Consider the following 55,809-nt stretch of genomic DNA (forward strand, 5'->3'; position numbering starts at 1 on the left):
GTCGCCTTCAGCAGCTCCACACTGCCCTCGGAGGTCCTCTCTTGCCTCAACGACCTGCGGTTACCGGCGTGTCACCAACGTCCATGGTCAGTACAACTAGGAGGCCCGGGCGAACCTGCCCCGTTCGACCCGGGGGACGGTCGCTGAGGACCATGATGACCCGGTGCTCGACGACCGCCGGGACCGCGACGTCACCTCGCCGCAGCTGCCGCCCAAGCGCCTGCCCGCCTCCTGGAGCGTCGGGGAGGTGCTCGACGGCACGTTCTTCGTCCTCGCCACCGCGGTGGTCTTCTGGCTGGGGTGGGTCCTGCTCCGCGACCACCGCACCCTCGCCTGGGGCGAGCTGGCCCGGCTGGTCGTCTTCTGGGCCCTGGTGGCCTACGTCGGACTGCCGCGGCTGCAGCAGGTCCTGACCCGGATCTACGTGCCGGACTACTTCATCGGCCGCACCACCACGTCGTCCGGCATCCTCGGCGACCCCGTCAACCTGGCCGTCCAGGGCCGCGCCGAGCAGGTCCACGCGGCGATGAGCGCCGCCGGCTGGACCCGGGCGGACGACCTGACCCTGCGCAGCGGCTGGGGCATCGTCGTGTCCGCCGTGCTGCGCCGCTCCTACCGGTCCGCCCCGGTGTCGGGGTTGTTCCTGTTCGGGCGCCTGCAGGCCTTCGCCTACGAGATGGAGGTCGGCGGGGACGCGGCCCGGCGCCACCACGTCCGCTTCTGGCCCACCCCGGCGGACTGGGTCCTGCCCGGCGGGCAGCGCGTCGACTGGCTGGCGGCGGGCACCTACGACCGCGCCGTGGGCCTGTCCCTGTTCACGTTGCAGGTGACCCACAAGATCGACGCCGACATCGACGTCGAGCGCGACCACGTCGTGGCCACCGTCCGGGCGGGGTCACCGCACGCGCGCACCGGCGTGCTGTCCCACTTCGTGCCGGCCTTCCGCTCCCGCAACGGCGGCGGGGACGTCGTCCGGACCGACGGCAGCCTCGTCGTCCTGGACCTGACGGACGGACCGGCCGACGACCGCGCCCAGCCCGCGGAGGCCAGCGGGCGCCCCGCCCTGGCCGACCGCCGCACGCCACCGGTGGAACTGGGCCTGGCCGCGGCGGTCTGCCTCGTGAAGACCGTCGCCGCGCTGGTGGGGGCGGCCGTCCTGCCGGTCCCCGCGGTCCTCGCCCTGCTGCTCTGCGCGCTCGTCTGGGCCCGCCAGGCGTGGGCGCGACTGCTGCTCATGGCCTTGAGCACCGTCGAGGCGGTCGTCCTGGTCCACGCCGCGAGCGCGGACCCCGGCCCGGGCAGCCTCACGCGGCTGCTGCACGCCGGGGCCGCGGCGCTCGTGCTGGTGACGGTCAGCTCCGACGGCGCGCGCCGCTGGGTCACGGCCCGCCGGCCCGCGGCCCGGGCGGGGTGAGGGCGGGGTCTCGCAGGTCGAGGCAGACGATGGTGGCGTCCTCGTCGGGCCCGTCGCGCCCGGCGAGGTCGAGGGTCGTGCAGACCCTGCTCGACGAGCTCACGGGCCGGGTTCTCCAGCTGGGCCGGCAGGTCGGACGGGACGTCCACCCGGGCACCGGCCCGACGCTGGGCCACGACCCGCCCGCGCGGACGGACCGGGTCTGCCCAGTCCACTGGTGCTGGCGCCGGACCTGGTCCTGCTGCTGGTCCTGCCCCGCTGCTGCCCGCCGACACGAAGACCACCACGGTGCGCGAACTGCGAGCCGCGGCGAGGCCGGCACCGCGGCGCACGCCCCGGCCCTGGCTCTGGTCGACCTGGGGATCGCGATGGGCGTGCCGGGCACCGACGTCGCGGTCGAAACCGCGGACGTGGCCCTCGTCGGGGACGACCGGCGCCGGCTGTCGCAGTTGCGCGACCTCGGCGACCGGACACCGAGCCTGATCAGGCAGGGCTACGGCGCCTCGATCGCGGTCAACGGGGTGGGTCTGGCGCCGGGGGCGGCTGGGGCGCTCTCGCCGGTGCTGGTGGCCATCGCGCACAACGCCTCGTCGGTGTTCGTGGTCGTCGACTCCGCGCGGCTGATCCGCTACCGACTGCCGCCGCGACGAGGTGGGGCGCAGCCGAGCAACGCACCTCCCGCTGGTGGTGTGCGCCCAGCCTCCGGTTTCGCTCAGCGTCAGCGCAGCAGCGGCGCCTGAGGAACCCGCTGTTGCCGTGGCGCGGACAACCTCGACCGCCGAGCCCGGACCGCACGTGGCGATCGCCGGTGCGCGCGGTCACGGTGCCGATCCACCCGGCGTCTCCACCCCTGCGTGCGGGGGCGGATCGCCCGGGAGGACGGCGCGGCTGATGAGCACTGCCGTCAGACCCGTCGTCCCAGGAACGGTCGAACGCGCGGATTCCCCCTGCTGCAACGCACTCGAGCAGGACTCGGAGGTAGTGGTCAGCGGAACCACCACGACTCGAGGAGCCCTCCGACGAAGGAGTTCTCCACGACGTGCACCCCCTTCACGTGGTGTCACTCCGGAACCACTTCTCGACAGTCGAGCACGAGACCATCGACGGAGAGGCCGGCGGTGCGTCGCACATCCCCTCGCAGGGGCGGGGTCGTCCGCTGCGACGCCACCCAGGGGTCGCCTCTCCTGGCTCCCCCTGGCGACGCGCTCCTGCCGGCTGCTCCTCCTGCCGTCACGGAGGAGAACCCGCGGACCACGAGAACTCGACGAGGCCACCCTCCGGTTCTCGCGAACCGCACCGTGCACACAGCGCCGGCGGGGCCGTCGAAACGGCCTGCGTCACCGCGAAGTCCATCCTGCCGGCGACCACCACCCCTGCGGCGCTACCCCTGCGGCGCTGTTCCGTCGAGGCGGGCGCGGGCCGGGTCGGAAACCTCCTGGCCCCCTCGCCCCACGCCCGACCGGGCGCTCCCGTGACCGGCGCCGACGGAGCGCAGCAGTTCGGTCACGTCGACGCCGGTGGTGCGCTTGAGCACCTCGAACGTCTCCTGCAGGTTGCTGCCCACCGACCGGCTGAGCGCACCGGCGCCGTCGTTGGAGATGACCGTGAGATCCTTGATGCCGGCGATGGGACTGGCCAGTGCTTGCGCCACCTGCGGCAGGACCTCCAGAGCACGCTGGGTGAGCGCGGCCTGCCCGAACTCCTTCAAGGCCTGCGCCTCCTTGCTCAGCGCCTCCGCCTTGGCCGCTCCGGTGAGAGTGAGCGCTTCTGCCTGCGCCTGTCCCTCCAGACGCACCGCGTTGGCGTCAGCGGTGCGACGCTGCAGTTCAGCCTCCGCGGCCAACTGGACCCGGGTCGCGTCGGCCTGCGCCGACAACCGCACCCGTTCGGCGTCGGCCTGCGCAGTGGCGACGGCGGCCTGCTGCTCGGCCTCAGCAGACAGGACCCGGGCGGTCTTGTGCGCCATCGCCTCCTGCTCGGCCTGGTAACGCCGGGCGTCAGCGGGCTTGCGGACCTCGGTGTCCAACGTCCGTTCGGTCAGCTCGGCTTGACGCTGGGCCACCCGTTCCTGCTCCTGCAGCACCTGCTGCTGCGCTGCCGCTTCCGCCAGCCGCCCCGCGGCGTCGGCCTCGGCGGCCGCCTTGTCCTGGTCGGCGCGGAACTGGGCCTGCTGCAACGCCAGGTCGCGTTGAGCTTGAGCGATCTTGGCGTCGGACAAGGACTTGGCCTGCTGCGCCTCCTGAGCGTTGTTGGCTTCGGCGATCTCCGCGGCACGACGGGCGTTCGCCGCTTCAGGCCGACCCAGGTCCTTGAGGTAGTTGCCGTCGTCGCTGACGTCCTGGATCTGCAAGGTGTCCAGCACCAGACCCTGGTTGTTCAGGCTGGTCACCGCCTCCTCCTCCACCTGACGGGCGAAGGCGACCCGGTCGCGGATGATCTCCTCCACCGTCAACGTCCCGATGACCCCGCGCAGGCTGCCGGCCAGGACTTCCTGGGTGAACGGCTCGATCTCCTTCTGCTGCTGCAAGAACCGCTGGGCGGCGGCGCGGACGAAGTCCTCGGTCCCACCGACCTTGACGATGGCGACCCCGTCGACGTTCAGGCGGATCCCCTGCCGCGAGACCGCGCCGCGGATGGAGATGGGGATGCGCACCGAGGACAACGACAACCGGTGCGCCTGCTGCACCAGGGGCTTGACGAAGACGCCGGCACCCATGACCACCTTCTGCCCCGACAGGTCGGTGGTCACCTCCCCGGTCTGGGGGTTGGTGACCGGGCGTCCCTTGCGCCCCACGATGATGAGGGCCTCGGAGGGGCTGGCGATCTTGTAGCGGATCTTCACCGCCACAGCGACGACGAGCGCGACGAGGACGATCGCGGCGATGACGACAGCACTGACGACGACGGTGTCCATCTCACTCAACTCCTTGTGGGGACAGCACCACGACGCCGGAGGCACCGTGGACGGACAGGGGTGACACGCGGGGGGGCACGCAGCGCAGAGTGCTGCCGCACGAGCGACTAGCCGAACCCTCACGAGGCGTCTGGACGAGTTCCGCGGCCAGGGTCTCGTCGAACGTTCCGCGGGGCGCTCGTCGTCCGCTCCGGCGTCTGGCGCGGGAGGAGGCGGGGGTCGCCGAGGGGCCGCAGAACGCGCACCGGCGCAGCGTGGCAGTGAGGTCGGTGTCCATGTCAGCACCTGTTCCCGAGATCGACGACGTCATCGCCGACCAGGCTTCCCGGCACACCAGAGATCATGATAACCACATCCCCGGTCACCGGGGACTCGTCGGCCGGCGTCCCGCTCCACCGCGTCGAGCGGGTCCATCGCGATCGACGAGCGTCGGTGTCCTCGCGGGTGGTTCGGCGGTGCGGCAGCGGGGCGTGCAGCCTCACAGGTCGAGGCACACGATCGTCGCGTCCCGGTCCGGGCCGTCGGCACCCGCGAGGTCGAGCAGGTCGGTGATGACCTGACGCACCACCTCCTCGGCGGCCAGCGCCCGTGAGCGGTTGACGACGGTCTCGACACGGCGGCGGCCCCGGGCGGGGAAGGGACCGAAACCGTCACCCACCAGCACGAGGCGGTCGCCGCGCTGGACGTCCAGCGGCTCCGTCGCGTAGTCGGCCTCACCCGTGAGCCCCAAGGCGTCGTTGACCGCCAGCTCCAGCTGTTGCAGCGACGCACCGCGCTGGCGGTGCACGCTGATGTCGGAGCTGGCCAAGGCGTGCACGCGCCAGGGTTCGAACTCCACCCGCAGCAGGAGCATGTCGACGAGCACCTCCCCGTGGTGCTCTCCGAACACCGCCTCGTCGACCAGCCGCGCCTGCTCCGCGGGATGCAGGCCGAGGCTGCGTGCGTGCCGGAGCGCGCCCAGCGCCAGCCCCGTCACGCCGGCGGCGTGGCGCCCCTGCGAGCGGCAGTCCAGGACGGCGACGTCCAGGTGGACCGCTGGCCGGCCGTCGGAGGCCGAACCCCGGCGCGGGGGGACGGACACCACCTCCAGGTCGTGGGCTTCGGCTCCTCCACTGGCCGAGGGCTCGGTGTGCGCTGACGCCCTGACCCCCTGCGCGGCCAGGAACAGCGGACCCGACTGACGTGCCTGCACCTCCCCGGCCACGGTCCACTCGCGCGTGCGGGCGGCCAGGTGCATCCGGCGGCTGCCGGTGCTGACCGACGGGAGCAGTGGACCGGCGGTGGAGGCCAGGGCCGAGAGCAGGTCGGACCAGGTCTCGGGGGGAACGTCCGCTCCGGCGTCGGCGTCGTCCTGCCAGCGCACGCTGAGCACCGCGACGCACCGCCCGGCGCACCTCACAGGTGCGTGGACCACCCCCGCGGCACCGTCGACCTCCACGACCACGTCGTCCTCGCGCAGGGCCTGCCCGGCGGGACTGCGCTCCACCGGTTCGTCCTGCGGGGCCCGTTCGTCCTGCGCCCCGGTCCAGGACACCGGCCTCAGCACCCGGCCGTCCGGGGACAGGAGCCGCAGGGTCACCGCGTCCGAGGCGAGCGTCCGGCCCACGACCGCCACCAGGACGTCGGGGACGGTGTGCGGGTCGGCAGCCACCAGCGCGGTGGACAGAGCGTGGCACGCCTGCGCGGTACCGCCCGGGTGGGCCCACCCCGTGCCGCTCCTCGTCGCGTCGGGCTGCGCTCCCGCTCTCTCAGCCCCCTCGTCGCCGTCGGGTCGCGCAGCGCGCAGGCCCTGCTCCACGGACGCGCGGGCGGGACCCTCCAGCTGGGAGAGCAGGTCGGCCAGGACGGCCACCCGGGCGTCGGCCCAACGCTGGGCCACGACCCGCCCCCGCCGGGTCAGCGCCAGCTCCACCTCCCGGCGGCTGTCGGAACCGTCCTGGCGCACGAGCAGCCCCGCGCCGCTGAGCCGGTCGGCCAGCCGGCTGGCCGTCGAGACCGCGACGCCCAGGCTCGTGGCCACGGCGCTCACCGACAGCGGGCCGGTGTCGGCCAGCAGGGCCAGCACGCGCAGCTGCGTGGGAGTCACCGTCGGCTCGATGGCCTCCGCCGCGCGCATGGTGCCCTGCAGCACGTCCGAGGACAGCTTCAGCAGTCCGCGCCGGAGGTCGTCGTCCACCGCCCCATCCTGCCCCGGCGCCCCTCCGGCACATCCCCAGGACATCCCCAGGCGTGCGGGAGCGTTCTGCCGCGCCCGGACCGCGATCCGGTCCTACGGTCATGGTGTTGCGCCTCGCAAACGTTGCGTCGCGCTCATACCCGAGGAGATCACGTGCTTCCCACAGCCCTGGCGGGAGCGGAGTTCACCGCCACCTCGACCTACAGCTCCACCCAGTACTCGCTGGTCCTGTACTCCTTCGTCGTCGCCGCCTTCGCCCTGTTCGCCACCGGCGTGTACGGCGCCAAGACCACCGCTGAGATCGGCAAGGCGTACCGCCCCGCGGCCATCGCCAGCACCCTCATCTGCTGGGTGGCGACCCTCGCCTACGTCGCGCTCATCCTCGAGTGGGTCCTCGGCTTCAACGCCTCCGCCGACGGCTCCACCTTCACCCCCGCCCCGGGGACGGTGGTCACCGAGCTGCGGTACACGGACTGGTCGGTCACCGTGCCGCTGCTGACGGTCGAACTGCTCGCCGTCGCCGCCCTGACCCGCAGCCAGGCGTTCCGGCTGCGCACGATCGCCGTCCCGGCCGCCTTCCTCATGATCGCCACCGGTTACCTCGGCGTCGTCCAGGGCGAGGACTCCCACCAGGGCACCACCGCGGCCCTGTGGGTCTGGGGGGCGGTCAGCACCGCCTTCTTCATCGTCCTGTACGTGATCGCCTGGCGCGCCTACCGGGCCACGAAGGACCGGGTCTCGGCCGAGACCCGGATCAGCTACCGCAACGCGCTCGTCCTGCTGCTCAGCGTCTTCGGCGCCTACCCGCTGGCCTACCTGGTCCCGGCGTGGGCCGGCGCCTCGAACGCCGGCTGGGCCACGACCGAGCAGCTCGTCTTCAGCTTCGCCGACATCGCGGCCAAGGCCGGCTTCGGGCTGCTCATCCACAAGGTCGCCAAGCTGCGCACCGCCGAGGACGCCCTCGCCGCCGGCGGCGGCACCGAGACCCACCGGGCGGTGACGGTGCCGGACACGCTGCCGAGCGAGGTCTGGGTGTCCGGGACCCTGCTGTCCGTGCCGCCGGTCGCGGCGTCCGCGGTCGCGCTGGACGGGACGACCGCGGCCTCCGGACCGGCCGCCGCCCACCGGTCCTGATCGACGTGGCCGCCACCCCGGGCGAGGTGCCGCGCGTGCTCTTCATACCCACCCGTGCGTGGCGCCGGGTCCTGGACCTCCCCGTCCTGGTCGCGGTGGTGACGACGGTCGTGGCCCTCGTCACCACCGCCGGCCGGTCCGGGACGGCGGCGCTGCCCGCCGTCCTCACCGGGGCGGGCGCCTCCGCCGGCCCGGCAGGTGCCGTCCTGCTCACGGTCAGCCTCCTGGTGGGCCTGCCCCACGGCGCGGTCGACCTGCTGCGGCCGGAGGTCCTCGCCCCCGGGGCCACGGCCCGCCACCGGCGCGCGGTCACGGCGGCCTACCTGGGCGGTGCGCTGGTCGTCGCCTGCTGCTGGCTGGTGAGCCCGTCGCCGACCCTGCTCGGCCTGCTGCTGCTGGCCGGGGTCCACTTCGCCGCCGCCGACGACGGCACCAGCCGCTGGAAGGCCGGGACCGGGCGTCCCTCCCCCTTCCGCGAGCGACTGCCCGGGCTCGTCGCCGCCGGGGGACTGCCGGTCGCCGTCCCCCTCGGTCTGCACGGCGAGGCCGTCCACGACGTGCTGGCGGGCCTGTCCGGCGGCCACGCCTCCGTGGTCGTCACGTGCGCCAGGGTCTGCGCCGTCCCCGTGCTCGCCGCCGCGGTCGCCGCGGTCGTCCTGACCCTGCGGCTCCGGCGGTGGTCGGCGGCGGTGGAGACGGCCGCCCTGGCCGGGCTGTTCGTGCTCGTCACCCCGCTGCTGGCCTTCGCCGTCTACTTCGGGCTCTGGCACTCCTGGCGCCAGGTGGCCCGCATGGTGGCCGTCGACGCCGCCCGCGACCGCGTCGCCCCGTCGGCGGCCCTGCGGGCGTTCTGCCGCACCGCCGCGCTGCCCACCGCGCTCACCGTCGCCGCCGGGACGGTGGCCGTGCTCGCCGGCGGGAACTCCGTGCTCGTCGTCGGCCTGGCGCTCGTGCTCTGCCTCACCGTGCCCCACAGCGTCGTCGTGGCCCGCGCGGACGGGTCGCTGCGCCGGCCGCGACGGGCCGGGCACCGGCCGGACGGTGCGACGGGCCGGCGTCCGGCCCGGGTCACGGCCGGCCCCCCAGCAGGTCCGGCACCCGCACGCAGGCCTCCAGCGCCAGCGCGTGCACGAAACCCTGCGGCAGGTTCCCGCGCAGCTGGTGCTGCCCGGGGTCGAACTCCTCGCTGAACAGCTGCGGCGGTCCGGCGGCGGCCAGCGCCTTCTCCAGCCGGGAGACGGCGCGCACGGTCTGCCCGAGCTGCGCCTCGGTCAGGGCGGTCCAGTAGGAGCACAGCAGGAACGCCCCCTCGGCCTCCGGCAGCGGGCGGGCGTCGTGGCGGAACCGGAACACGTAGCCGTCCAGGCTCAGCTCGGACTGCACGGCGGCCAGCGTGTCCAGCGTCCGCGGGTCGTCCACCGGCACGGCCCCGCGCAGCCCGGCCAGCAGCAGCGCCGCGTCGACGCGCTCGTCGTCGGCGGCCCGCTGCCAACGACCGCTGGGGTGCAGCCCGGTGCGGGTCGCCTCGGCCAGCACCTGGTCGGCCAGCAGCAGCGTGGACGTGTCCCGGTGCCGCGCAGGCGCAGCGGACCGGGACGCCGCGGACCAGGCGCGCAACCCGGCGACGACGGCCAGTTTGCTGTGGGTCCACTGCCGGTCCTCCAGTTCCCAGATCCCGGCGTCCGGTTCCCGCCAGCGCTGCGCGATCGCGTCCACGGCGATCCGGGCGGCGCGTTCGCCGTCCTCGTCGAGCCGGTCCCGGCGGGCGGCGGCCGCGAAGACCTGCAGGGCCTCGCCGAACGCGTCGAGCTGGAACTGCGTGCGCACCTGGTTGCCCGTACCGGCGTCGGAGCCGGGGTACCCCGGCAGGTCCACGCGCCCCGGGCCGGGGACGGGGTCGCCGTCGGCGGTGTAGGCCGGGGCCAGGTGCGCGCCGTCGGCCAGCAACCGGGCGGTGAGGAACCGGGTCGCGCTGTCCCCCAGCCGGTCGTCGCCCGCGGTGTAGGCGGCCACCCCCGCGTAGCACTGGTCCCGCACCCAGGCGTAGCGGTAGTCGTAGTCCTCGTGGGCGTCGGCCCGTTCGGGCAGGGACGTCGTGGCGGCGGCGACCATCGCCCCGGCCGCGCTCGTCAGGCCGTGCAGGACGGCGAGGCTGTGCCGGGCCTGCGGCGGGGACCAGGCCCCGTCGAGCGCGGGGACCCGGCCGGCCCACTCGGCCTCGGTCTCCTGCCAGCGCACGGGGGCGGGGACCGGCCGCGGCCAGTTCCGCGGGTCCCCCGGCCCGACCTCCAGCACGAGGTCGTGCTCCTGCCCCGCGTCGAGGTCCAGCACGGTCGTGAGCCCGGGGTACCGCCTGCTGCGGACCGCGTCGGGGGCACCGGTCCAGCGCAGTCCGAGGTCACCGGTGCGCAGGGTCCACGTCCCGTCGTCCCCGCGGTGCTCGTCGCGCACGCCGTCCCGGTCGAAACCCGCCCGGGGGTCGAGGTCGACGACGACCCGGGCCCGGCCGCGCAGCACGCGGACCCGGCGCAGCAGCACGACCCGGTCGGGGTCGGCGGGCAGCGCGAGCGCGTCGCGGCACTCCACGACGGCCCCGTCGTCGCTCACCCACCGGTTGCGCCACACCAGGGACCCGGGTTCGTAGGACCCGCCCCAGGTGCACCGCGCGGCGGGCGCGACCCGGTACCGGCTGCGGCCACCGAGCAGCGCCGAGAACACCGCCGGGTCCTCGAACCGCGGTGCGCACAGCCACGCGACGTCGCCGTGCGGGCCGACGAGCGCACCCCGCTCCCCGTCGGCCAGCAGCGCGAACTCGCGCAGGGTGTGCGCGACGGGGCCCGGGCGCGCCTCGTCGTCCTGCGCCGCTCCCGCCCCGCTCACCGGTCGCTCCGGGCCGCGCACCACGTCGCGGTCCCCCAGCCGGTGGCGACCAGGGCGTCGAGCAGGGCGACGCGGCGGCGGGCGGGGTCCAGCCGCGCCAGCGCCAGCATCGACGCGCCGTGGGCGGCGTCACCGGCGGCCCCGGCGAGCAGGACCGTGCGGCGCGGGAACGCGCCCGTGACCAGCGCCTGCGCGAGGTGGCGCGCACCCAGGACGCGGGCGACCGCCACGGCGCGGTCGTCGTCGGCGCCGGGTCCCCCGGCCCGGTGCAGCAACCGGTGCGGGACGGTCAGCAGCGCCGTCCCCCAGGCGGCGCGGGCCAGGGCGAGGGTGTTCACCGACGCGCCCCCCGGGCCACGACCCCGGCCGCGAGCGCGACCGCGCCGACGGCGGCGCCCGCCAGCGCCCGGCGGTGACGCAGGGCCCAGACCTGCGGGCTCGACCGCCAGGAGCGGTCGTCGAACTCGCCGTGAGCGCCGTGGTCACCGGGGACGGGTTCCCACAGGTTGTCGCCGACCATCGTCGAGGCGTCCTGGTCGGTCTGCTGACCGGAGATCCCGCTGCGCGCCAGGTAGCGGTCCAGCAGGGGCGCCACGGTCCGGTTCCCCAGGATGGTCCCGACCGTGGGTTCACCCACCCAGGTGGTGCGGCGCGGGTTGTCCACGACGTCGGCGACGACGGCGGCGCAGGCCTCCGGCTGGTAGATGGGGGCCACGGGTTGCGGGTACTTGGGCAGCGTCGTGCGGACCCAGCCGAACTGCGTCGTGTTCATGCCCGGCATGTGGACCATCGAGACGTGGACGGCGCTGCCGGTGTGCAGGAGCTCGGTGATGACGCTCTCCGTGAAACCCACCATCGCGTGCTTGGACCCGCAGTACGCCGCCTGCAAGGGGATCCCGCGGAAGGCCAGCGCGGAACCCACCTGCACGACCCGTCCCCGGTCGCGGGGCACCATGCGGCGCAAGGCGGCGCGAGTGCCGTTGACGAAACCCAGGTAGGTCACCCGTGTGGCCCGTTCGAAGTCCTCCGGGGCGGTGTCCAGGAACGGGGCGAAGACGCTCGTCATCGCGTCGTTGACCCACACCTCGACCGGGCCGAGCAGTTCCTCCACCCGGTCGGCGGCCGCTTCGACCTGCTCGTGCTCGGAGACGTCACAGGGAACTCCCACCGCGCGCCGTCCGGCGGAGGCCACGTCCTGCACGGCACCCGCGAGCCCGTCGTGACCGCGGGCCAGCACGGCGACGTCCCAGCCCCGGTGGGCCAGGGTGCGCACGATCGCCCGGCCCAGCCCCGCCGAACCACCCGTCACGACCGCCACCCCTCTCCGGGACGGTGCCGCCTCGAGGGCGAGGAGTTCGTGACCGGTCGTGGGCGCCGCGGGTTTCGACATGCCCGCAGCGTGACCCACCGCGCGGTCCACCGCAGGTCGGGACCGGCGTCTCACGGCAGTTTCCCAGGCGGGCGCGGTGCGGGCCGTGCCCCTACGGTCGAGGGGTGACCCTGCGATCCGGTTCCGACCCCCGACGCCGCGGCGGCTGGCTGCCCGACCCCGAGAGCGTCGCCGCGTGGGTGGAGGACCTGCTCCGCAACGTCGCCGTCGCCGGGGACGACGTCCCGCGGCACCCGGCGATCCGCGCGTTCGAGGACCTGGTCCAGCGCGACGCCCTGGTGCGGATGCGGCTGGAACGCATGATCGCCGAGGTCCCGCAGGGGCCCGGCCACCCCGCGCGCCACCTGAACGACGTGCCCGAGATGCTGCGCCTGCTCAACGCGGTGCTCACCACGGCCCCGGAGTTCAGCCCGGACTCGATGGTGATGACCCCGGTCCAGGCCGTCCTGGACCAGACGACCGCCACCCCGTCGGGTTTCGCGGCCTACCGCGACCCGACCGTGAACGCCGCGCTCGGCGAGGTGCTGCGGGCGTGGTGCGAGCACCTGGACAGCCCCGCGTCGTTGTCGGTGCTCGACGACTCCGAGGCGGGGTGGATGTCGCAGGCCGCCGCCGAGGCCATCGGCATCGAGCAGTACCAGCACGACCCCGACGACGAGCACTGGGGTTTCACCTCCTGGAACGACTTCTTCACCCGCCGCTTCCGCGAGGGCGAACGCCCCGTCGAGGCCCCCGACGACGACAAGGTCGTCGTCAGCGCCTGCGAGTCGACCCCGTACGCCCTGGTGCACGGGGTCCAGCGCCAGGACCGGTTCTGGCTCAAGACCCAGCCGTACTCCCTGCAGGACGTGTTCGCCGGCGACCCGGCCGTGGAGGAGTTCGTCGGCGGCACCGTGTACCAGGCCTTCCTCAGCGCCACCGACTACCACCGCTGGCACGCCCCGGTCTCGGGGACCGTCGAACGGGCCTTCGTCGTCGGCGGCACCTACTTCTCCGACGCCGACACCGAGGGGGCCGACGCGGCCGTCCCGCAGGACTCCCAGGGGTACATGGCCCACGTCGCCGCCCGCGCCGTCATCCTGATCCGCGCCCACGACCCCGTCCTCGGGCTCGTGGGGTTCGTGCCGGTGGGGATGGCCGACGTGTCCTCCTGCCTCATCGACGAGGCCGTCGTCCCCGGGGCGCGCGTCGAGAAGGGGGACGAACTGGGCCGCTTCTAGTTCGGCGGTTCCACCCACTGCCTGCTGTTCCGCCCCGGTGCGCTGGCCGACGTCGCCGTCCAGGCCCTGCCGGGCGGCCCGGCCACCGGGCTCGTCCACGTCCGCTCCCGGATCGCGACCGCCGCCGACCGACTGCCCGGGTAGGCGGGTCCTACCCCTTCGGCAGCTCCTTGAGCCACTGCTCGACCTCGGCGAGGGTGAGCACGGGCCCGGCGGCGCCGAAGGCGATGCGCGCGTCCTTCTCCCCGGGTTTCCCGCTGGTCAGCAGGTACCCGGGGTGGCGCTTGGTGGGGGCCTCCAGCGTCCAGCCCTTGCGCTTGGCCTCGCCGCGCAGCCTCGAGAACTCCTCCTCGTCGCTCACGACGCCTCCGCCGCGCACACGGTGCGGTCCTGCTGGTAGGCCCGGCTGATGCGGATGACGTCGTCGAGCTTGTCGCGGGTCGCGGTGAGCTCGTCGAGCTGGGCCTGCACGCGGTCGCGCTCGGCGAGCAGGTCGGCGAGCATCGCGTCGGTCAGGACGCCGTGCTCCATGCAGGGCAGGATCCGCAGGACGGCCTTGCTGCCGAGCCCGGCGGCGTAGAGGTTCTGGATGAACTTGACGCGGTCGACGGCGGAGTCCGGGTAGTGCCGCTGGCCGCTGGGGCTGCGCTCGGCCGTGAGCAGGCCCTGTTCCTCGTAGTAGCGCAGGGCGCGGACGCTGACGCCCGAACCCTTCGCGACCTCACCGATGCGCACTTCGTCCTCCCGAAGACTTGCCTCTGACGTCAACGTGAGGTTTTAGCGTACTCCGCATGACCACTGCACTCGTCACCGGAGCCAACCGCGGCATCGGCCGCCACCTCGCCCTCGAACTGCTCGCCCGCGGCGCGACCGTCTACGCCGCCGCCCGCCGGCCCGACACCCTCGACCTGCCCGGCGCGAAGGCGATCGCCCTGGACATCACCGACCCCGCCGCGGTCGCCGCGGCCGCCGACCTCGCCGGCGACGTCGACCTGCTCGTCAACAACGCCGGGATCTCCACCGGGGCCACCCTCCTGGGCGACCTCGACGGCGTGCGCGCCGAGATGGACGTGAACTTCTGGGGGACGCTGTCCATGGTCCGTGCCTTCGCCCCCGTCCTGGCCGCGAACGGCGGCGGCGCCGTCGTCAACGTGTCCTCGGCGCTGTCGTGGTTCGCCTACCCCGGCTCCGGCGCGTACGCCGTGTCGAAGGCCGCGAACTGGAACATGAGCAACGCCCTGCGCCTGGAACTGGCCGGGCAGCGGACGCAGGTGACCTCGGTGCACCTCGGCCTGGCCGACACCGACATGACCGCCGGGTTCGACGGGGACAAGCTGTCCCCGGCGGTCGTGGCGACGAGGGTCCTCGACGGTGTCGAGGCCGGTGACCTCGAGGTCGTCGTCGACGACTGGAGCGCCATGGTGAAGGCGTCGCTGGCGAAGGACCCGCGCGAGTTCTACGCGCAGTTCCTCACCGCCTGACCACGGCGATCGAGGAACTCCGCACCGCGATCGAGGAACGCGCCGCGGCGATCGGGGAAGGGTTCGTCCTCGATCGCGGTGCGGAGTTCCTCGATCGCGGTGGGGTGGGTCAGCGCAGGTGGGGCGCGAGGTGAGGGGTGAAGCGTTCCGCCACCAGGCGGTGCCCGGCGGGGTCGAGGTGCAGCGCGTCCGGCAACGGGTGCGCGGCCTCGTCGGCGGCCCCGAACAGCTCCAGACCGTCGACGAGGAACAGGTTCGGGTCGTCCTCCTGCCGCTGCCGCACGACGCGGGCCAGTTCCTCGCGCAGCGCCGACAGGGTGAGTCGGCCGGGTTCGGCCGACCCCGTCGCGCGGAACCGGACCTCCCCGCGCGCCAGGGCGTCGAGGTCGAACGCCCCCGGTCCGGGGGTCTGCTCGTGCAGCGCGCAGTACAACGGCGTGACCACGAGCAGCGGGGTGTCCGGGTGCCCCTCGCGCACGGTGTCGAGGAAACCGTGGACGGCGGGGGTGAACGCCCGCAGGCGCATCGCGTCGGAGTTCACGACGTTGATGCCGAGTTCGAGGCTGACGACGTCGGCCGGTGCGTCCCGCAGCGCCCGGGCCGTCGAGGCGTCGAGCAGGCACCCGCCGCCGAGCCCCAGGTTCAGCAGCCGCGACCCCGGTGAGGACAGCGCGACCCACGTCGTGCTGGGACTGGCCGCGTTCGACCCCTGGGACAGCGAACTGCCGTGGTGCAGCCACACCGGGCGGTCGTCGGCGACGGGTCCGGCGCGGCCGTCCACCCGGCAGGCGACGAGTTCGGTCCGCTCGGCGTGCGGCAGCCAGACCTCGACGAGACCCTCGCGCGGGGGCAGGCCGTGGAACTCCACGCGGCCGTCGTCGGCCGTCGTCAGGGCGAGGAGTTCGCCGTCGACCCGCAGGTCGAACACCCCCGGTGGGCGCGGCGGAACGCCCGGGTGGCTCTGGCGGGTCGAGACGACGTCGAGCTCCACGGAGGTCACGGCCCCCCGGAACGCGATCCGCACACCCGCCGGTTGCGCCTCGGAGGTCAGGAGCTGGGGGTCGGGGAACTGCCGGCGCGCCCAGGCCGGGAGCCGGTGCGGCAGGACGCCGCGCTCCGTCCGCTCCAGTTCCAGGGCACCGTGCACGAACTGCTCGGTGAGGGGGATCTCCACGGGGTCAGCCTCCTGGGGTGGGCCACCCGCGCAGGGCGGCGTCGAGGACGTCGAGGGCCCGTTCCCAGGAGTCCTCGAGGTCGGGGGCGCGGTGCCCGAAGGCGCTGTGCAGGGCGGTGAAACCGTGCACGGTCGCGCCGAGGAACCGGACGGCGTGCACCTGCTCGGACTCCGGCAGCGCGTACCCGCGCAGGACGGCGAACGCCAGGTCGGCGTTGCGGCCCCCCGCGCGGACGGCGTCGGGCGAGGGTTCGGCCAGCGGGGCGCGGGCCGCCTCGTACCGGCCGGGGTGCTCGTGGGCGTAGGTGCGGTGGGCCCGGGCGTAGGCGGCGAGCGCGTCGCGTCCCTGCCGTCCCGCGAGGTCCGCGCCCACGCGGTCGGCGAGCTCGTCGAGGGCGAGCGCGGTGATGCCCGCGCTCAGGTCCGCGAGCCCGCCCACGTGGGCGTACAGGCTCGCGGGCCGGACGCCGAACCGCGCCGCGAGGGCCGACAGCGTGACCCCGGCGAACCCCGCCTCGTCGGCGAGCTCGGCGCCCGCGCGCACGAGCCGTGCCCGGTCCAGCCCGGCTCTCGGCACGACGACCTCCCCCCACGATTCCTACTTCATGGAGGAGATTGCCTAATGGTCGTAGGAAACGTCAAGCCCAGGGCAGGGAGCTCCGCGTCGCCCAGTACGTCTCCGGCTGCTCGCAGTACCCGTCGGGCACCACGGCCGGGGGCCGGGCCGCGAGGTTCTGCTCCAGCTGCTGCGCCGTCACCGCCCCGCTCAGGACCACGTCCACGAACGGTTGGGCCAGGACCGCGCCGAGCGCGAACGCGTCCACCGTCTGCCCGTCGACCCGGGCCAGCGCCGCGATCGCCCGGTCCGACCCGTGGGCGGTCAGCCGGCCGTTGGCGACGCCCTCCTTGACCACGACCAGCCACCCCTCGTCGTGCGCCTGCGCGAGGACGGGACCGACCGAGCGCTCCAGCAGGTTCCACGTCGCCTGCACGGCCGTGAACGGCCCGTCGAGCCCCAGCGCCTCCTCCAGGACGGCGCCCTGCGCCGGACCGCTCGTCGAGATCCCCACCCGCACACCGCTGTCCGCGAGGTCGCGCAGCGCGGCGAGCAGGGCCGCGTCCCGCAGCGCGGGGCTGTCCGGCGTCACCGAGTGGACCAGGTAGACGTCGGGCGGGCCGCCGAGCGCGTCCAGCGTCTCGGGCCACTGCCGCTCGAACACCGCGGGGGAGTGGTCCTTGCGCTCGTGGACCGGCGCGTCCAGCGACCAGCCACCCACGTACTCGTACCCCCACTTCGACCCGATCGTCAGCTGCTCGCGGTGCCCCGGGTGGGCCGCGAGCCAGCTGCCGAGGAAACGCTCCGCGTAGCCGTAGGAGCGGGCCACGTCGACGTAGCGGATCCCCCGCTGCCACGCCAGGTCGAGCAGCTGGTGACAGCGCGCCTCGAGATCCTCGACGGATCGTGACGCCGCGAGGTCCTCCGACCGCCCCAGCGTGATGTACGCCGGCCGGCCGGCCGCGGCCAGCCCGAGCCCCAGCCGGTGCACCCAGGAAGTGGTGTTCGTCACTCGCGTAGCGTAGGCACGGGGTGCTGAACGAGCACCCGCCCCGACCCCCCTGAGTTGGAGACGGACCATGAACAACGCGCTGGGCGCCACCACGAGCGCCGGCCCCACCGTCTTCGTGGTGTACGGCGCCAGCGGTGACCTCGCCAAGCGTCTGGTCATGCCGGGCTTCGCGGCGCTCGCCGCGGCCGGCCTGCTGCCCGAGCAGTGGGTCCTCATCGGCTCCGGCCGCCGCGCCACCCCGGACGACACCTACCGCCAGCACGTGCGCGACGGGCTCGCCGAGTTCGCCCGCGGCAAGAACGGCGTCACCGACGAGGTCATCGACTCGATCCTGCCCGGCCTGCGCTTCGCCGGCGGCGGGTTCACCGCCGACGACCCCGGCGAGCTCCTCGACGCGATCGCCGCCGCGAAGGACGAGCTCGGCCGGGACGCGCAGATCGTCCACTACCTCGCCCTGCCCCCCTCGACGTTCGAGGACTACACGAAGGCCATCGCCGCCCACGGCCTGGCCGAGGGGACCCGCGTCGTCTACGAGAAGCCCTACGGCACCTCCCCGGAGTCCTTCGAGCACCTCGACCAGCTCGTGCTGTCGGTGTTCGACGAGCAGCAGGTGTTCCGCATCGACCACTTCCTGGGCAAGGAGGCCACCCAGCAGCTGCACGTCATCCGGTTCGCGAACCGGATGATCGAGCAGCTGTGGTCCAACGAGCACGTCGCCCAGGTCCAGATCGACGTCCCCGAGGTCCTCGGCGTCGACGACCGCGCCACGTTCTACGACGAGACCGGCGCCACCCTGGACATGCTCGTCACCCACCTGCTGCAGGTGGCCGCCGAGGTCGCCCTCGACCCGCCGGCGGACTGGACCTCCGACGCCCTGGCCCAGGCCCGCGAGGACGTCCTGGCCAAGTTCCGCCCCCTGGACCCCGCCGAGGTCGTCCTCGGGCAGGGCACCGGGTACCGGGAGATCAAGGACGTGCGCGAGGGGTCGACGACCGACACGTTCGTCGCGGCCCGCGTGTGGGTCGACACCGAACGCTGGAGCGGGGTGCCGTTCGTCCTGCGCACGGGCAAGAAGCTCGCCGAGTCCCACCAGCACGTGACCCTGGTGTTCAAGCGGCCGCTGAACTCCCCGCAGAAGGACGACGAGGCCGCGCCCGAGACCTTGACGTTCACGTTGTCGGGCAACGGGTCCCTGTTCGCCGGAGTCACCGCCCGCCGCCCCGGCGTCTCCGACGACCTGGTCCCCGGCAAGCTGTACCTGGACCTGGCCGAACTGCCCAACGCCGAACCGCTGCCGCCGTACGCGGCGCTGCTGCGCGACGTCCTCATCGGCGACCGCGCGCTGTTCACCACCTCCGCCGGGTTGCGCAGCGCGTGGCAGGTCGCGGCCCCGATGCTGGACCACCGCCCCGAGCTGCACCCGTACGAACCGGGCAGCTGGGGCCCGGTCGAGGCCGAGGAGATCGCCGCCCCCTACGGCTGGCTCACCGAACGCCCGCGCGGCTGAACCCCGGGGAACCCGTGCGCCGTCGTCCCCCCGGACGGCGGCGCACGGTCGTCTTCGACCTCGACGGGACGCTGGTGCGCGGGGACTCGCTGGGGCGGTTCCTGGGCTCCTCGTGGCGGCGCGAACCGTGGCGGGCGGTCCTGGCCCTGGCGCTCTGCCCGGCCCTGCTGGTCTCCCGGACGCGCGGCGAACTCCTCGTCGTCGCGACGGCCACGGTGGGCCTCGGCCCGCGCGGCGTCGACCGCCGGTGGCGCCGGCACGCCGTCCGGCACGCGCGGCGGCGGATCGGACCGGCCCTCGAACGTCTCGCCGCGCACGTCGCCGCCGGGGACCGGGTGGTCGTCGCCACGGCCTGCGCCGAACCCCTGGCCCGTCTCGTGCTCGCCGACCTCGACCTCACCGGCGTGGAACTCGTCGCGAGCCCCTACGCGCACCGGCGGTGGCTGCCCCCGCGGGCGACGGCGATCCGCGGCGAGCTGAAGGTCGAGGCGCTGCGCGCTCACGGGGTCGACCTGCCCGTCGACGACGCCTACTCCGACAGCCTGCTCGACCTGCCGCTGCTGCGGGCCGCACGGACCGCGCACCTCGTCGCGGGCCGGGACCTGACCCGCCTGCGGCGGGTCCTGGGTGACGTCGAGGTGCTGGAAACCCGTTGAAGGCCCCCGGGCCGGACGGGATCGTCGTCCCCGTGCTGTTCCACGCCTCGGGGTCGAGCTGCGCGGGCAAGACGACGGTGCTGCCCGCGCTGCGGCGGTTGCCGTCCCTCGCCGTCCACGACGCCGACGAGCTCGGCGTCCCCAGCGACGCGGACACGGCCTGGCGGCAGTCGTCCCTCGAACGCTGGGTGCGGTTCGCGCTGGAACGGCAGGCCGAGGGCGTCGACCTGCTGCTGGCCGGGCAGTCCCCGCTGGGGGAACTGCTCGCCTGCCCGTCGGCGCCGCGGCTCGACGGTCTCGCGGTCTGCCTGCTCGACGTCGAGGACGACGTCCGCCTCGCCCGGCTGCGGGCCCGCGACGGCGACCGGTGGGACGCGGCGGCCCTCGACGCCTTCGTGGGCTGGGGCCGCTGGCACCGCGCGCACGCCGCCGACCCGCGGCACCACCCCGAGGTCGTCACGACGGGCGGGTGGGCGCCGATGCGCTGGGACCGGTGGTCGGACTGGACGGCGGGCGACCCGCGGTGGGCCGTCGAGACCCTCGACACGACCCGCACCGGCCCGGACGCCGTCGCCGGCCGGCTGGCGGGGTGGGTCACCCGGCGGCGGGGACGCTGAGACGGCGCTCGTGTCGCCTGCGCGTGGTGGCGCCGGACGGGCCAGAGTGGGGCCATGTCGGACGACCTGCTCGCCAACCCGGGCAACTTCCCCGAGCTCATGCTGCTGCCGCACCTCGACGACGAGTGGACCGAGGTCCGGCTCGGGCGGCGCAGCGACGGCGCCTGGGAGGTCTACGTGACCATCCGCGTCGACGACGGCTACCGCAGCGAGGCCGCGGCGCAGGCCGTCGCCGACCACTACCGGGAGAACCTCGAGGCGTACGTGGAGCAGCGGCGCCGCAAGCGGCTGCGCTGACCGGGCCTGCGGCGCGGCCCGGACCGTGGCGCGGTCAGGCGACCTCGCGCGCGCCCCGGTCGAGCACGGGGGCGTCGGACCCCCCGGCGGGCAGCGCCTGCGGCGCGGTCTGGGCGGCGGTCTGCGCGGGGGCCGGGGCCGGGGCGGGGTGGAAACCGGCGACGGGACCGTTGGGCTGCTCGAAGACCTGGACCACCCACAGGCGGCCGTCCTGGGACCGGACGGCGCCGAAACCGGCGACGCCGACCTCCGGGCGCAGGATGTTCGCGCGGTGGCCCGGGGAGTTCATGAACGCGCTCTGCAGCTGGTCGGCGTCCGCGCCGACGCCGACGTTCTCGGCGACGAGGGACCAGCCGTTCAGCTGCCGGGACAGGTCGGGGTTGTGCTTGAGCTGCGCGTCGCCGGCCATCCGGAACGCCCAGTCGCTGGCGACGCGGTTGGCGTCGTCGGACAGGCCCAGGGCGGGCAGGCCGTTCTGGACGCGGGCGGCGTTGACGAGTTCGTAGGCGTGCCAGGCCTGCGCGCCGTCACCGACCAGGGACTGCGGGTCGGCCTGCGCCGCACCGGATCCGGTGACCACACCGGCGGCGGCGGCAGCGACGGCGACGGCGCCGAGGACGCGACGCCGGACGGTGGTGCGGGCAGCGGTGCGGGCGGGGGTACGGGCGGGGGTGGCCACGGGGTCCTCCGGGGGGCGAGGGCGTTCGGGGGGCGTTGGTGCTCCCCCACTGCCTCGACCCCCGGGGCCGGTTCCTGTAGCCCGAACGAGCGACGAGTCGTGACGCCCCGTCGATTCCGCTCCCTCGGCGGTCAGCCCGCCGGCGTCGTGAGCACCGGTTCCCGGGCCTCCTCGACGGGGCCCCGAGCCGCCGTCCAGGTCGCTCCGGCGCTGGCCGCGACGACCAGGACGACCCCGACCCCGCCGAGGACCGTCATGCCCTGCCCGAGCAGCACCCACCCCGCGAGGGAGGCGATGACCGGTTCCAGGCTGAGCAGGACCCCGAACGTCCGCTGCGGCAACCGGCGCAGCGCGGCGAGTTCGAGGGAGTACGGCACCACCGAGGCGAGCACGGCCGTCCCCAGCGCCAGCAGCAGCCCGTGGGGGGTCGAGACCGCGTGCAGCGCACCGCTCGCGCCGAAGGGGACGAGCGCGAGCGCCCCCACGGCCGTCGCCACGGCCAGCCCCCCGTGACCCTCCGTGACCCGCCCCACGCGGGCGCTGGCCAGGATGTACGCCGCCCAGCAGGCCCCGGCCAGCAGGGCGAACGTCACGCCGACGGGGTCCAGCGAGCCGCCGTGGTGCTCGCCGGTGAGGCCGAGGACGACGACGCCGACGAGCGCGAGCCCCACCCACACCAGGTCGCGGGCACGGCGGCTGAGGACGGCCGACAGGGTCAGCGGGCCGAGGAACTCGATGGTGACGGCGGTCCCGAGGTCGATGCGCGACAGGGCCGTGTAGAAGCAGCCGTTCATCGCGCCCAGGCTCAGCCCCAGCACCAGGGCGGCGCGCCACTGCACCCGCGTCCACGCCCGCACCCGCGGTCGCACCAGGAGCAGGAGCACGAGCGCGGCCAGACCCAGCCGCAGCAGGGTCGTCCCGGTGCTGCCGCCGAGGGCGAAGAGGTGGACGGCGAGCGCGGCGCCGAACTGCAACGAGGTGCAGGAGCCGATGACGAGGAGGATCGAACCCACCCCACCAGTCTGCGCCCGGGAAACGTCCTGTCCAGCGAACGTCTCCGAGCAGTACCGTTCAGTTCTCCTGACGGATCGAGGGGTCGTGCTGGACGTCCACCGCCTGCGACTGCTGCGCGAGCTGCACCGCCGCGGCACCCTCGCGGCCGTCGCCGCGGCCCTGAGCTACAGCCCCTCCGCCGTCTCGCAGCAGCTGTCCCAGCTGGAGGCCGAAGCCGGCGTCCCCCTCCTGGAGAAGCTCGGCCGCGGGGTCGTGCTGACGCCCGCCGCGCGGCTCCTCGTCGAGCACGCCGACGTCGTCCTCGCCCAGCTCGAACAGGCCGAGGCCGACCTCGCGGCCCTGGCCGGGGAGGCCGTGGGGACGCTGCGGGTCGCGAGCTTCCAGACCGTCCTGTTCGCCCTCGTCCCGGACGCGCTGACGGCGCTCGCCGCCGCGCACCCGGCCCTGCGCGTCGTCATCGACCACCGCGAGGTCGAACCGGCGTTCTCGGCGCTGGCCGCCCGCGACGTCGACCTGGTGCTGGGCGAGGAGTACCCCGACGCCCCGCACCCGCGGTCGGCCTCGGTCCACGAGGAGGACCTCGTCCACGACGAGCTGCGGGTCGCGGTGCCCCTGACGGGACCCTGGGCCGGGGCACGGGCGCTGGAGGACCTCGCGGGGGCGCCGTGGGTCCTCGAACCCGTCGGCACCGACCCGGGGCGCTGGGCGCTGGCGCGCTGCCGGCGGGCGGGTTTCGAACCGGACGTGCGCGTGCAGACGCCGGACGCGCTGCTGCACGTGCACCTCGTCGAGACCGGTCACGCGGTCGCGCTGCTGCCGGACCTCTCGCACGCCGGTCGCGCGCCGCGCGTGCGGGTGATCGACCTGCCCGAGCACCCGGCCCGCCGGTTGTTCACGGGCGTGCGCCGCGGGGCGGCGGACCGGCCCGCGGTGCGGGCGTTCCGCAGCGCGCTGCGGCAGGTGGCGCAGGAGGTCTCCCGACCCCGGGCGTGACGGTCCGGTGAGGGTCAGCCGGGCAGCGTGACGAGCCCGGCGACGGCGACGACGTAGAGGACGAGGACGACGAGGGAGTCCACGCCCATCCCCAGCACGCGCCGGGTGGGTCGGAAGATCAACCCCACCACGTAGACGACGGTCAGCAGGATCCCGACGGCCGTGAGGTAGATGTCGCTGGACTGCGCCTGCGGCAGCACGGCCTGCCCCGAGACGAGGCTCGCGAGGAGGAACAGCACGGGGAGGAACGCGTTGCCGCCGAAGATGTCGCTGACGGCGAGCTGGTGGTCGCCGTTGCGCACCGACGTGAGCCCGGTGGACAGCTCCGGCAGCGACGTCGCCGCAGCCAGGACCGTCGCCCCGAACAGCACCCCGGACAAGCCGACGTGCCCGGCGATCCGGTCACCGCTGCGTTCGAGGACCACTCCGGCGACGAGGGTGACGAGGGCGGCGACGGCGAACACGACCGCGGCGCGCGCGGTGCTCGTGCCCTTCGACGTCGCCGCCCGTTCCTTCGTGGTGCGGCTGTGACCCTTCGGGGGTCCCTGGTTGTCTGGGGCCTCGCCGGACTCCTGCCACGGCAGCCCGCGCCCGGCGCGGCCCAGGAGCACCAGGCCGACCACCCACAGCACGGCGATGAGCAGGCCACCGGGCGCGACGCGGGCCACGACCAGGTCGCGCGGCAGCTGGGTGCCGGCGATGACGACCCCCAGCACGGCGATCACCACGGCCCCCTCCAGCACGAGCCCGAGCGAGGCCGCCCGGTGCGTGAGCGGCCGTCCGCCGCGGGTCCCGAACGCGTCGAGCGCGACGAGGACGACGGTCTGGATGGCGATGCCGCCCAGGACGTTCCCCGTGGCGACGCCCACGTCCCCGCTCGCGGCGGCGCTGACGGTGATGGCGATCTCGGGCAGGTTCGTCGCGACGGCGAGCAGGACGGTCCCGCCGAGGGCGGCCCCGAGGTGCAGCCGCTCGGCGAGGACGTCGGTCTGGTCGGACAGCTGGACACCGGCGACCCAGATCGCGGCGGCGGCGACGGCGAACACGAGCAGCAGCCACGGCAGGGACAGGGAGGCCAGGGACACGGGGTTCTCCTCCACCGGCGGGTTCTCGGACGCACTGCGGCGCAACCGGCCCGCGACCGGGGGTGCGTGCTCGTGCTCTGACGGTTCCATGCTGGACCCTCGTTACCGGTTCCGCCAGATTTGCACGACGTCAACCGTTGGGGGGGTCAGACCTCGGGGTTCGGCGGGAGGTCGCCGGAGGCGACGAGGGTCTCCACCGCGCGGGCGAAGGCCGTCATGCCGAGTTCGATGGACCGGCGTCGGCGTGGCGTCACGTGCGCGAGCACCGTGGCGATCTCGTCCTCCCGGCGCCGCATCACGGCAGCGACCAGTTCCTCGCCCCGCGCGGTCGCGCCCAGCAGCACCTCGCGCCGGTTCTCCGCGTTCTCGGTGCGCACGGCCCAGCCGCCGGCGACGAGCCGGTCGGCGAGCCGGGTGAAGCTCGACGGGTGGACGCCGACCTGGTCGGCCAGCGAACCGCTGCGCGTCGGGCCGTCCGTGACGACGAGGACCAGGACGCGGTACTGGGTCAGGGTGACGTGCTCGAGGGCGTCGGCCAGGGACCGCACCGCGATCCCGACGAGAGCCCGGGCCGCGTCCGCCGTCGCCCGCGGACTGCCGTCGGTGTCGGTCACCGGATCATCGTAGGCGGGGGCCCGTCGGGGACCGGGGCGCCCGCGGGCGGCGGTCAGCGGCGCGGACGCCCCGACAGGCGCACGTCCCCGCCCACGACGGACACGTCGTCGACGTCGAGGGCGATCGCGTCGGCGATCGTCGTGATCCCCGTGCCGCCGAGGGCGTTGGTCCCCGCCCCCAGCAGCGTCGGCGCGACGTAGGCGACGACCCGGTCGACCAGGCCCGCGGCGAGGAAGGCCCCGGCCAGGGTGGGCCCGCCCTCGAGCAGCACGGACACGACGCCCCGGCCGTGCAGCTCGTCCAGCAACGCCCGGGGCGTCTCGGCCCGCGAGACGAGCGTCGGGGCGGCGTCGTCCAGCACCCGGGCGCCCGCGGGGACGCGACCGCGACGGTCGAGCACGACGCGCAGCGGCTGGCGCGCGGACGGGGTGCCGTCGGCGGCGCGGGCCGTCAGGTGCGGGTCGTCGGCGAGGACGGTCCCGGAGCCGGCGACGATCGCGTCGACGCGCCGGCGCAGGTCGTGCACCTGCTCGCGGGAGGCCGCCGAGGAGATCCAGCGGCTCGTCCCGTCGGCGGCGGCGGACCGGCCGTCGAGCGTGGCGGCGAACTTCCACAGCACGTGCGGGCGCCCCGAGCGCTTGGCCGTGAGCCACACCTCGTTGACGCGTTCGGCCTCGTCGGCCAGGACGCCGGCGACGACGTCGACGCCCGCGGCGCGCAGCGTGCCGGCCCCGCCGCCCTCGAGCGCACCGGGGTCGGCGACGGCGTAGACGACGCGGGTGACCCCGGCGGCGATGAGGGCCTGGGCGCAGGGACCGGTGCGGCCGTGGTGGTTGCAGGGTTCCAGCGTCACGTACGCCGTGGCTCCCCGGGCGAGTTCCCCGGCGGCGGCCAGCGCACCCACCTCGGCGTGCGGGCCGCCGGCGCGTTCGTGCCAGCCCTCCCCCACGACCCGGCCGTCGCGCACGAGCACGGACCCCACGACGGGGTTCGGGGACGTCGTCCCCAGGCCGCGGGCGGCCAGCGCCACCGCCCGGGCCATGAACTCCTCGTCGTGGGCCGGCATCAGCCCGCGAGGTCCAGCGTGTGGGCGGTGTGGTCCCGCTTGGCGCGCAGGTACCGCGCGTTCGCGGCGGACAGGTGCACACCGGTGGGGACGCGGCGCTCGACGGAGATGCCGTGCGCCTCGAGCTGCTCGGCCTTGTCGGGGTTGTTGCTCAGCAGGTTGATGCCGCTCACACCGAGGGCGTCCAGCATCTGCGCGGCCACCGTGTAGTCGCGTTCGTCCTCCCCGCGACCCAGTGCGAGGTTCGCCTCGTAGGTGTCCAACCCGCTGTCCTGCAACGCGTACGCGTCGAGCTTGGCGTACAGGCCGATGCCGCGGCCCTCCTGGCGCAGGTAGAGCAGCACACCGCCGGCGGTGGCGATGCGCTCGACGGCCTCGCGGAACTGCGGGCCGCAGTCGCAGCGTTCGGAACCGAAGACGTCACCGGTGAGGCACTCGCTGTGGGGGCGGACGAGGGGGGTGCCCTCCTGCCAGTTCCCCAGCGCGAGGGCCAGGTGCTCCTTGCCGTCGACGAGACCGTCGAAGGTGTGGACGCGGGCCGTGGTGCGGTACCCGTCCGCGAAGCGGAGGGGGACGTCGACGGCGGTGCGGACGGTCGCGACGGGTGTCTGGGTCACGATCTGTTCCTCTCTGGCGACTTCAGGGGCTGCATCTCAGGCGACCTGCAGGGAGCGCTTGGCGAACCCCATCTGGAAGTCGTCGATGACGGTGGTGGGTGGTGCGGCCGCGTCGGTCGCCGCGCCGAGCGTGATGAACAACGGGGTGTAGTGCTCGACGGTCGGGTGGGCGTAGGGCATCCCGGGGGCGCGGTGGTAGTCGGCCAGGGCGTCGACGTCGCCACGGGCCAGCGCCTCGGCGACCCAGGCGTCGAACTCCCGGGACCACGTCGGCACTTCGTTGTACAAGAACATCTCCCGGGTCGCGAACTGGAGTCCGTGCGTCATGAAACCCGAACCGATGACGAGCACACCCTGTTCCCGCAGCGGCCGCAACCGGCGCCCGAGGGCCAGGAGCCGGTCGGGGTCGTGGGTCGGCATGCTGAGCTGCAGCACGGGCACGTCGGCGTCGGGGTACATGACCTTCAGCGGGACCCAGGCGCCGTGGTCCAGACCGCGGCCGGCGACGTGCAGGGGCTCGTCGGCGGGCATCAGCGCGGCCACCTGCCGCGCGAGCGCCGTGGCGTCCGGGGTGGCGTACCGCATCTCGAAGTAGCGCCGGTGGAAGCCGCCGAAGTCGTACACGAGCGGTGTGCCCGCCAGCGGCGAGCTGAGGACGGCCCGCTCGGACTCCCAGTGGGCGCTGACGACGAGGATCGCGCGGGGCGTGGGCAGGCTCAGCGCCCAGTCGGACAGCTGGCGGATCCACAGCGGGTCGTCGAAGACGGGCGGGGCGCCGTGGCTGACGTAGAAGGCCGGGAACGGGCCGTCGTCCGGCGTCCAGGCGCGCTGCGCGGGACGGCCGGCGCGCAGGAAGTCGTCGAACGCGCCGGCGGGCACGGCGGGGTTGACGATCGACACGGCGGACCTCCCGGAGACGGTGACTTGATGCTTCAATCGACAGTAGACACCGAGACTTGAACCGTCAACAACGAGGAGGGTGATGGAACCGGACTGGCTCGACGCCGAGGAGCAGGCCGCGTGGCGGCGGCTGGCGGCGCTGCTCACCGTCCTGCCCGCCGCCCTCGACGCCCAGCTGCAGCGCGATGCCGGCCTGACCCACTTCGAGTACTGGGTGCTGTCGGCCCTGTCCGAGGCCCCCGACCGCACCCTGCGCATGAGCTGCCTGGCCGGGCTCGCCCACGGCTCCCTGTCGCGCCTGTCCCACGTCGCCCGCCGCCTCGAACGCCGGGGCTGGCTGACGCGGCGCCCCGACCCCGGGGACGGCCGCTTCACGCTCGCCACCCTCACCGACGCCGGGTGGGACCGGGTCGCCGCCGCCGCCCCGGGCCACGTGGGGGCCGTGCGGCGCGCGGTGTTTGACGCGCTCACCCCCGAGCAGGTCCGGGCGCTGCGCGAGATCGGCGACAGCGTCCTGCGCTCGGCCGAAGCCGAGCGCACCCGGTAGGAGGGCGGTACGTTCGAGGGGTGGGAGCACCGACAGGTCGCGCACTGAAGACGATCAGCTACAACCTCCACGAGGGACGCGCGACGCTCGAGCTCGCCGACCTCGCGCAGGTGCACGACGTCGACGCGCTGTGCCTGCAGGAGTGCGACACCCTGCGCCTGCCCGAGACCGTCGGCCCCCTCGTCCTGGCCGGTGCCACCCAGCGCAACCGGCTCGGCCTGGCCCTGTACTACCGCCCCGACCGGCTGCACCTGCACGGCCACGAGCTGCGTCCGCTGCGCCGGTCCATGCACGACCGCTTCCTGGCCCCCGCCCACGAACGGCTCCTCGCCGTCCGGTTCGAGGACCTGGAGGACGACGGGGCGCTGCTGACCCTGGCCTCCATCCACACCGCCCCGCTGTCGGCGACGAACGCCATGCGCCGCCACCAGATCACCGAGGCCCTCGGCGCCATCCGCGCCGCCGCCCACGGGTCCGCGGCCCTCGTCGTCGGGGACTTCAACTACCCGTGGTTCGCCAGCTCCCTGGCCCGGCGCCTGGCCGAGCAGGGTTTCGAGGTCTCCCACAGCGACCTGCCCACCTACGTGCGCAAGCGGTTCCGGGGGCACTTCGACTTCGCCATCTCCGAGGGCATGCACATCGAGAAGGTGAAGACGCTGCAGCAGGCCGGGTCCGACCACCTGCCCGTGCTCGTCGAGGCCCGCGTGAAGGCCCCCGTCCCGGCCTGAGCCCGAGGCCGCCCGCTCCCCGACCCGGCGCGTGCGCCAGCCTGACCCCGTGCCCACCCTGCGTGCCCTGGAGCTCCTCGTCGCGGTGCTCGACCACGGTTCCCTCGCCGAAGCCGCGCGGCGGCTGCACACCACCCCGTCGGCGATCTCCCACCAGCTCGCCGCCCTCGAGCGCGAGCTGCGCACCCCGCTCCTGCACCGCCTCCCGCGCGGGGTGCAGGCCACCGCGGCCGGCCGCGCGGTCGAGGCCGACGCCCGGCGCGCCGTCGAGGCCGCCGCCGCGGTGACCCGCCTGGGCCGGGCCGTGGCCGCCGGGAGCGCGGGACGGGTGCGGGTCGCCTGCGGAGAGACCCTCACCGCCCCGCTCGTCGCCCCCGTCCTGACCCGCTGGCGGCGCGAGCACCCCGACGTGGTCGTCGAACTCGCCGAGTTCGTCAGCGCCGACACCCTCGCCGCCCACCTCGAGGCCGGTCGCGCCGACCTCGGGGTGATTCCCCGGCCCGGGAGCTGGACCGGGGAGGTGCACCTCGTCGGCCGCGAGGAGGTCGTCGCGGTCGTCCCCCCGGGCCACCCCCTGGCCGGGGCCACGACGACGACGGTGGCCGACGTCGCGGCCCACCCCGTCGTCGGGCTCACCCCCGGCAACGGCCTGGACCGCTGGCTGACCGGGCTGGCCGCCGACGCCGGGACCGTCTTCGACGTCGTGGTCCGGACCCGCAACGCCTCGACCGCCGCGCACCTGGCCCGCGCCGGGGCCGGGGTCGCCGTCGTGCCGGTCAGTGCGCTCGGCGGCGACCCCACGGGCGTCGTCCGGTTCACCCCGCCGCTGGGGCGCGACGTCGTCGTGCTGCTGCCCGCCGGCGGCGGTGACGCCCTCGCCGGGCGGTTCCTCGCCGACCTGCTCGCCGGGGGCGCGCCGGCACTGGCGTGAGGAATCCTCACCCCGGCGGCCGGGAAACCTCACGGCAGGACGGGACGCGCACCCGCCGCGGCCACGTTGGGACGACCGTGACCACCTTCGCAGGACCCACCGCAGGACCCACCGCCGAACCCACCGCAGAACTCACCGGGCAGACCGTCCTGGTCGTCGGGACGGGCGGGATCGCCGGGGCCACGGCCCGCCTCGCCCGGGCCGCCGGCGCCGACGTCGTGCTCGCCGGCCGCGACCCCGGGCGCACCGCAGCCGCCGCCGACGCCGCCAGGGCCCGCCCCGAGAGCGTCGACCTGTCCGACGAGCGGTCCCTCACGGCGCTCGCCGCACGGCTCGGGCACGTCGACCACGTCGTGAACCTCGCCGCCGCGCCCGCGAACGGGCCGCTGCGCGACCTGGACCGCGCCGCGCTCGTGCGCGCCTTCGACGTCAAGGTGTTCGGCCCCGCGCTGCTGGCCGGGCGCCTGGACATCGGCCGGTCCCTGACGCTGTTCTCGGGGTTCATCGCCTGGCGGCCGGCCGCCGAACGCGTCGCGATGGCCACCGCGAACGGCGCCACGGCGTTCCTCGCCCAGGCGCTGGCCGTGGAACTGGCGCCCGTTCGCGTCAACGCGATCTCCCCCGGGATCGTCGACTCCGGTTCCTGGGACGGGCTCGGCACCGCCAAGGAGGGTTTCCTGGCCGCCACCGCGCAGGCGAACCCGGCGCGGCGCACCGGGACCGTCACCGACCTGGCGCAGGCCACCCTGTTCGCCATGACCAACCCGTTCCTCACCGCCACGACGCTGCACGTCGACGGCGGCGGCCGGTTCGCCTGACCACCCCACCCGAAGAAACCAACCAGAGAAACCACTCGAAGAAAACCCGCAGGAGGAAACCCGTGAACACCGTCCCCGCCGTCGCCGCCCTCGACGGCCTGCCCGTCAGCGACCCGGAATCCCTGGTGGACGTCACCGTCCCCGTCCCCGGACTGCGTCCGCACGACCTGCTCGTCGACGTCCGCGCCGTCTCCGTCAACCCCGTCGACGTCAAGGTCCGCGCCGGGCTGGAGAAGCAGTCCACCCCCAAGGTCCTCGGCTGGGACGCCGCCGGCGTCGTGCAGGCCGTCGGCGAGGCCGTGGAGGGTTTCGCCGTCGGCGACGAGGTCTGGTACGCCGGTGACCTGACCCGGCCCGGGTCGAACGCGCACCTGCACGCCGTCGACGCGCGCATCGCCTCGCGCAAACCCACCACCCTGACCTTCGCCGAGGCCGCGGCGATGCCGCTGACCACCATCACCGCGTGGGAGGCCCTCTTCGACCGGTTGCAGCTGAACACCGACTCCACCGGGACCCTCCTCGTCCTGGCCGGGGCCGGGGGTGTCGGGTCGGTGATGGTCCAGCTGGCCAAGCAGCTCACCGGGCTCACCGTGCTGGGCAGCGCCGGGAAACCCGAGTCCGAGCGGTGGGTCCGCGACCTCGGTGCCGACGGCGTCGTGGACCACCGCGACCTCGTCGCCTCCGTCCACACCGTGGCCCCCGACGGCGTCGAGCACCTGTTCACCCCCAACACCCAGGGCCAGGTCGAGGCGTTCGCCCAGGTCGTGCAGCCCTTCGGGCAGGTCGTCGGGATCGACGACCCCGACGGGCTGGACCTGACGCCCTTGAAGGCCAAGAGCATCGCCTGGCACTGGGAGTTCATGTTCACCCGGTCGATGTTCTCCACCCCCGACCTGGCCGAGCAGGGCGAACTGCTGCGCCGCACCGCCGACCTCGTCGACGCCGGGCGGATCCGCACGACGCTCACCACGACGATCGAGGACTTCTCGGCCGCCGGGCTGCGCGAGGCGCACCGCCTGGTCGAGACCGGCCGCACCGTCGGCAAGGTCGTCGTGACGCGCTGAACCCCGAACCCCCGAAACTCCCCGAAACCCCCAGGAGGACTCCCGTGAGCACCACCGTCGTCGCCGACATCACCCCTCTGCCCGGCCACGAGGACGAAGTCGGGCACGTCCTGCGCGCCGCCGTCGTCCGCGTCCGTCACGAGGACGCCGGCTGCGAGCGCTACGAGCTCAACGTCGACCCCCGCGACGGTTCCTACGTCATGGTCGAGCGGTGGGCCGACCGCGCCGCGCTCGACGCGCACGCCGCCGGGCCGGCCTTCGCAGACCTGTCCGCGGCGCTGGAGGGACTGCTCGCCCGCCCCATCGCGGTGCGCGCGCTCACGCCGGTGGGGTGAACGGACCACGGTGGCGCCCCCGGTGGAGACGACGACGGGGGCGCTTCCGTCGGCCCTCACCGCACGGCTGCCGCCTCAGCCCGCGCACCAGGTGTGCCGGCCCACGGGTCGGCCAGATCATCGCGGTGTTCCACCCGGCCGGGACTGCCCCGCCGCGACGCAACAGCCACCAGCCGGCGTACGGCGCCGGCCCCGTGAGCTACGGGGTCGGTGGAACTGCGCTCAGCGTTCGCCGGGAACCCGCCGTCGTGTTGCGGTGTGGGCGGCAACTGGTTCCTGCGATGCCTCCAGCCCACCCGCGAGACCCCACGCCCAAGATCGACCGGCCGCGAGCGCTGCTCCAACACCCCGACCAGTCCTTCGGGCACGACGGCCACGGCCACCTGCACCTGAACCCGCGCGGAGGATCCGCCGGTTCGGGCACCGTCCGTCGTCGCGGGGTCTGCGCCTGGACACGAACTCCTGGCCGACGGTCGCCGAGAACCCACCGGACCAGGTCCTCTGGACGTCTACCGGTCAGGTCAGCGACGCCAGCATCGCCAGAGCCTCGGCGGACGGCGTACCCGGCTCAGCGTGGTACACCACGACCACGAGTGAGGTGGTGCCCAGGACGGCGAACTTCTCCCGGTGCAGGATCAACTCCCCCACGACGGGGTGGTTCACGACGCCGGTGGGAGACCCGACGGCCTTGACGTCGTGGCGGGCCCACAGCCGGCGGAAGCGCTCGCTCTTGAGCGACAACTCACCCACGAGGGCCTGGAACCGCGGGTCGTCCTGGTCGGCGCCGATGTCTGCGCGCAACTGCGCCACGACGCTGGCGGTGTTCTGCACCCAGTCCGGGTGGTAGCTGCGCGCCTGCGGGTCGGTGAACAGGGACACCATCCGGTTGGCGCCGATCACCAGAGCCGGCTCCAACGCGGTCGCGAGCCGGTTGACCGCCATCACGTCCCGGTAGCGGTCCATGACGAAGGCGGGCACGTTGACCGTCTCCAGCAGCATCCGCACCCCGTCGGGCACCCGCTCCGGACGGTGTGTGGTGGAACCGGCACGTCGGCGCGGGCGGGCGCGGGACAGCTCCAGGACGTGGGCCGTGCCCTCGTCGTCCAGCTGCAACGCCCGCGCCAAGGCGTCGACCACCTGCTCGGAGGGGTGCTGGTCGCGGCCCTGCTCCAGCCGCAGGTAGTACTCGTTGCTGATCCCGGCCAGCAGCGCCACCTCCTCGCGCCGCAGTCCCCGCACCCGGCGCCGGCTACCCGCGGGCAGCCCGACGTCCTCGGGCTGCACCAGCTCGCGGCGAGCGCGCAGGAAGTCGGCCAACGGCGTACGCGGTTCCACCGTCCCGACGCTACTCGCCACCGTGCGAGCCGTGGATGCTCAGCCTGTCCCCGCCACTACCAGTGTCCGCGGGGTCTTCTCCGGCCACGGGCACGACCCGAACATCGTGTGCAGCACCGGTTCCAAGCACTGCGAGTCCGGGCACACCAGCCACCGAGAGGTCGAACGACAATGGCTCAGCGCACCTGGTTCATCACCGGTTCCAGCAGCGGCTTCGGCCGCCTGATGACCGAGCAGCTCCTGCAGCAGGGCGACCGCGTGGCGGCCACCGCCCGCGACACCTCCTCCCTGACCGACCTGAGCGAGATCCACGGCGACCGTCTCTGGACCGCCCAGCTCGACGTCACCGACACCGCCCGGATCCGCGAGGTCGTCGCGGAGGCGTTCGCCGAGCTCGGCACGATCGACGTCGTCGTCAACAACGCCGGCTACGGCCTGTTCGGCGCGGCCGAGGAGCTGACCGACGAACTCATCGAGCACCAGCTGGCGACCAACCTCGTCGGCCCCATCCAGGTCCTGCGGGCCGCGGTGCCCCACCTGCGGGCCCAGGGCGGGGGGCGCGTCATCCAGCTGTCCACCTACGGTGGGCTGGCCACCAACCCCGGCGCCTCGCTGTACCACGCCAGCAAGTGGGGCGTGGAGGGCTTCATGGAGGCCAACGCCAAGGACCTGGCCCCGTTCGGGATCGGCATCACCATCGTCGAACCCGGTAGCGCCGCCACCGGTTTCCGCACGGGTGGCTCGCGCCTGCCGCAGCCGCTGGCCGCCTACGACGGCACGCCGGCGGCGATGAGCCGCGGCATCCAGAACCCGGCGCTGCCCTCGGTCAGCGACCCGGCCAAGGTCGCCGCGGCGATCATCGCGACCGTCGACCAGACCCCGGCCCCGCTGCGTCTGGTGACCGGCAGCGACTCCTTCAGGATCATCCGCGACGCGCTGCGCGAGCGCCTGGCCGACGTCGAAGCCCAGGAAGCCAGCGCCGCCGCCACCGATCTGGCTGCGACCACCACCAGCGGGGTGTGAGGTGGAGGTGTCCACCGCGACGCCGGTCGGCGAGCCGGTCGGTGGCGCGGCCGACGGTTGCCGTGGCAGTGGGTCGAGACGGGGGGCTGCCGTGGTCACCGGCGGCACCCGGGGCATCGGGTCGGCCGTCGCCCGGCACCTGGCCGGGGACGGCTGACCGGTGGCTGTGCTGGGACGCGCTCATGGCGGGCGACCTCGAGGCCGCCTGGTGGTGCACCAGGGTTGTCACGGACGGGATGCTCGGCCTGACCCGCTCCACGGCCCTGGAGCTGGCCGCGGACGCCATCCGCGTCAACGCCGTCTGCCCCGGCTACGTCCGGCCCCCCCGTGGTCGCCCCGTACCGGGCGATGCCCGATCCCGAGGCGGCTTGGCGGCACCTGAAGCAGATCTACCCCTCGGTCGGTTCGGAGAGCCGGAGGAGATCGCTGCTGTCGTGGCCTTCCTCGTCTCCGACGGGGCCGCCCACGTCACCGGAGCCACCCGGGACGTCGATGGAGGGCTCGGTGCCCGTTTCGGCACCTGACCCGTCACCTGGACCGCAGCGTCGGACCTGCTTCCTCGGCGAGCAACCGGTGGGGGGCCGTCGGCGGCGGAGCGCTTCCGCGCCGCGAGAACCCCTCGTTCACGCACCACCTGGCGATCCCGTCGCCAGTCCAGCGCTGGCCCGTCCTGGAGCACTGAGCAGCGCACCCGGCGGCCAGCGGTGAACTGCCCACGCCGAGCCGCCGGCGCTGGGGCGCGGAACAGCCTGCGTGTCCCGTTCTCGACGCGGCGCCCCCCGAGGACGGAGAACCCGGCTGCCGTCGACGATCGTGCGGCGGGACCGGTGCTCTCCGGGCGCTGCGGCACCCGGGCGGCGTCCGGTTCACCACGGCTCTCGGAAGTGCACGGAGCGACCGGCTGGCCGTCGTCGCCGCGTCACCTCCGCAGGAACTGCTTGGCCTCGGAGAGCGCCACGTCGAGAGCCTCGGCGACCCCCTCGAAGTCATCCTGCTCGGCGCAACGGCGGAGCGCCAGTTCCCAGGCCGCCAGCACGATGGAACAGGGCAGTCGTACGGATGGATCGGTGGGTGTCAACCCCTGCCTGGAGGCGAGTGCTCCGGCCAGGTCGTCGATCCACTCGTCCATCTTCTGCAGGTGCCGCCGACGCAGCTCCGGGTTCTCGACGTTCAACTGCATGACGGTCCGCATCTGGGGGACGTCTCGCAACACCGCCTCGACAGCCACGTTCAGCGCGGCACGCAGGGCTTGCAGGGGCGTCTCACGAACGGGTCTGTCCAGCAGTCGGATCGCGGCATCTCGCCCCAGGTTCTCGACCGGCTGCAGGACAGCGTCTTCCTTGGACGCGAAGTACCTGAAGAAGGTCCGTCCCGAGACCCCGACCGAAGCGGCGATCGCCTCCACCGTGGTGCCGGCGTACCCCACCTCCTGGAACATGCGCACGGCAGCGGCCGACAGCTCGCTGCGGATGGCGTCCTTCGTCCTCTCCCGCACACCCTTGGGTGCGGCCGGAGCAGCAGCTGGGTGTTCCACGACTCCAGCGTACCTTTCCGTCACCCGCTACCCGCGCGTCACCCTGTGACAGCTTCTGGCCGGCCAGCCGGCCGGACCGCGGCGCGGCAGACCCCCGGTTCTGACGGATCCACGCACGAGCACCTGACTGTCGCGCGGAGAACTCCTCACGCCGACGCGGAAGGCTTTCCCCACGGCCTACCAGCAGGTACATTCACTCGACGTCATCCTGTCATTGACTGACACAAAGTTAGCGACCGACGAAGCTGGAGCACCCTCATGACCGACAAGATCACCATCGGCGAGTTCACCGTCACCGTCCTGACCGACGGCGCCTCCCACCTCCCGCCGTCGGCGTACCCCGGAGCTGACTTCACGAAGTACCCCGACACCCTCGACGCCACGGGCACCCACGAGATCCGCCTGGGTGCCCACCTGGTGCAGGGTCCGCACGGGACGTTCCTCGTGGACGCCGGCGCCGGGGAGCTGTCCATGCCCTTCCCCCCTGAACTCGCCGCGGCCAACGGCCTGACCAACCCGCCACCCACCATGGCCAGCGCGGGGGCGCTTCCCGCCGCCCTCGCTGCGGAGGGGGTCGCACCCGAGGACATCACCGAAATCTTCACCACCCACCTGCACCTGGACCACATCGGGTGGATCGTGAAGGACGGGCGGCCGTTCTTCCCGAACGCCACCGTGCACTACGGCGCCGAGGACTGGGCGCTGCTCGTCGATGGAGCTCCGGCGGACGACCCTGCCCGCATCGTCATGGAATCCGCCCGGGAGGCGGGCATCCTGCGGACCTACGCCGCCGGGGAGAGTCAGCTCCTTCCCGGCGTCTCGGCCGTCCACGCACCTGGTCACACGCCCGGGCACGTCACCGTGACGCTGAGCTCGCAGGGCCAGAGGTTGTGGTTCGTGGGCGACCTGATCGAGCTGCCCGCCCAGCTGAACGACGAGAACATCCACTTCATGACGGACGTCGACCGGGACACCGCCGGCAGCGCCCGCCGCCGGATCTTCGAGCAGGCCAAGGAGGGCCGCGTCGTGATCGCGGCATCGCACTTGAGCGATCCCTCCTTCGCCCTCATCACCGAGGACGACACCTGGGTCGACGCGACCGCCCGCTGAGGCCCGACGGACCGGCGTCCACCTGACCCACCACCGGTCCACCCGGTCGACGACCTCCACCCCGACCCGGCCGAGCGGGACGGACTCCTGGGCCGCGCCGATCTACGCGCGGTCCCGGCGCAGGGCGAACCACACGACCTTGCCGCCGAGCGCCGCGTCGGGCAGCGGGCGGAACCCCCAGTCGTGCGCCGCGCCGCTGACCAGCTGCAGGCCGCGTCCGGACAGGGCGTCGTCGTCGTGCGCCAGGAGCTCGGGGAGACGGTCGTTCTCGTCCTCGACCTCCACGAGCAACCGGTCGGCGGTGCTGGCCACCCGGACGCGGATCTCGCTGCGGGCGTGGATGACGGCGTTCGCCACGAGTTCGCTCACGAGGAGCTCGGCGACGTCGACGTCGTCCGCCGGCCACCCGCCGGTCCCGGCGACGGAGCGGACGGCCCCCCGCGCGACCGGGGCCGACCGGGGTTCGGGCGAGAGCACCACGACCCGTGTCACCGTGTCGGAGTCCCCGGCCGGTTCCCGCGCCGGGGCCGGCTCGGGGGGGCCGGTGGACGCGGGGACCCGCAGCACCAGCAGCGTCCGGTCGTCGCGCGCGTCCCGCGTCCCGGCCGGCTCGGCCGGGTCCGGGTCCGGGTCGAGGAGGGTGCCGGCGAGCGCCGCGCACACCGTGGAGGCGTCCCCGACGTCGGCGACCCCGCCCAGCGTCTGGGCGAGGGACCCGATGCCGGTCATGACCTCGGTGTCGCGGCTCTCCACGACACCGTCGGTGACGAGCACCAGGACGCTGCCGACGGGGAGGCGGCGACGGTGCTCGGACCGGGCGGCGGGCCAGTCGACGCCCAGCAGCGGTTCCCCGCCGTCCTGCAGGACCTCGACGGTCCCGTCCGGGTGGCGCAGCACCGGCGGGGGGTGCCCGGCGTCGGCCCAGCGCACGTCCAGCGCGCCGTCGTCCGTGCGGGTCGCGGTCACCAGCACGGCCGTGGCGGTGATGCCCGGCTCCAGGGCGGCGACCGCGGCGTCCAGCCGGTCCAGCAGCGCGCCCGGCCCGTCGTCGCTGTCGTAGGCCAGCCCGCGCAGCAGCGTCCGCACCCTCGTCATGGCCGCCGCCGCGAGGGGGTCGTGCCCGGCGACGTCCCCCACGGCCACCACCACGTCACCGCGGGCCCGGACGAAGGTGTCGTAGAAGTCCCCGCCGATCTCGGCGCCGTCCGCGGCGGGCAGGTAGCAGGCCGCGAGGTCGAGACCGTCCACCGCGGGCAGGTCCGGCAGCACCCCGCGCTGCAGGGCCCGCGCCATCCGGCCCAGGAGGGCGGTGGCCCGCTGGTCCTGCCCGGCGACCAGGAGCCGCTGCACCGTGGGCGCGCAGTGCGCGGCGAAGACCTCCAGGACGGCCACCTCGGCCGCGGTGAACTCCGCCGGGTCGGTCCAGGAGACGGCGAGGCTGCCGACGACCTCGCCCTCGGTCCGCAGCGGCAGCAGCGCCCAGCGGGCCCGCTGGGTGACGTCGACGACCTCGGCCATCCGGGGGTGCACGCGGGCGGCCGCGTCGCGGTCCGGCACGAGGAAGGTGCGGCCCTCGCGGGCCGCGCGGCACGCGGGCAGCGGGCTGTCGGCGGGTTCGTAGAGGAACCGGGCGCGCAGTCCCGGCGTGAACGACGTGCTCAGCGCGAGCTGCCACCCGCCGTCGGCGGCGGGCGTGACGATGCCGCACCCGTCCGCGGACAACGCCGGCACCCCGAGGCGGACCAGGGAGCGGACCACGTCCTCCAGGGACAGGGCCAGGCTCAGGTCCAGCGCGAACCGCGCGACCGCCTCCCACGGGGAGTCGTCGACCGGGCGGGGACCGGAGGCCTCGGCGGAACCCTCGACGGACATGTCGGCCCCTGGTCGTCGACGCGGAGTGTGGGTGGCACTGGTGGCGCTGAGCAGCGGTGCGTGGCGCGGGCCCGGGTTCGACCCGTCGACCACTCCAGCACACCTGCTCCACCGGGACACCGGCTCCCGCCCGGCGGGACCCGGGGTCCGCCGGACCCACCGGCCGGGGTGCGGGCCCGACGTCGCCGGGTGAGGCTGGCCGGGTGCCTCTCCTGCTGCCCGCCCGGGTGCGGTCCGGGTTCCGGGCCAGGGTCTCCGGCGACCCCGGCGGTGCGCCGGACTGGGTCCGCGACATCGCCACCGTCGGGGACGGACCCGGCTGGTTCGAACCGGACGGGGTGGTCTGGCGCGTGCACGGCGACCTGTCGACGCTGGTCGGGGGCATCGCGGCGCTGCTGGGGCAGGCGACGCACCCGCTGGCCCTGGCGGGGGTGCAGCGCCACTCCTCCTACCGCACCGACCCCTGGAAGCGGCTGGCCGGCACGGCGCGCTGGCTCGTGGTGTCCACGTTCGGGTCGGCGGAGCTGGCGGAGCGCGAGGCCGCGCGCGTGCGGGGGATGCACGCGCGGGTCACCGGCCGCACCGACGACGGCCGGGCCTACGCCGCCTCGGACCCCGCGCTGCTGCGGTGGGTGCACCTGGCCTTCACCGATGCCTTCCTCGCCGCGAACGACGCGTGCGGGCACGACCTGACCCGCCGGTTCGGCCGCGGCTGGGGCGACGTCTACGTCCGCGACTGGGCCCGCAGCGCCCGCGCCCTGGGCGCGGACGACCTGCCGGCCGACCGGGCCGGGCTCGCCGAGGCGCTGCGGGCCGTGCGCCCGGTGCTGGCGCCGGTGCCCGCCGACCTGCGGGCGTTCATCGGCGGGCCGGCCGGGCTGAACCGGGTCGAGCGCGCCGTCTACGCGCGGCTGGCCACCGCCGGCGGGCTGGTCCTGTCCCCCGAACTGGCCGACCTGGCGGGGGTGCCGGGGCGCGGGGCGAGGGGTCCGCGCGAGGTCCGGGAGCTGCGCCGCGCGCGGTGGTCCCTGCGGGCGCTGCAGCTCTCGCTGGGCCCGTACAGCCCCTCGGAGCAGGCCGCCCGGTACCGCATCGGCTGGGCCCCGCGGCCGGAGTGGCTGGCGGCCCCGCCCGCCGCGTGAGGCCGCCGGACGCGCGGCGCGCACCCCCGCCCGGGCGTACGGTGCGCGGGTGCGCAACCACGGCGGCAGCGGTGACTACGTCGAGGGCGAGCGGGTGTTCGCCCCGCCGGCGGGGAGCCTGGACCCCGACTGGGTCGCGGGGCTGGTCCTGGACCGGATGGGCGTGAGCGCCGCCGTCCCGCGCCACGTCCTGGCCGCCGCCGCCCAGGCCGACGGGGACGCCCGGCGCCGGGGCGTGCCCGAGGGGGCCCGGCGGCAGGCGCTGACCGGGCTGCCGGCCGCCGTGGCCCGCGAGGTCGTGCGGGCGGTGGAGGACTTCGTCGCCGCCTACGGCGTGGACTGACCCCCGGACCCCGCCCTCAGCGGGCGAGCAGCGTCGTGAGGCGGGTGATCCGCCCGCCGGCGATCGTGGCGAGGTCGATCCCGCGGGCGAGAGGCTGCGCCCCGGGCACGCCGAACGTCCAGGTCAGCGCCGCCTGCTCCCCCGTCCCGTAGACCGGGGAGTCGGCCGCGAAGACGGCCTCGGCGGGGGCCCGGTCCAGGATGGCCCCGGCCCGCTCCAGGAGGGCCGGGACGCCGTGCGTCGTCTCCTCCTCGTCACCGAAGACGACGTCCTCGCCGAAGAGGCGTTCGGCCGCCGCCCGCCGGGCGGCGGGGTCGCGCTGGCCGAAGACGTCCAGCAGGTTGGCGCGCATCAGCGCCTCGGTCTCGATCCGGGTCTCGTCCACCCGTGTCCTCCGGTGCTCGCTCAGAACTGACTGGTCCCGCCGTCGACGTAGATCTCGGCTCCCGTCATGTAACTGCTCCCGGGCCCGGCGAGGAAGAGGACCGCGTCGGCGATCTCCTCGGGCCGTCCGAGGCGGCCCATCGGGACGCCCGCCGCCAGGCCGTCGAGCAGCTGCTCCGCACCCGCGGCGTCGGGGGCCAGGCCGGACAGGCCCGGCGTGCCGATCGGGCCGGGGGCCACGCTGTTGACGCGCACCCCGCGGCCGGCGAGCTCGGCGGCCCAGGACCGGGTGAAGGAGCGCAGCGCGGCCTTGGTGGCGGCGTAGACGCTGAACGACGGGCTGGCCTTGACGTCGACGTTGGAGCCGGTCAGTACGACGGAGGCACCGGGGTTCAGCAGCGGCAGCGCCTTCTGGACGGTGAACAGGGTGCCGCCGACGTTCGTCGCGAACGTCGACTCGTAGTGCTCCCAGGTGATGTCGGCCAGCGCGGCGAACTCGCCGCCGCCGGCGTTGGCGACGACGACGTCGAGGCCGTGGCCGCGTTCGGCGACCACGGCGTAGAGGCGGTCGAGGTCGGCCAGGTCGGCCACGTCGGCGCGCACCCCGGTGGCCGAGCCCGGGCGGACGGCGCCGAGGGCGGCGACGGCCGCGTCGAGCGCCTCCTGCCGGCGGCCGGTGACGACGACGTGCGCGCCCTGCTCGACGAAGCGGTGCGCGACGGCCAGGCCGATGCCGGAGGTGCCCCCGGTGACCAGGGCCGTCTTGTCCTGCAGCTGTTCCACGATCTCTCCCCAGGTATGTGTACCGTTCGGTACTGATGTGGAACGTAGACCTCCGCACCGTCGCTGTCAAATCTGTACCGATCGGTTAGGATGTCGGCGTGGCAGCACGAGGACGACCCCGGGGGTTCGACGCCGACGCGGCCCTCGACCGCGCGGTCGAGGTGTTCTGGCGGCACGGGTACGAGGGCGCCTCCCTCAGCGACCTCACGGAGGCGATGGGCGTCAACCGCCCCAGCCTGTACGCCGCCTTCGGCGACAAGGAGCAGCTGTTCCACCGGGCCGTCGCCCGCTACGCCGAGGTCGACATGGCCTACGCCCGCGCCGCCCTGGCCGAACCCACGGCCGCCCGGGTCGTCGCCGCCTTCCTGCGCGCCAACGTCGAGGCCCTCACCCGACCCGACCGGCCCGCGGGCTGCCTGTCGATCCAGGGCGGCCTCGCGTGCGGCCGCGACAACGGGCAGGTCGCCGAGTTCCTCGCCGCCAGCCGCCTCGCCGGCGAGGCCACCTTCGCCGACCGGTTCGCCACCGCCGTCGCCGACGGCGACCTGCCCGCCGGCACCGACCCCGCCACCCTCGCCCGGTTCGTCATGGCCGTCAGCGAGGGCCACGCCGTCCACGCCGCCGCCGGCGTCGGGCGCGCCGACCTGCTGGCCTCCGTGGAGTTCGCGCTGCGCGCGGTCCCCGGCGCGGGCTGAGCGGCCGCCCGGTCAGGCCCCGCTGCCGCCGAGCACCTGCGCGGAGACGCGGTCGATCAGGCTCTCCAGCGACTCCTCGAACTCCTGCAGCGCCCGGTCCTCACCGAGCAGGCGCGCCAGGCGCCGGACGGTGGGCGCCTCGTCCAGCCCCCCGGCGGGCTCCTCCTCGTCGACGAGGTCCAGCGGCCCGACGGCCCCTCCCCGCTGGGCGACCTCCAGCAGCAGGTTGCCCAGCAGGAAGCTCGTGAACGCGCGGTAGGTGGCAGCCGCCTGCTCGTCGGAGAACCCCTGGTGCACCAGGCCCGCCAGGAACGTCTCGACCCACTCCGTGCTGCGCAGCGGCGGACGCAGCCACGGGGCCTCCGGGGGCGTCGAGGCGACCAGCGGGAAGGCCTTCGGGTGGGCGATCGCCACCCGCCGCACCCCGTGGGCCATGCGCTGCAGGAAGTCCTGCCACCCGTGGTCGGGGGAGCGCAGCACCTCGGGGTCCTGACCGAGCTCGTCGACCATGACCCCGACGACCCCGTCCAGCAGGTCCTCCCGGCCGGGGACGTAGCGGTAGAGGGACATCGCCTCGACCCCCAGCCGCGCCCCGAGCCGGCGCATCGTCAAGGCCCCGAGACCCTCCTCGTCGATGGCCCGCAACCCGGCGGCGAGGATGCGTTCGCGGTTCAGCGACACCCGTTCGGAGGGGGGCTCCGCACCCTCGACGAGGAGCTCGTCGACGTCGGGCAGGTGGGCGGGGTCGGGCTCGCCGGGTGGCGGCGGTCCCCCGGCACCGTCGTCGGAGGTCCCCTGCACGCACCGATCCTGGCACCGCCGGTCCGGACCCGCCCGCCCGCAGGGCTGGCGCTGGAGGAACTTACGCTGTAAGTCTGTCCCGTGCCCGGTCCACCAGGTCGGGTCCACGCACGGCGCACCTCGGGAGGACCGGTCCATGTCGGAGACCAGCGGCGGTGGGACGACGGTCGACGGGGCGACGAGGACCACGACGGGAACCACGGCGAGGACCACGACGATGTCCGACGACGTCGTCGCCGTCATCGCCGGCATCGCCGCGCGCGGGGTGCCCGGCGTCGTCGCCCTCAGCGAGGAGACCGGTGCGCCCGACGCGCCGCACCCGTGGGTCCCCGGCACCTCCAGCGGCACCGCGCCGGGCGTGGTGGCCGCGGTCGGTGAGCGGGAGGCCGTGATCGACCTGCGGCTGGTCGCGGAGCACGGGACCGACCTCGTCGACGTCGCCGCCCGGGTGCGCCGGGAGGTCGTCTCCTCCGTCCTGCGGATGACGGAGCTGCGGGTGACCGAGGTCAACGTCACCGTCGCGGACCTGCACCTGCCCGCCCGCGGTGCCGGCCGGCCGGGACGGGTCCGCTGACCGGCCGCCGCGAGGGGCCGGGCGAGGGCGGTCCCGGCGCGAGCACGACCGTCGTCCTGCGCGGCGAGGTCGACGCCGAGTGCGCGGAACACCTCACGGCGCTGGCCGAGGACGCCCTCGCCGCGGGACGCCCCGTCGTCCTGGACGTCGCCGGGGTGACGTTCATGGACTCCACCGGCGCCGCGTTCGTGGCGACCCTGGCCCGGGGACTGGGGGCCGGGCGGGTCAGCGTGCTGCGGCCGTCGGACCAGGTGAGGTTCCTGCTCGCGGTGACCAGGCTCGACACGGTGGTCCACGTCGTCACCGACCCCGCCGGCCGGCGGTCACCGGGCTGAACCGGGAACCCCGCGCCGCCCCCGCGCCGCCGCCTCGACGGCGCCCGGACCCGCGGAGCAGACTGCGCCGGTGACGGACGGACCGGAGTTCGAGTGCGACCTCGTCCTCAAGGGCGGGGTGACGTCGGGGTTGGTGTACCCCTCGGCCGTCGTGCGGATCGCCCGCACGCACCGGTTCCGCTCGATCGGCGGTTCCTCGGCGGGTGCGCTGGCCGCGGTGCTCGCGGCGGCCGCCGAACTCGGACGGGGTTCGGGGGGTTTCGAGCGGCTCGCCGAGGTGCCGGCGCAGATGGCCGCCGTGAGCGGCGGGCGCAGCGGTCTGCTCGCGCTGTTCCGGCCGCAGCCGGGAACCCGGGAGCTGCTGGACCTGGCGCTGCTGCTGCGCGGGGCCGGGCGGGTCCGCACGCTGCTCGGGCACGTCGGGGCGCGCGGGGCGCGGACCCGGGGTTTCGCCGTCGCCGCCGTCGCCGCGCTCGCCGTCCTGGCCGGGGTGCTCGCGCTGGTGGCCGGCGCCGACACCCGCGCGGCCGTCGCGGCGGGGGTGAGTTCGCTCCTCCTCGCGCTCGTGGTGGTGGCCGGCGCGGCGCTGGGGTTCGGGGCGCGGGCGGTCCTCGGGTCGGCGCCGGGGCGGCTGGACGACAACCTCTTCGGGCTGTGCACGGGGCTCGGGGGGACCCCGCAGGAGCCGGCTCTCGGGGAGTACCTGCACACGACGGTCCAGCACCTCGCCGGCCGCGAGCAGCCCGTGACCTACGGGGACCTCGCGACCGCCGGGATCCGGCTCGTGACGACGACGACGAACGTCTCGCAGGGCGAGTCCTCGCACTTCCCGCTGACGCGCGGGGTGTGGGCCTACCGCCCCGAGCAGTGGCGGCGGCTGCTGCCCCCGGAGGTGATGGAGTTCCTCGCCTCCCGGCCCCCCGCGGCCGACGTCGCCCCGGAGCACCGGGCGACGGCGGCCGCGGCCGGGCTCGTCCTGCTGCCCGCGGCGGAGGACCTGCCGATCTGGCTGGGCGCGCGGATCAGCCTGTCGTTCCCCGTCCTGCTGTCGGCGGTGCCGTTGTGGACGTGGGCCCCCACGGGTTCGGACCCCCAGGGGCCGGCGCGGTGGGTCGAGTGCTGGTTCAGCGACGGCGGGATCACGTCGAACCTGCCCGTGCACCTGTTCGACTCCCCGCTGCCGAGCCGGCCCACGTACGCCGTGAACCTCGTCGGGGGTGCGGACCCCGCCAGCCCCGTCGCGCAGCGCGTGTTCCGGCCGGTCGCCTCCAGCGCGGCCACGACGCCGCCGGTGGCGGCGGTGGGCACCGTCCGGCAGTTCCTGGCCGGCGTCTACGACACGATGCACAACTGGGCCGACGAGTCCCAGGCGCGCGTCCCCGGGGTGCGCGAACGCATCTGCACCGTGCGGCTCGCCGACGACCAGGGCGGCCTGAACCTCGACATGGGACCGGAGCGGATCGCGGCGCTCGTGCGGCTCGGCGAGGCCGCGGGCGCCGAGCTCGCGGGGTTGCGCGAACGGTCCGGCCCGGACCCCGCGTCGGTGGTGGGCGACGAGTGGAACCGCCACCGGTACCTGCGGTTGCGCTGCCTCGTCGCCGGGACCGGGCTGCTGCTCGACGACGTCCGCCCGCGCTGGCGCACCGACTACCCGGAACTGGCGCGGGTGGCCGCGACGGAGGACCCGTTCCCGCAGTGGGGCCGCTGGGACGAGGAACGGACGGCGCGGTCGTCGGAACTGCTCGACGACCTGCTGGCGCGCGACGTCACGGCCTGGACGCAGCAGCCGCCGCCGGCGTCGCGGTTGACGCGCCGGACCCTGCACGACGACCTCGGCGGGGACGTTCAGGCCGGCGCCGAGAGCAGTTCCAGCAACCGGTCGACGAACACCGCCTGACCCTTCACGAGCTTCGTGCGGGCCTCGTCCGGGCTCAGCCACGCGACGCGGTCGATCTCGGGGAACTCCCGCAGCGTCCCCGACCGGGGCGGCCACTGCATCGTGAAGGTGCCCGGGACGACCGCCGCCGGGTCGAGGTCGGCCTCGCCCGCCCAGATCGTCACCAGCTTGCCGTTGGACCGCTGCACCGCCTCGCCGAGCCCGACGAGGTCGACGTCGGGGACGGGCAGACCGAGTTCCTCGGTGAACTCCCGCCGGGCCGCGGCGAGCGGTTCCTCGTCGGGGTCGAGCTCACCCTTGGGGATGGACCAGGCGTGCTCGTCCTTCGACGACCACAGCGGGCCGCCCATGTGACCGGCGAGGAGTTCCACCCCGTCCCCGGTCCGGCGGTACAGGAGAATCCCGGCGCTGCGCTTCGGCACGGCGCGATCCTGCCCCCGTTCACCGCCCGCCGCAGCCCGGACGCGAGACGTGACCCCTCTGACCCGATCGGGCGGTGGATCGGGCCCGGACGGAACTCCACCGCGCGGAGCCCTGCCGGCGCTCCTACGTTCCCGGGCCATGACGACGACGACACCGACCTCGACCACCCGTTCCGAACCCCTCGTCCTGACGGGTTTCATCCTCGGCATCGTGAGCCTGGTCGCCTGGCTCCTGCCGCTGCTCGGCGTGCCGCTCGCGGTCGTCGGGATCGTGCTGTCGGCCCTGGGCCGCTCGCGGGTCCACCGCAGCGCGGCCCGCAACGGACGGCAGGCGACGATCGGCCTCGTGCTCTCGATCGTGGGTCTGGTGCTGGCCGTGGGGAACGCCGCGCTCGGCGCCTACCTCGCGACGGCCTGACGGGTTCCCGCTGCGGGCGGGACGGGCGGGGTGCGCGGAACCTCCCTCCCAGGGAGGTCACGACTGCCACACTGGTCACTCCCGACCCGCAGGAGGCCACCGTGTCCCGCCCGACCGTCCGCCGAGCTCTCCCGGTGGTGCTGCTCTCCACCCTCGTGCTCGCGCTGCCCGTCACGACGGCGGCGGCCGCTCCCGGCGCGGAGACCCTGACGCCGACCTGCTCACCCGCTCCCCCCGTCAGCCACCCCGGCTGCGGCACCGCCTACGAGGGCGCCCCGCTGCCCGACGGGACGCCGAACCAGGTCGTGCAGCTGTCCGGTGACGACCGCTACGCGACGGCCGTCGCGATCGCCCGGCACGGTTTCCCGCAGGCCGACGTCGCGGTCCTGGTCAGCGGCGAGGACCGGCACCTCGTCGACGCGCTGTCCGCCGGTCCCCTCGCCCGCACCCTGGCCGCCCCGGTCCTGCTCGCCGCGCGCGACGCGGTCCCCGCGGCCACGGCCGACTACCTGCGCAGCACCGGCGTGCAGTCGGTCCTGCTCGTCGGTGGCGACGACGCACTGTCGGCCACGACGCCGGACCGGTTGCGCGCGCTGGGGATCACCGACGTCCAGCGCGTCGCAGGCGCCGACCGGTACGCGACCTCGCGGGCGCTCGCGGCGTTCATGCCGACCCGCACGCACGGCTGGGCCGCCTCCGGGGAGGACGCCCACCTCGTCGACGCGCTCGCCGCGGCCGGTCCCGCCGCCCGGCTCGGCGAACCCCTCGTGCTCGTCGCGGACGACGACCCGATCCCGGCCGGCGACGCGCTGCGCACCCTCGGGGTCACGCAGACCACGGTCGCGGGCGGGCCGGAGGGCGTGGCCCCCGAGGCGCTGGCCGCCCTGCCCGCCCCGCACCGCGCGGCGGGCACCGACCGCTACGCCACCGCGGCGCTGGTGGCCGACGAGTCGGTGCAGCGGGGCGTGGACGACCAGGACGTCGTGTTCGCGCCCGGCGTGACGGGGCACCTCGTCGACGCCCTGGCCGCCGGTCCGCTGGGCCGCGCGACGCTGCTCGTCGGGGACGAGCAGGCCTCGTACGACGCCGTCGAGGCGTGGTTCGAGACCTACGGCGCGGGCCGCGTGACGGCGGTGGGAGCCGTCGAGATCGACGGCTGAGTCACGCCGGGGCCCGGTGGGACTCCGCGCGGCGCTCCAGTTCGCGCGTGATCGTCTCCAGCGGGTCCCCGTAGCCCTCGATCTCGCGCTGCAGGCGCGCGGCCGCCGTGCGGAACGCCGCGCCCTGCAGCACCCGTCGGACCGCTGCGGCCACGCGGTCCGGTCGCGGGGACCCGCTGCGCAGGTCGACCCCCGCGCCGGCCCAGGCCACGCGGGCCGCGACCTCCGGCTTGTCCTCGGTGCTGCCGGCCACGACCAGCGGGACCCCGGCCGCCAGTGCCTGCTGAACCCCGCCGAAACCGCCGTTGGTGACGACGACGTCCGTGCGCGGCAGCAGGTCCGGGTAGGACAGGAACTCCGCCGCGCGAGCGTTCGCGGGCAGGTCACCGCCGAGGGCAGTGGTGAGTTCGTGCAGCGGCCGCCCGCCCGTCGTGGCCACGACGAGGACGTCGTCGTCGGCCAGAGCGCGCAGGGTGGGCACCACGAGGCGACCGAAGTCGGTGTTGTCGATGGTGCCCTGGGTGACGTGCACGACGGGACGGCCCGCGCGGCGGGCGTCCTCCACGTCGGCCCACCACGGCGGGACGGAGGCCGACGACGGGCCGGGGCGCAGCGGCCCGACGAAGCGCACGGAGTCGGGCAGTTCCCGGCGCGGGTACTCCAAGCCCCGGGCCGAGAGCTGGAAGGTCACGTCGAAGCCCGTCGACTGGTCGAAGAAGTTCCCGCGCATCGGCGGCGCCCCGACCTCGGCGAGGGCGGCGTCGGCCGCCCGCTGCACGGGCCGGAACGGTCCCGCGTGGACGACGGTGGTGAGCAGGCGGTTGCGCAGCCGGTGCAGCGCCGTCGTGCCCGGGGCCAACGCCGGCCCGAACGGGGCGGCGTCCACGCTCGTGAGCGTGACGGGGATCGCGGAGATCCCGACGACCGGGATCCGCTGCCCGGCGGGCGCCGACAGCAGCAGGGGCAGGACACCGAGGAAAGCGCTCTCGGCCACGACGGTGTCGTAGCGGTGCCGCGCGAGCTCGGCCGCGACGGCGCGGGCCTGGACCGGGATCGGCCGGACGAACATGCCGATGAGGTCGTGGCGGACGGCGGCCAGGCCCTTCTTCCGCTGCCGTCCGGGCAGCCAGGCGTCGAGGTCGGCGTCGTCGTAGTCGACCTCGGCCGGCAGGGCGAGGAACTCGGCCCCGGCCTGCGCGACGGCCCCGGCGTACTTGCGGCCGGTCAGCACGGTGACCTCGTGACCGCGGGCCAGGAGGCCGCGGGTGACGGCGAGCGCAGGCGCGACGTGGCCGTGGATGGGTGACGACAGGACGAGGTGGTGCGGCACGGTGGGTCCCCCCCAGGAGAATCGGCTGTCCCTGATAATTCGCTACGGTGGTACCGTAGTGAATATGGGGAAGGTAACGGGTGGACCTGCCGGGGGCAAGGGGGTTCCCGGCACGCGTCGCTACGACGGGACCAAGCGCGCCGAACAGGCCGCCGCGACCCGCCGGCGGATCGTCGAGGCGGCGGCCGAGCTGTTCGCCGGCAACGGTTTCGCCGGGACGACGATGCCGGCGATCGCCGAACGGGCCGGGGTCTCGGTGGAGACCGTCACGGTGCACGGCCCCAAGCGCGCCCTGCTGCTGGCCGCCTTCGGGCAGACCTTCGTCGGGGTGGAGACCGGGGGCCGGGTCACCGACCACGAGCCGTGGGCCTCGCTGCTGCGCGCCGACCCGCCCGCACTGCTCACCGGCCTGGCCGAGCTGGTCGTCGCCGGGCAGGAACGCGGGATCGGCATGTGGCGGGCCGTGAACGCCGCGGCCGTCACCGACGACGGGGTCCGCGAGCTCACCCTCGACCTCGCCCGCCGCCGCCGCGCGGACCTGCTCGCCGCCACCGAGGTCCTCGCCGGGCGGGGGTTGCTGCGGCCGGGGCGCAGCGTGCAGCAGCACGCCGACACCCTCGCCCTGCTGGCCGGTTTCGACCCGTACCAGCTCTACGTCGTGGAGTTCGGCTGGACCCACCAGGAGCTGCGGGAGTGGTTCGCCGACACGGTCTCCCGGCTCGTGCTCACGCCGGCAGGTGCCGCAGTCCCGGGCCGTCGTACGCCGACAGCGGGCGGATGAGGGAGTTCGCCGCCCGCTGCTCCATCACGTGGGCGCTCCAGCCGACGACCCGGGACGCCACGAACACCGGCGTGAACACGTCGGTGTCCAGCCCCAGCAGGTGGTACGCGGGACCGGCCGGGTAGTCGAGGTTGGGTCGGATGTCCTTGGCCCGCAGCATCTCGGACTCCAGGGCGTCGTAGAGGTCGAGGACGTCGGTGCGCCCGCGGGCCGTCGCCAGCTCGCGCAGGGCCGCGTGCATGGTCGGGACGCGGGAGTCGCCGTGCCGGTAGACGCGGTGACCGAACCCCATGACCTTGCGGTGCGCGGCCAGGTTCTCAGCCAGCCACGCCGCGGCCCCCTGCGCCGACCCGATCTCCTGGAACACCGTCCAGACGGCCTCGTTCGCGCCGCCGTGCAGGGGCCCCTTCAACGCCCCCACCGCGGCCGTCACCGCCGAGTGCAGGTCCGACAACGTCGACGTGACCACCCGCGCCGCGAACGTCGAGGCGTTGAACGAGTGCTCGGCGTACAGCACGAGCGAGGTCTCGAACGTCCGGGTCGCGACCTCGTCGGGCTCCTCGCCCGTGACGGTCCACAGGAAGTTCGCGGCGTAGCCGAGGTCGTCGCGCGGGGCCGGCAGGTCCTGCCCGTGGCGGCGGCGCTGGGCGTACCCGACGACGGCGGGCAGCGCGGCGAACAGTCGTTCGGCCTTGGCGAGCTCGGCCGCGCGCGAGTGGTCCGCGGCCTGCTCGTCCACGGCCCCCAGGACGCTGACCGCCGTGCGGACCACGTCCATCGGGTGGGCGCTCAGCGGCAGCTCGTCGACGACCCGGCGGACGCGGTCGTCCAGGGCCCGGCCCGCGCGCTCGCGCTCCCGGAAACCCTCCAGCTCCTCCGCGGTGGGCAGTTCCCCGTCCCACAGCAGCCGGGCGACCTCCTCGAAACCACGGGTCGCGAGTTCCTGCACGGGGTACCCGCGGTACAGCAGGGAGTTCGACTCCGGGTCGACCTTGGAGACGGCCGTGGTGTCCGCGACGACACCGGCCAGGCCCTTGTGGATCTCGCTCACCCTCGGTTCCCCTCCAGGCTGAAGTCGTAGATCCCGGAGTCGAAGTCCCCGTACCCCGCGTAGTCCACGAGGTCGTACAGCTCCGCGCGGGTCTGCATCTGGGCGACCTTACCGTCCAGGGTCCCGGTGCCGGTGAGTTCGTCGAGCGCCCGGTCGGCGGCCCCCATCGCCAGCCGCAGCAGCGACACGGGGTGGATGACGATCCGCACCCCCGCGTCGCGCAGCTGCGCGTGCGTGAACAGGTCGCTGCGGCCGAACTCGGTCATGTTCGCCAGGACCGGGACGTCGAGCGCGGAGCACATGGCCTCGAACTCGGCGAGGTCGGCCATCGCCTCGGGGAACACGACGTCGGCCCCGGCGTCGACGAGCGCCTTCGCCCGGCGCACCGAGGCGTCGAAACCCTCCACCCCGCGCACGTCCGTGCGGGCGACGACGAGGAAGTCGCCGTCGCGGCGGGCGTCGACCGTGGCCCGCACGCGGCGCACCGCGGTCCGCTCGTCGACGACCTGCTTGCCCTCCAGGTGACCGCAGCGCTTGGGGTTCACCTGGTCCTCGACGTGCAGCCCGGCCACTCCGGCGTCCTCCATCGCCTGCACCGTGCGGGCGACGTTGAGGGGTTCACCGAACCCCGTGTCGGCGTCGACGAGGACGGGCAGGTCGCTGACGCGGGCGATCTGCGCGGACCGGCCGGCGACCTCCGTCAGCGTCGTGAGGCCGATGTCCGGCAACCCCAGGTCGGCCGACAGCACGGCCCCCGAGACGTAGACGCCCTCGAAGCCCTTGCGCTCGATCAGTTTGGCGGACAACGGGTTGAACGCTCCCGGGAACCGCAGGAGCTCGGTCCCGGCGAGGGCGAGCCGGAAGGCCCGGCGTTTCGCGCTCGGCGTCGTCGACGAGTACAGCACGGGGTCTCCTCAGAACAGGCCGGCGGGCAGGGGGACGGTCTCGAGCAGTTCCTCGGGGGCGGCGACCTGCAGGTCGCGCACCTCCTCGGCGGTCAGTTCCGGCAACCGGCGGGCCAGGTCGGTGAACCGGGCGACCTCGGCGTCGGTGAGGACGCCGGCGGCCAGCGTCGCCAGCTTCGCCTCGTACTGCTCCCGGGTGAACGGGTGGGCGCCGAGGGGGTGCGCGTCGGCGACGGCGATCTCGTCGACGACCGTGGTGCCGTCTGTCAGCCGGGCCTCGACGCGGGCCCCGAACGCCTTCCGCGCGGGGTCGCTCGCGTGGTAGCGCTCGGTCCACTCCGGGTCCTCGACGGTCGACACCTTGCGCCACAGCTCGACCGTGTCGGGACGCCCGGCGCGTTCGCGGGCGTAGGAGTCGACGTGGTGCCAGCCGCCGTCCTGCAGCGCGACGGCGAAGATGTACGGCACGGAGTGGTCGAGGGTCTCCCGGCTGGCGGTGGGGTCGTACTTCTGCGGGTCGTTCGCCCCGGAGCCGATGACGACGTGCGTGTGGTGGGAGGTGTGCAGGACGATCCGCTCGACGTTCGCGGGGTCGCGCAGTGCGGGGTGCTCGCGGTGCAGGCGGCGGGCGAGGTCGATGACGGCCTGCGCCTGGTACTCCGCGGAGTGCTCCTTGGTGTACGTGTCGAGGATCGCGCGGCGGGGTTCACCGGGTTCGGGCAGCGGGACCCGGTAGACGGCGTCGGGACCGTCGAGCAGCCACGCGACGACGCCGTCCTCGCCCTCGTAGACCGGGGCCGGGCTCGTCTGCCCGCGCATCGCCCGGTCGACGGCCTCGACCGCGACCTTGCCCGCGAACGCGGGCGCGTACGCCTTCCACGTCGAGATCGCGCCCTTGCGCGACTGCCGGGTCGCCGTCGTCGTGTGCAGGGCCTGCCCGATCGCTTGGTGCACGACCTCGGTCGACAGCCCCAGCATGGTGCCGAGGCCGGCCGCGACGGACGGCCCGAGGTGCGCGACGTGGTCGATCTTGTGCCGGTGCAGCGAGATCGCGCGGACGAGGTCGACCTGCACCTCGTAGGCCGTGACGATGCCCCGCAGCAGGCTCGCGCCGTCGCACCCGACGTGCTGGGCGACGGCCACCAGCGCCGGGACGTTGTCGCCGGGGTGGGAGTACTCGGCCGCCAGGAACGTGTCGTGGAAGTCGAGCTCGCGCACCGCGACGCCGTTCGCCCACGCCGCCCACTCCGGCGAGGTGGTCTGCGTCGTCCCCACGATCCGGGCCCCCTCGCCGCCGCGCGAGACGGGGTGGTCCAGGGCCTGCGAGCGCGCCGCGACGACCGGGGCCCGCAGCAGCGACGCGGCGCTGACGGCGGCGTTGTCGAGGACGCGGTTGACGACCATCTCGGCGACGTCGTCGTCGACGGGGACGTCCTCGGTGGCCAGTTCCGCCAGCTTCCAGGCGAGTTCCTCGTGGCGGGCGAACTCCTCGTCGCTGCGGTGGACGCGGACCTCGTGCTCTCTCACGCGCTCTCCTCCGTCGGGGTGGTCAGGCGCTGCCGGAAGTGGCTGCGGCTGCGGTGCAGGTGGACGTGGACGGCGTGCGCGGCGAGGTCGGCGTCGCCGTCGGTGAGGGCCTCGGCGACGAGCCGGTGCTCGCTGGCCGCGGCCCGCAGCCGGTCCGGGTCGTGCCGGGCCAGGCGGCGGATCCGGACGAGGTGGGTGCGGACGTCGTCGAGCGCGCGGACGAGCCAGGGGTTCGCGGTCGCGGCGTCGACCGCGGCGTCGAACTCGGCGCTCAGCGCGTAGTAGCGGTCCAGCTCGCCGGCCGCCACGAGGTCGGGGGCGTGGGCGAAGCGCCGGACGAACCCCTCGAACCCCTCCCCGGACCGGGCGGCGAGGCGGGCGGCCTTGACCTCCAGCGCCTCGCGGACGTCGTAGAGGTGGTCGAGGTCGCCCAGGTCGAGCGGGGCGACGACGAGACCGCGACCGCCGACGGGGCGGGCCAGGCCGTCGTGGACGAGCCGGGCGAACGCCTCGCGGACGGGGGTGCGGGAGACGCCGAGGCGGGCGCTCTGCTCCAGCTCGGCGAGCACTGCGCCGGGGGCCAGGACGCCGTCCAGGACGTCCTCGCGCAGCCGTGCGTACGTCCGGTCGGTCGCCCCACCACGCCGTTGTGCATGCACAAGAGCACTCTGTGCCCCCGAGACCCTGACGTCAAGGCACCAGTGCATGCACTGCGCGAGCCACGTCGTCCGGGGTGTCGGCCACCCCCACGTCGACGACGACGTCCCCGATCCCCGCGGCCGTCAGGACCGCGTCCAGCTCACCGCTGCGGCGCAGGTGCCAGTCCAGACCCTCGGGGTCCCCGGCGTGCCGGGCCCGCAGCCGCTCGGCGACGACCGGCAGCGCGAGCCGCAACCGGCACACCGTGAGCGGGACGCCGACGGCCTCCGCGTGCAGCGCGCGGTGCGCCGGGTCCTCCAGGACACCCGCGAGGACCAGCCGCCGCGCTCCCGCCGCGAGGTGGTTGCGGGCGACGTCGCGCAGGTTCGCCAGCTCCAGCCGCTCGTGGAACGGGTCGTCCGGCGGGGACGGCCAGGCGTACCGCAGGGCGTCGAGGTCGACCACCGCGTGCGGGACGCCCGCCGCGACCAGCAGCGCACCCAGCGCGTGGGCGGTCGTCGTCTTGCCGGACCCGACGGTGCCGGTGAGCAGCAGCGCGGACGGTTCGGGGGTGGGCTCCGGGTTCACCGGGCCGAGGCTGCCACGGGTCGGGTCAGAGGGACCCCCCGAAGGGGTGGTCGATGACGTACTTGACGGTCCCGTCCGGCTGGCGGCGCAGCACCTCGGTGGTGGTCCCGGCCAGCGGGACGAGGTTTCCCTCGGCGTCGTGACCGCCCGTCATCCGGAACCGGATGCTGCTGAGGACCAACTCGTCCTCCACGAGCCAGTACGACGGGGTGTACTCCAGGGTCCCGCCGAGGGCGAGGAACTGCTGCAGGGCCACGCGGATGGCCGGGTGGCCGCGCAGCGGTTCCGCGCCCGGTCCGGGCACGATCACGGCGTCCTCCTCGTAGGTGGCCATCAGGGCCTCGAGGTCGCCGGCGTTGAAGGCGTCGCACCAGGTCTGGTTGAGGGCGTGCGGCCGCCCGGGGTCGGCGTCGGGGGTGGCGGTCGGGTTCGCGGGCGGGTTCGTGGCGCGGGTCGGTGCGGTCATGGTCGGGTCCTCCTGGGTTCGGGTGGGGCGGGTTTCCTCGGACGGTCAGGGGCGGGTGGTGCCGTGGACCTGCAGCGCGCGCCGGGCGTAGACCCGGGGCGCGACGAGGGGGACGAGGACGCGCGGCAGCGCGGGCGCCTGCGCGAGCATCCCGGCCAGGACCTCCGGGTCGCCCTCGTAGGCGAACATCCCGAAGACCAGGGGCAGCTGCGAGCGCGGGACGGCGGCCGCCCCGGCGGCGCCGACGGCCTCCCACTCCGCCGTCGTCAGGTGCGTGGCCGCCAGGGGCAGCAGCGTGCGTTCCTCGTCGTCGAGGTGCTCGGCGAGCAGCGCGTGCAGGGTGCGCAGCGCGGCGGTGAGGGCGTCGCGGGTCTCGACGTCGACCCGTTCGCGCCAGCGCCGGCGAGCGGTAGCCACCGCGTCGAGGGCGGCGTCGAGGCCGGCGTGCTGCTCCTCGGCGGCGTCGAGGCGGTCCAGTGCGCTGCGCGGCAAGCGGTCCCGCAGCGGCGGCCACAGCAGTTCGTCCTCCCCGGCGTGGTGGTGGTGCAGCAGGTCGCACAGCAGGCCGAGGTGGCGGTCCACGGCCGCGGCCCGGCCGCGGGCGCCCGGGACGACCCGGTCCACCGCCGCCGGAGCGAGGCGGAACTCGCGCAGCAGCGCGGTGTGGACGACGAGCATGTCGCGGACGTCGACGACCTCACGGGCGGGGGCCGCGGACGTGCCGGGGACGGTGGGGACGGTGGGGACGGTGGGGACGCAGACCCAGCCGGCCTGGTCGGGGTTCCACCAGCAGCTCCGGGTGTGCCGGTGCGGTGCGGTTCCGGGGTTCTGGTTCACGGTGGTGTTCACGTCGCCGAGACTCGTCCGCGGCCGG

Annotated in this window: 59 protein-coding genes and 2 pseudogenes; 29 read left to right on the plus strand and 32 right to left on the minus strand. The window is 74.8% G+C overall.

What is annotated here, in order from left to right; all coding sequences use genetic code 11:
- Positions 1–163 precede the first annotated feature (163 nt).
- Together CLV37_RS19415 and CLV37_RS28185 are read left to right on the plus strand one after the other, a co-directional pair.
- Positions 164–1,414, plus strand: coding sequence for an LssY C-terminal domain-containing protein (locus tag CLV37_RS19415; protein ID WP_211298789.1), 1,251 nt, complete (start codon positions 164–166; stop codon positions 1,412–1,414).
- Between the two features lie 332 nt (positions 1,415–1,746).
- Positions 1,747–2,154: pseudogene (locus tag CLV37_RS28185) on the plus strand (hypothetical protein); the annotation flags it as partial.
- 641 nt (positions 2,155–2,795) lie between these two features.
- Here CLV37_RS28185 and CLV37_RS19425 read toward each other — a convergent pair.
- A complete protein-coding gene (locus CLV37_RS19425; RefSeq protein WP_245885493.1) occupies positions 2,796–4,328 on the minus strand; it encodes a flotillin family protein in 1,533 nt (510 codons plus the stop codon).
- 478 nt (positions 4,329–4,806) lie between these two features.
- Positions 4,807–6,504, minus strand: a complete 1,698-nt coding sequence (locus CLV37_RS19430; protein ID WP_170127375.1) for a SpoIIE family protein phosphatase — start codon at positions 6,502–6,504, stop codon at positions 4,807–4,809.
- Between the two features lie 153 nt (positions 6,505–6,657).
- On the opposite strand from CLV37_RS19430, the gene CLV37_RS19435 reads away from it, so the two are divergent.
- Together CLV37_RS19435 and CLV37_RS28630 are read left to right on the plus strand one after the other, a co-directional pair.
- Complete coding sequence (locus CLV37_RS19435) at positions 6,658–7,638, plus strand: bacteriorhodopsin (RefSeq protein WP_170127376.1); 981 nt, start codon at positions 6,658–6,660, stop codon at positions 7,636–7,638.
- Between the two features lie 110 nt (positions 7,639–7,748).
- A pseudogene (locus CLV37_RS28630) lies at positions 7,749–8,615 on the plus strand (Brp/Blh family beta-carotene 15,15'-dioxygenase); the annotation flags it as partial.
- A 91-nt stretch (positions 8,616–8,706) separates the two neighbouring features.
- On the opposite strand, the gene CLV37_RS19445 reads toward CLV37_RS28630, so the two are convergent.
- Genes CLV37_RS19445 through CLV37_RS19455 form a run of 3 tightly spaced genes read right to left on the minus strand, consistent with a single transcriptional unit; the run spans position 8,707 to position 11,908 of the window.
- Complete coding sequence (locus CLV37_RS19445) at positions 8,707–10,518, minus strand: glycoside hydrolase family 15 protein (RefSeq protein WP_106213882.1); 1,812 nt, start codon at positions 10,516–10,518, stop codon at positions 8,707–8,709.
- Positions 10,515–10,856: a hypothetical protein gene (locus CLV37_RS19450; RefSeq protein WP_106213542.1), complete on the minus strand. Its 342-nt coding sequence runs from the start codon at positions 10,854–10,856 to the stop codon at positions 10,515–10,517. The genes CLV37_RS19445 and CLV37_RS19450 overlap by 4 nt, the downstream gene beginning before the upstream one ends.
- Positions 10,853–11,908, minus strand: coding sequence for an SDR family oxidoreductase (locus CLV37_RS19455; protein ID WP_106213884.1), 1,056 nt, complete (start codon positions 11,906–11,908; stop codon positions 10,853–10,855). The genes CLV37_RS19450 and CLV37_RS19455 overlap by 4 nt, the downstream gene beginning before the upstream one ends.
- A 104-nt stretch (positions 11,909–12,012) precedes the next feature.
- Here CLV37_RS19455 and CLV37_RS19460 point away from each other — a divergent pair, with 104 nt between their 5' ends.
- Positions 12,013–13,128, plus strand: a complete 1,116-nt coding sequence (locus CLV37_RS19460; RefSeq protein WP_170127377.1) for a phosphatidylserine decarboxylase family protein — start codon at positions 12,013–12,015, stop codon at positions 13,126–13,128.
- 151 nt (positions 13,129–13,279) lie between these two features.
- On the opposite strand, the gene CLV37_RS19465 is transcribed toward CLV37_RS19460, so the two are convergent.
- Positions 13,280–13,489, minus strand: coding sequence for a hypothetical protein (locus tag CLV37_RS19465; RefSeq protein WP_146149499.1), 210 nt, complete (start codon positions 13,487–13,489; stop codon positions 13,280–13,282).
- Positions 13,486–13,863: a MerR family transcriptional regulator gene (locus tag CLV37_RS19470; protein WP_106213548.1), complete on the minus strand. Its 378-nt coding sequence runs from the start codon at positions 13,861–13,863 to the stop codon at positions 13,486–13,488. Before CLV37_RS19470 ends, CLV37_RS19465 begins: the two co-directional genes overlap by 4 nt.
- Positions 13,864–13,919: 56 nt before the next feature.
- Here CLV37_RS19470 and CLV37_RS19475 point away from each other — a divergent pair, with 56 nt between their 5' ends.
- Positions 13,920–14,609, plus strand: a complete 690-nt coding sequence (locus CLV37_RS19475; protein WP_106213550.1) for an SDR family oxidoreductase — start codon at positions 13,920–13,922, stop codon at positions 14,607–14,609.
- 109 nt (positions 14,610–14,718) lie between these two features.
- Here CLV37_RS19475 and CLV37_RS19480 read toward each other — a convergent pair whose 3' ends face one another.
- The 3 genes from CLV37_RS19480 to CLV37_RS19490 form a co-directional block, all read right to left on the minus strand.
- On the minus strand, positions 14,719–15,783 hold the full coding sequence (locus CLV37_RS19480) for a GDSL-type esterase/lipase family protein (protein ID WP_106213552.1): 1,065 nt from the start codon (positions 15,781–15,783) through the stop codon (positions 14,719–14,721).
- Between the two features lie 4 nt (positions 15,784–15,787).
- Complete coding sequence (locus CLV37_RS19485) at positions 15,788–16,360, minus strand: TetR/AcrR family transcriptional regulator (RefSeq protein ID WP_106213554.1); 573 nt, start codon at positions 16,358–16,360, stop codon at positions 15,788–15,790.
- Between the two features lie 61 nt (positions 16,361–16,421).
- Positions 16,422–17,330 carry an aldo/keto reductase gene (locus CLV37_RS19490; protein WP_106213556.1) on the minus strand — a complete coding sequence of 303 codons (909 nt, stop codon included), beginning with the start codon at positions 17,328–17,330 and terminating at the stop codon, positions 16,422–16,424.
- An 88-nt stretch (positions 17,331–17,418) separates the two neighbouring features.
- Between CLV37_RS19490 and CLV37_RS19495 the strand changes: the two genes are divergently transcribed.
- The 4 genes from CLV37_RS19495 to CLV37_RS19510 are packed head-to-tail and all read left to right on the plus strand — an operon-like array spanning position 17,419 to position 20,428.
- Positions 17,419–18,858 carry a glucose-6-phosphate dehydrogenase gene (locus tag CLV37_RS19495; protein ID WP_106213558.1) on the plus strand — a complete coding sequence of 480 codons (1,440 nt, stop codon included), beginning with the start codon at positions 17,419–17,421 and terminating at the stop codon, positions 18,856–18,858.
- 14 nt (positions 18,859–18,872) lie between these two features.
- Complete coding sequence (locus CLV37_RS19500) at positions 18,873–19,514, plus strand: HAD family hydrolase (protein WP_106213560.1); 642 nt, start codon at positions 18,873–18,875, stop codon at positions 19,512–19,514.
- Entirely contained in the window at positions 19,511–20,131 is a 621-nt protein-coding gene (locus CLV37_RS19505; RefSeq protein ID WP_106213562.1) for a hypothetical protein, read from the plus strand. The genes CLV37_RS19500 and CLV37_RS19505 overlap by 4 nt, the downstream gene beginning before the upstream one ends.
- Positions 20,132–20,185: 54 nt before the next feature.
- Positions 20,186–20,428, plus strand: a complete 243-nt coding sequence (locus CLV37_RS19510) for a hypothetical protein (protein WP_106213564.1) — start codon at positions 20,186–20,188, stop codon at positions 20,426–20,428.
- A 34-nt stretch (positions 20,429–20,462) separates the two neighbouring features.
- Here CLV37_RS19510 and CLV37_RS19515 read toward each other — a convergent pair whose 3' ends face one another.
- Both CLV37_RS19515 and CLV37_RS19520 read right to left on the minus strand, forming a co-directional pair.
- Positions 20,463–21,107: a CAP domain-containing protein gene (locus tag CLV37_RS19515; RefSeq protein ID WP_106213565.1), complete on the minus strand. Its 645-nt coding sequence runs from the start codon at positions 21,105–21,107 to the stop codon at positions 20,463–20,465.
- 131 nt (positions 21,108–21,238) lie between these two features.
- Positions 21,239–22,120 carry an EamA family transporter gene (locus CLV37_RS19520; RefSeq protein WP_106213567.1) on the minus strand — a complete coding sequence of 294 codons (882 nt, stop codon included), beginning with the start codon at positions 22,118–22,120 and terminating at the stop codon, positions 21,239–21,241.
- A gap of 85 nt (positions 22,121–22,205) precedes the next feature.
- On the opposite strand from CLV37_RS19520, the gene CLV37_RS19525 reads away from it, so the two are divergent.
- Positions 22,206–23,114 (plus strand): LysR family transcriptional regulator, encoded by a 909-nt coding sequence (locus CLV37_RS19525; RefSeq protein WP_106213569.1) that lies wholly within the window; start codon positions 22,206–22,208, stop codon positions 23,112–23,114.
- Between the two features lie 14 nt (positions 23,115–23,128).
- On the opposite strand, the gene CLV37_RS19530 is transcribed toward CLV37_RS19525, so the two are convergent.
- The 5 genes from CLV37_RS19530 to CLV37_RS19550 form a co-directional block, all read right to left on the minus strand.
- Positions 23,129–24,193, minus strand: coding sequence for a sodium:proton exchanger (locus CLV37_RS19530; RefSeq protein WP_106213886.1), 1,065 nt, complete (start codon positions 24,191–24,193; stop codon positions 23,129–23,131).
- A gap of 152 nt (positions 24,194–24,345) precedes the next feature.
- The gene (locus tag CLV37_RS19535; RefSeq protein WP_170127379.1) at positions 24,346–24,813 is read right to left on the minus strand and encodes a MarR family winged helix-turn-helix transcriptional regulator; all 468 of its coding nucleotides are present in this window, start codon (positions 24,811–24,813) and stop codon (positions 24,346–24,348) included.
- A 53-nt stretch (positions 24,814–24,866) separates the two neighbouring features.
- Positions 24,867–25,880 (minus strand): bifunctional diaminohydroxyphosphoribosylaminopyrimidine deaminase/5-amino-6-(5-phosphoribosylamino)uracil reductase RibD, encoded by a 1,014-nt coding sequence (gene ribD, locus CLV37_RS19540; RefSeq protein ID WP_106213571.1) that lies wholly within the window; start codon positions 25,878–25,880, stop codon positions 24,867–24,869.
- Complete coding sequence (locus CLV37_RS19545; protein WP_106213573.1) at positions 25,880–26,497, minus strand: GTP cyclohydrolase II; 618 nt, start codon at positions 26,495–26,497, stop codon at positions 25,880–25,882. Before CLV37_RS19545 ends, ribD begins: the two co-directional genes overlap by 1 nt.
- A gap of 36 nt (positions 26,498–26,533) precedes the next feature.
- Entirely contained in the window at positions 26,534–27,397 is an 864-nt protein-coding gene (locus tag CLV37_RS19550; RefSeq protein ID WP_106213575.1) for a dioxygenase family protein, read from the minus strand.
- An 82-nt stretch (positions 27,398–27,479) separates the two neighbouring features.
- Here CLV37_RS19550 and CLV37_RS19555 point away from each other — a divergent pair, with 82 nt between their 5' ends.
- The 6 genes from CLV37_RS19555 (at position 27,480) to CLV37_RS19580 (ending at position 31,820) form a co-directional block, all read left to right on the plus strand.
- Positions 27,480–27,944: a MarR family winged helix-turn-helix transcriptional regulator gene (locus tag CLV37_RS19555; protein WP_106213577.1), complete on the plus strand. Its 465-nt coding sequence runs from the start codon at positions 27,480–27,482 to the stop codon at positions 27,942–27,944.
- A gap of 20 nt (positions 27,945–27,964) precedes the next feature.
- Positions 27,965–28,672, plus strand: a complete 708-nt coding sequence (locus CLV37_RS19560) for an endonuclease/exonuclease/phosphatase family protein (RefSeq protein ID WP_106213579.1) — start codon at positions 27,965–27,967, stop codon at positions 28,670–28,672.
- A 49-nt stretch (positions 28,673–28,721) separates the two neighbouring features.
- Positions 28,722–29,603 carry a LysR family transcriptional regulator gene (locus tag CLV37_RS19565; protein WP_170127380.1) on the plus strand — a complete coding sequence of 294 codons (882 nt, stop codon included), beginning with the start codon at positions 28,722–28,724 and terminating at the stop codon, positions 29,601–29,603.
- 77 nt (positions 29,604–29,680) lie between these two features.
- A complete protein-coding gene (locus CLV37_RS19570; protein WP_106213583.1) occupies positions 29,681–30,421 on the plus strand; it encodes an SDR family oxidoreductase in 741 nt (246 codons plus the stop codon).
- Between the two features lie 62 nt (positions 30,422–30,483).
- Positions 30,484–31,485 (plus strand): zinc-binding alcohol dehydrogenase family protein, encoded by a 1,002-nt coding sequence (locus tag CLV37_RS19575; protein ID WP_106213585.1) that lies wholly within the window; start codon positions 30,484–30,486, stop codon positions 31,483–31,485.
- Between the two features lie 44 nt (positions 31,486–31,529).
- Positions 31,530–31,820 (plus strand): putative quinol monooxygenase, encoded by a 291-nt coding sequence (locus CLV37_RS19580; RefSeq protein WP_170127381.1) that lies wholly within the window; start codon positions 31,530–31,532, stop codon positions 31,818–31,820.
- 516 nt (positions 31,821–32,336) lie between these two features.
- On the opposite strand, the gene CLV37_RS19585 is transcribed toward CLV37_RS19580, so the two are convergent.
- A complete protein-coding gene (locus CLV37_RS19585; protein ID WP_106213587.1) occupies positions 32,337–33,155 on the minus strand; it encodes a helix-turn-helix transcriptional regulator in 819 nt (272 codons plus the stop codon).
- A 171-nt stretch (positions 33,156–33,326) separates the two neighbouring features.
- Here CLV37_RS19585 and CLV37_RS19590 point away from each other — a divergent pair, with 171 nt between their 5' ends.
- Both CLV37_RS19590 and CLV37_RS29225 read left to right on the plus strand, forming a co-directional pair.
- Positions 33,327–34,178 (plus strand): SDR family oxidoreductase, encoded by an 852-nt coding sequence (locus CLV37_RS19590; RefSeq protein ID WP_106213589.1) that lies wholly within the window; start codon positions 33,327–33,329, stop codon positions 34,176–34,178.
- A gap of 236 nt (positions 34,179–34,414) precedes the next feature.
- Complete coding sequence (locus CLV37_RS29225) at positions 34,415–34,702, plus strand: SDR family NAD(P)-dependent oxidoreductase (protein ID WP_425433627.1); 288 nt, start codon at positions 34,415–34,417, stop codon at positions 34,700–34,702.
- A gap of 395 nt (positions 34,703–35,097) precedes the next feature.
- Here the strand turns inward: CLV37_RS29225 and CLV37_RS19600 are convergent, their stop codons facing one another.
- Positions 35,098–35,712 carry a TetR/AcrR family transcriptional regulator gene (locus CLV37_RS19600; protein WP_146149500.1) on the minus strand — a complete coding sequence of 205 codons (615 nt, stop codon included), beginning with the start codon at positions 35,710–35,712 and terminating at the stop codon, positions 35,098–35,100.
- A 258-nt stretch (positions 35,713–35,970) separates the two neighbouring features.
- Between CLV37_RS19600 and CLV37_RS19605 the strand changes: the two genes are divergently transcribed.
- A complete protein-coding gene (locus CLV37_RS19605) occupies positions 35,971–36,822 on the plus strand; it encodes an MBL fold metallo-hydrolase (protein WP_106213593.1) in 852 nt (283 codons plus the stop codon).
- Positions 36,823–36,924: 102 nt separating this feature from the next.
- Here CLV37_RS19605 and CLV37_RS19610 read toward each other — a convergent pair whose 3' ends face one another.
- Positions 36,925–38,694, minus strand: coding sequence for an ATP-binding SpoIIE family protein phosphatase (locus CLV37_RS19610; protein WP_106213595.1), 1,770 nt, complete (start codon positions 38,692–38,694; stop codon positions 36,925–36,927).
- Between the two features lie 203 nt (positions 38,695–38,897).
- Here CLV37_RS19610 and CLV37_RS19615 point away from each other — a divergent pair, with 203 nt between their 5' ends.
- Both CLV37_RS19615 and CLV37_RS19620 read left to right on the plus strand, forming a co-directional pair.
- Positions 38,898–39,836, plus strand: coding sequence for an oxygenase MpaB family protein (locus CLV37_RS19615; protein ID WP_106213597.1), 939 nt, complete (start codon positions 38,898–38,900; stop codon positions 39,834–39,836).
- Positions 39,837–39,885: 49 nt separating this feature from the next.
- Positions 39,886–40,179, plus strand: coding sequence for a hypothetical protein (locus tag CLV37_RS19620; RefSeq protein WP_106213599.1), 294 nt, complete (start codon positions 39,886–39,888; stop codon positions 40,177–40,179).
- A gap of 16 nt (positions 40,180–40,195) precedes the next feature.
- Here CLV37_RS19620 and CLV37_RS19625 read toward each other — a convergent pair whose 3' ends face one another.
- Positions 40,196–40,564, minus strand: a complete 369-nt coding sequence (locus CLV37_RS19625; protein ID WP_245885495.1) for a nuclear transport factor 2 family protein — start codon at positions 40,562–40,564, stop codon at positions 40,196–40,198.
- A 20-nt stretch (positions 40,565–40,584) separates the two neighbouring features.
- Positions 40,585–41,346, minus strand: coding sequence for an SDR family NAD(P)-dependent oxidoreductase (locus CLV37_RS19630; protein WP_106213601.1), 762 nt, complete (start codon positions 41,344–41,346; stop codon positions 40,585–40,587).
- A gap of 98 nt (positions 41,347–41,444) precedes the next feature.
- Between CLV37_RS19630 and CLV37_RS19635 the strand changes: the two genes are divergently transcribed.
- Entirely contained in the window at positions 41,445–42,041 is a 597-nt protein-coding gene (locus tag CLV37_RS19635; protein ID WP_106213603.1) for a TetR/AcrR family transcriptional regulator, read from the plus strand.
- 12 nt (positions 42,042–42,053) lie between these two features.
- On the opposite strand, the gene CLV37_RS19640 is transcribed toward CLV37_RS19635, so the two are convergent.
- Positions 42,054–42,776 carry a TetR/AcrR family transcriptional regulator C-terminal domain-containing protein gene (locus tag CLV37_RS19640; RefSeq protein WP_425433628.1) on the minus strand — a complete coding sequence of 241 codons (723 nt, stop codon included), beginning with the start codon at positions 42,774–42,776 and terminating at the stop codon, positions 42,054–42,056.
- Positions 42,777–42,978: 202 nt separating this feature from the next.
- On the opposite strand from CLV37_RS19640, the gene CLV37_RS27760 reads away from it, so the two are divergent.
- The 3 genes from CLV37_RS27760 to CLV37_RS19655 all read left to right on the plus strand — a co-directional run bounded on the left by CLV37_RS27760 (position 42,979) and on the right by CLV37_RS19655 (position 45,648).
- Positions 42,979–43,416 carry an Asp23/Gls24 family envelope stress response protein gene (locus tag CLV37_RS27760; protein ID WP_211298794.1) on the plus strand — a complete coding sequence of 146 codons (438 nt, stop codon included), beginning with the start codon at positions 42,979–42,981 and terminating at the stop codon, positions 43,414–43,416.
- A gap of 56 nt (positions 43,417–43,472) precedes the next feature.
- Entirely contained in the window at positions 43,473–43,751 is a 279-nt protein-coding gene (locus CLV37_RS19650; protein WP_281260551.1) for an STAS domain-containing protein, read from the plus strand.
- Between the two features lie 70 nt (positions 43,752–43,821).
- Positions 43,822–45,648, plus strand: coding sequence for a patatin-like phospholipase domain-containing protein (locus CLV37_RS19655; protein ID WP_106213607.1), 1,827 nt, complete (start codon positions 43,822–43,824; stop codon positions 45,646–45,648).
- Here the strand turns inward: CLV37_RS19655 and CLV37_RS19660 are convergent.
- Complete coding sequence (locus CLV37_RS19660; RefSeq protein ID WP_245885496.1) at positions 45,597–46,070, minus strand: NUDIX hydrolase; 474 nt, start codon at positions 46,068–46,070, stop codon at positions 45,597–45,599. The two genes, CLV37_RS19655 and CLV37_RS19660, sit on opposite strands and share 52 nt — an antisense overlap.
- A 139-nt stretch (positions 46,071–46,209) precedes the next feature.
- Between CLV37_RS19660 and CLV37_RS19665 the strand changes: the two genes are divergently transcribed.
- Both CLV37_RS19665 and CLV37_RS27765 read left to right on the plus strand, forming a co-directional pair.
- Positions 46,210–46,488 carry a DUF4190 domain-containing protein gene (locus CLV37_RS19665; RefSeq protein ID WP_106213611.1) on the plus strand — a complete coding sequence of 93 codons (279 nt, stop codon included), beginning with the start codon at positions 46,210–46,212 and terminating at the stop codon, positions 46,486–46,488.
- A 101-nt stretch (positions 46,489–46,589) separates the two neighbouring features.
- On the plus strand, positions 46,590–47,648 hold the full coding sequence (locus CLV37_RS27765) for a cell wall-binding repeat-containing protein (protein ID WP_170127384.1): 1,059 nt from the start codon (positions 46,590–46,592) through the stop codon (positions 47,646–47,648).
- A gap of 1 nt (position 47,649) precedes the next feature.
- On the opposite strand, the gene CLV37_RS19675 is transcribed toward CLV37_RS27765, so the two are convergent.
- The gene (locus CLV37_RS19675) at positions 47,650–48,978 is read right to left on the minus strand and encodes a glycosyltransferase (RefSeq protein WP_106213613.1); all 1,329 of its coding nucleotides are present in this window, start codon (positions 48,976–48,978) and stop codon (positions 47,650–47,652) included.
- Between the two features lie 64 nt (positions 48,979–49,042).
- On the opposite strand from CLV37_RS19675, the gene CLV37_RS27115 reads away from it, so the two are divergent.
- Entirely contained in the window at positions 49,043–49,759 is a 717-nt protein-coding gene (locus tag CLV37_RS27115; RefSeq protein WP_170127385.1) for a TetR/AcrR family transcriptional regulator, read from the plus strand.
- On the opposite strand, the gene CLV37_RS19685 is transcribed toward CLV37_RS27115, so the two are convergent.
- From CLV37_RS19685 to CLV37_RS19715, 7 genes are read right to left on the minus strand one after another with little or no spacing between them, the layout of a single operon-like run.
- Positions 49,704–50,810, minus strand: a complete 1,107-nt coding sequence (locus tag CLV37_RS19685; RefSeq protein WP_106213615.1) for a bifunctional 2-methylcitrate synthase/citrate synthase — start codon at positions 50,808–50,810, stop codon at positions 49,704–49,706. The two genes, CLV37_RS27115 and CLV37_RS19685, sit on opposite strands and share 56 nt — an antisense overlap.
- A complete protein-coding gene (prpB, locus tag CLV37_RS19690) occupies positions 50,807–51,715 on the minus strand; it encodes a methylisocitrate lyase (protein ID WP_106213617.1) in 909 nt (302 codons plus the stop codon). The genes CLV37_RS19685 and prpB overlap by 4 nt, the downstream gene beginning before the upstream one ends.
- Before the next feature lie 9 nt (positions 51,716–51,724).
- Positions 51,725–53,242 (minus strand): MmgE/PrpD family protein, encoded by a 1,518-nt coding sequence (locus tag CLV37_RS19695; protein ID WP_106213619.1) that lies wholly within the window; start codon positions 53,240–53,242, stop codon positions 51,725–51,727.
- Positions 53,239–53,901 carry a GntR family transcriptional regulator gene (locus CLV37_RS19700; protein ID WP_211298795.1) on the minus strand — a complete coding sequence of 221 codons (663 nt, stop codon included), beginning with the start codon at positions 53,899–53,901 and terminating at the stop codon, positions 53,239–53,241. Before CLV37_RS19700 ends, CLV37_RS19695 begins: the two co-directional genes overlap by 4 nt.
- Before the next feature lie 31 nt (positions 53,902–53,932).
- The gene (locus CLV37_RS19705; protein WP_106213623.1) at positions 53,933–54,469 is read right to left on the minus strand and encodes an adenylyl-sulfate kinase; all 537 of its coding nucleotides are present in this window, start codon (positions 54,467–54,469) and stop codon (positions 53,933–53,935) included.
- Between the two features lie 25 nt (positions 54,470–54,494).
- Positions 54,495–54,935, minus strand: coding sequence for a YybH family protein (locus CLV37_RS19710; RefSeq protein ID WP_106213624.1), 441 nt, complete (start codon positions 54,933–54,935; stop codon positions 54,495–54,497).
- Positions 54,936–54,980: 45 nt separating this feature from the next.
- On the minus strand, positions 54,981–55,784 hold the full coding sequence (locus tag CLV37_RS19715; RefSeq protein ID WP_211298796.1) for a hemerythrin domain-containing protein: 804 nt from the start codon (positions 55,782–55,784) through the stop codon (positions 54,981–54,983).
- Positions 55,785–55,809: the final 25 nt, after the last annotated feature.

This window comes from Kineococcus rhizosphaerae, from assembly GCF_003002055.1.
Classification (GTDB): Bacteria; Actinomycetota; Actinomycetes; order Actinomycetales; family Kineococcaceae; genus Kineococcus; species Kineococcus rhizosphaerae.

What these genes read in the sequence shown, in the direction of transcription:
- CLV37_RS19495 (WP_106213558.1), top strand. Translation starts at nt 17,419, where the DNA reads ATGAACAACGCGCTGGGCGCCACCACGAGCGCCGGCCCCACCGTCTTC.
- CLV37_RS29225 (WP_425433627.1), top strand. Translation starts at nt 34,415, where the DNA reads ATGCTCGGCCTGACCCGCTCCACGGCCCTGGAGCTGGCCGCGGACGCC.
- CLV37_RS27760 (WP_211298794.1), top strand. Translation starts at nt 42,979, where the DNA reads ATGTCGGAGACCAGCGGCGGTGGGACGACGGTCGACGGGGCGACGAGG.
- CLV37_RS19455 (WP_106213884.1), bottom strand. Translation starts at nt 11,908, where the DNA reads ATGTCGAAACCCGCGGCGCCCACGACCGGTCACGAACTCCTCGCCCTC.
- ribD (WP_106213571.1), bottom strand. Translation starts at nt 25,880, where the DNA reads ATGCCGGCCCACGACGAGGAGTTCATGGCCCGGGCGGTGGCGCTGGCC.
- CLV37_RS27115 (WP_170127385.1), top strand. Translation starts at nt 49,043, where the DNA reads ATGGGGAAGGTAACGGGTGGACCTGCCGGGGGCAAGGGGGTTCCCGGC.
- CLV37_RS19475 (WP_106213550.1), top strand. Translation starts at nt 13,920, where the DNA reads ATGACCACTGCACTCGTCACCGGAGCCAACCGCGGCATCGGCCGCCAC.
- CLV37_RS19665 (WP_106213611.1), top strand. Translation starts at nt 46,210, where the DNA reads ATGACGACGACGACACCGACCTCGACCACCCGTTCCGAACCCCTCGTC.
- CLV37_RS19590 (WP_106213589.1), top strand. Translation starts at nt 33,327, where the DNA reads ATGGCTCAGCGCACCTGGTTCATCACCGGTTCCAGCAGCGGCTTCGGC.
- CLV37_RS19610 (WP_106213595.1), bottom strand. Translation starts at nt 38,694, where the DNA reads ATGTCCGTCGAGGGTTCCGCCGAGGCCTCCGGTCCCCGCCCGGTCGAC.
- CLV37_RS19710 (WP_106213624.1), bottom strand. Translation starts at nt 54,935, where the DNA reads ATGACCGCACCGACCCGCGCCACGAACCCGCCCGCGAACCCGACCGCC.
- CLV37_RS19555 (WP_106213577.1), top strand. Translation starts at nt 27,480, where the DNA reads ATGGAACCGGACTGGCTCGACGCCGAGGAGCAGGCCGCGTGGCGGCGG.
- CLV37_RS19425 (WP_245885493.1), bottom strand. Translation starts at nt 4,328, where the DNA reads ATGGACACCGTCGTCGTCAGTGCTGTCGTCATCGCCGCGATCGTCCTC.
- CLV37_RS19510 (WP_106213564.1), top strand. Translation starts at nt 20,186, where the DNA reads ATGTCGGACGACCTGCTCGCCAACCCGGGCAACTTCCCCGAGCTCATG.
- CLV37_RS19605 (WP_106213593.1), top strand. Translation starts at nt 35,971, where the DNA reads ATGACCGACAAGATCACCATCGGCGAGTTCACCGTCACCGTCCTGACC.